The sequence below is a fragment of the Actinoplanes sp. NPDC048796 genome (assembly GCF_040650035.1).
Classification (GTDB): Bacteria; Actinomycetota; Actinomycetes; order Mycobacteriales; family Micromonosporaceae; genus Actinoplanes.
The window spans coordinates 171,029-228,198 of record NZ_JBEZGO010000010.1; the positions used below are offsets into that span (position 1 = coordinate 171,029).

A 57,170-nucleotide genomic window follows, 5' to 3' on the forward strand; every position below is an offset into this window, starting at 1 on the left:
TCGAGGGCGGTGCCGGCGAGCCCAGCCCGTCGGAGTACACGGGCATCGGCGACGTGACCGAGTTCCGCTACGGCGACGTGGTCGGCAACGCCTTCCGTGACGGCAACTTGCAGAACTTGCAGAATCTGCCCGGCCAGATGCTGCTCGGCAGCGGCGACGCGGTGGCCTTCATCGACAACCACGACACGCAGCGCAACGGCCGCGCGAAGCTGACCTACAAGGACGGCACGAACTACGCGCTGGCCGAGGCGTTCATGCTCGCCTATCCGTACGGCACGCCGTCGGTGATGAGCAGCTTCACCTTCAGCAATCCCGAGGCGGGCCCGCCCGCGTCGCCGAACGGCACCACCACGGCGGTGAGCTGCGGAAACGGCTGGGAGTGCGAGCACCGTACGCGCACCACGGCCAACCTGGTCGGCTTCCACAACGCGGCCGCCGGCACGTCGGTGACCAACTGGTGGTCGAACGGCGGCAACCAGATCGCGTTCGGGCGGGGCGCGGCCGCGTACGCCGTCTTCAATCGGGGCGGCGCGCTGAGCCGGACCTTCCAGACGTCGCTGCCGGCCGGCACCTACTGCGACGTGGCGAACGGCGATGTCAGCGGGACGACGTGCTCGGGAACGGCTTACACGGTCGGTGCGAACGGCCAGTTCACCGCGACCGTGCCGGCCAACGGCATGCTGGCGCTGCACGTGAACGCCCGTACCTCAGGCGGTGGCTCTTCTTGCACGACGGTCGCCGTCACTTTCGCCGCCAACGCCACCACGGTGTGGGGGGAGAACGTGTTCGTCCTGGGCAACCGGACCGAACTGGGCAGTTGGAACACGAGCGGTGGGGTCGCGCTCTCCTCGGCGGCCTACCCGGTGTGGCGGGGCACGGTCAATCTGCCGCCGAACACCAGCGTCGAGTACAAGTACGTCAAGAAGAACGGCTCGGCCGTGGCCTGGGAGAGCGGCGGCAACCGGGTCATCAACACCGGTTCGGCCTGCTCACTGACCGTCAACGATAGTTGGCGCTCGTAACCCGGCGATGCCGCTGCTTGGTCCGGTACATGTCCGCGTCGGCCGCCGCTGACAACTGAGCGAAGTCGCCGGCGCCGTACGCGTGACCGATGCTGGCGCCCACCCGTCGAGGCCCGATCCGGGTCTCGACGGGTGCGGCCAGCGCCACGTGCATGCGGTCGGCCAGGTTGTTCAGCGCCGACGCCACGTCCTCGCCGGTCACCACCACGACGAATTCGTCCCCGCCGGTACGGGCGAGCAGGTCACCCGGGCGCACGATCTTGCGCATCCGCTCGGCCAGAACCCGCAGCACCAGGTCACCGCTGTCGTGGCCACCCAGATCGTTTATCGTCTTGAAGTCGTCCAGGTCGATGACGAGGACGCCCATCTCGCTGCCGCGCATCTGTTCGGTGAACGTTCGCAGCAACGTTCGGTTGGCCAGCCCCGTCAGCGGATCGTGGGTGGCCGCGTGGTGCAGCTGGGCCCGTTTCTCCTCCAGCTCGTGATGCAGTCGCGCGTGCTGCACGGCGATGGCCGCGTGCTGGGCGAAGAGCTCCAGCATTTCCCGCTGTACGAGTCCCGGCCGGCGCCCGTCACGCGGCAGGTCCACGCTGAGCACGCCGACGAGCTCCCCGTCCGGGGCGGACAGCGGCGCGAACAGGCAGTCCTCCGGATGCCAGCCCTCGGGCTCGTCCGGCACCGGAATGTCCGGCGTCCACACTGTCATCGTGTCGGGCATGTCGTGCTTGTGGTCGATGAAGAACAGCGATCCCCACTGCTCGCCCTGGGCGAACAGCTCCTGCCACTGCTCCAGCGTCGACGTCGTGCCGATCAGCTCCCGCCGGATCTCCTCGCTGCCCTCCACGGACACGACGGCGAAGTCCCCGTCGAGCTGCACCAGGTTGACCACCGCCACCTCGAACCCGGAGGCCCGGGTGACGCCGTGCACCACCGCGTCCATCGTGCGGGTCAGATCGAGGCTGGCGTGCACCGCCTTGCTGACCTCGTGCAACGTCCGCAGACCCTCGAGCTGGGCCAGAGCATCGGACAGCTGCGACGACAGGTCCTCGATGCTGGTCAACACCCGCCTCCTAGGCCCCGCCACGGCCGCCGCCCGAGTCTGAGATCTTAACGGCTGAATCGCCCGCCGGCCCGACCTGTGCTCAACTGTCAGGATGGCGCATCCCATCATGTTCGACGACGCGGACCCGCTGCTGGCCCGCATCCGAGCGGTGGCGCTGGCCTTCCCCGACGCCGCCGAGAAAATCTCCCACGGCCACCCGGCCTTCTACACCACAAAGGTCTTCGCCTACTACGGCGGATCAATCAAGGTCGATGGCGAGTACGTCACCCACCCGCACTCCCTGATAGTCCTGACCGAGCCCGGGGAACGCGAGGCGCTGCTCGAGAACCCGGACGCCTACGTACCGGCGTACCTGGGCCCGTCCGGCTGGATCGGCATCGACCTGACCCCGCGCACCGACTGGGCCGAGATCGCCGAGCTCCTGGACGCCAGCTACCGCCTGACCGCCGGGAAACGCCGGATCGCCAGCCTCGACGCCCCGTGAGGAACCGCCTCGTCAGCGGGCGAAGACCTGCGACTCGTCACGGAAGGACTTGAACTCCAGGGCGTTGCCGGCCGGGTCGCGGAAGAACATGGTCCACTGCTCGCCGGGCCGCCCCGGGAAGCGCAGGTAGGGCTCGATCAGGAATTCCGTGCCGGCCGCGCGCAGCCGGTCGGCCAGGGCGTGGAACTCGTCGGCGCCCAGCAGCAGCCCGAAGTGCGGGATGGGCACGTCGTGGCCGTCGAGCTCGCTGTCACCGGCCGGGCGCACCGGGCCGGGCACGACATGGGTGACCAGCTGGTGGCCGTGCAGGTCCCAGTCGATCCAGTGGCCGGACGAGCGACCCTCGGGCAGGCCGAGCACCGTGCCGTAGAAGGCGCGGGCGGCGGCCAGGTCGTCGACGGGAATGGCCAGGTGCACGGCGGGCCGGATGGTCATACGGCGAGTCTTTCACGCGTCAGCCGGCGGCGGCGGTCGACAGGATCTCGGTGACGACGCGGGCACCGGCGTCGGGCCGGCCGTTCGCGGCCGCGGCCTGCGCCATGGCATTGCGGCGGTACGGGTCGGCCAGCAGCCCGGCCAGGGCGGCGTGCAGGCTTTCCGGGTTGACGTCGTCGCCGTCGAGCATGACGGCGGCGCCGGCCTGGGCGAGATGACGGGCGGTGACCCGCTGCTCGTCGGCCGCCGCGTACGGGTAGGGCACTAGCACACTGGCCTTGCCGAGCGCGGTGAGCTCGGCGACGGTCCCGGCCCCACTGCGCGCGACGACGACCGCGGCGGCGGCGAGCAGGTCGGGCAGCTCGTCGTGGATGAAGTCGACGACGCGGTAGCGGTGGGCCATCCACTCGGGCAGTCCGGCCGCGACCTGCCGCATCTCCTCGAGGCCGTGGCTGCCGCACTGGTGGATGATCTGGCAGTGCTCCAGGAGCCGGGGCAGCGCTCCGGTCAGCATCTGGTTGATCTGCCGGGCCCCGGTCGCGCCGCCGGTCACCAGGACGAGAGGAAGGGCGGGGTCGAGCCCGTACGCCGCAATTCCCTTCTCGGGGTTGCCGTTGAGCACCGCGGGCCGAATCGGATTGCCGGTGACCACGGCCCGCCCGCGCGCCCGGGCCGGCAGGTGTTCGAGGGAGGCCTCGTGGCTGAGCAGCACGCGCGTGGCGACCCGGGCGAGCAGCCGGTTGGCCAGCCCCAGGCTCAGCGTCTGCTCGTGCATGACCAGGGGCACCCGGAACAGGGCGGCGGCCAGCCCGATCGGCACCGACACGAACCCGCCGGTGCTGAACACCACCGACGGCCGCACCCGCGCCACGGTGAGCGCCGCCTGCGCGATCCCGAGCGGGATCCGGAAGAGGTCGACGAAGTTCCGCGCCAGATCGCGGGGGCTGAACGACCGGCGCACCTTGCCGGTGGTGACAGCCTTGAAGGGAATCCCGTTCCGTACGGCAATGGTGGCCTCAAGCCCGTCGGCCACGCCGACCCAGAGCAGCTCGGGCGAGGTGCCGGTCTCGGCGAGGCGCGCCTGAAGCGTGTTGACGGTGGTCAGCGCCGGATAGGTGTGCCCACCCGTACCACCACCAGTAACGATCATGCGGAACGCGTGCAGGCGCTGGGTGCTGTAGAGGGACATGCCTAAACCACTCCGAAGATCGCAATACCGGCCGAGATCGAGGCAGTCTATCGATCCCCCCGAACCCGCCTCCTCACGACGCCGCCAGCAGCGTCTTCCCACCGACCGCGACCCTCGCCCACCCCCACCACAGCCGCGACGAGCCGTCACCCACCGCCACCACCCCGCCCGGCTGAGTCACAGCCGCCACGAGCCGCGGCGCGGACCGCCGCGGGAACTAAGCCTGCCGGTACGGCGCTGATCACAGATCGTGGCGACCGGGGCCGGTCCATGATTGGGTCTATCCCGTGAGCGACGAAACCGCCAGCACGCCGTGGAAACGGCGGGTTGCGACCCCGCTGCGGGAGTTCCTGCGCACCGAGGCCGGCAGCGCCGGCGTGCTCCTGGCCGCCATCGCCGTCGCGTTGATCTGGGCCAATGTCGCCGACGGCAGCTACGAGCGGTTCTGGGCGACCGATCTGAGCATCGACCTCGGCGGCGACGGGGTTCATCTGACCCTGCGCGAGTGGGTCAACAGCGGCCTCATGACGATCTTCTTCCTGGTCGTCGGGCTGGAGGCGCGGCGCGAGTTCGACCTGGGCGACCTGCGGGACCGGCGCCGGTTCATCCTGCCCGCGGCGGCCGGCATCATCGGCATGGCCCTGCCGGTCGGCATCTTCCTGGCCTTCAACGCGGGCGAGCACACCGCCGGCGGCTGGGGCGTCGCGATGTCCACCGACACCGCGCTCGCACTGGGCCTTCTCGCGCTGGTCGGGCGCAATGTCCCCGTGCAGGCTCGGTTGTTCCTGGTGACAGTGGCCGTGGTCGACGACGTGGTGGCGCTCATCGTCATCGCCGTCGCCTACAGCGACGACATCCGGTGGATGCCGCTGGTCCTCGCGGCGATCTTCTATTCGTTCACCTTCCTGCTGGTGCGGCTGAAGATCAGGAGCGGTTTCGCGTACGTCCCGTTCGGTGTGGCCTTCTGGGTGGCCATGCTCGAGAGCGGCATCGACCCGGTGGTCTCCGGCCTGATCCTGGGTCTCACCGCGGCCGCGTACACCCCGGCCCGTGAAGCTTTGCAGGAGGCCAGCGACCTGTTCCGCTCGTTCCGTGAGCAGCCGACGCCGGAGCTGGCCCGGTATGCGCGGTTCGGGCTGGTCAGCACGCTGTCCTGGAACGATCGCCTGCAGCGCACCTGGTCGGGCTGGACCAACTACCTGATCGTCCCGCTGTTCGGCCTGGCCAACGCGGGCATCGCGATCGACGCGGGCTTTCTGGGGCGGGCGCTCACCTCGCCGATCACGCTCGGCGTCATCGTGGCGTACGTGGTGGGCAAGCCGGTCGCCATCACCGGCGTGTCGGCGCTGATCACCTGGCTCACCAAGGGCGCCGTCAGGCCGTCGGTCGGCTGGTCGTCCGTGCTGGGCACCGGCACCATCGCCGGGATCGGCTTCACCGTGTCGTTCCTGATCGCCAACCTGGCCTTCGAGGGCGACGAGCTGGCCGAGGCCAAGCTGGGCGTGCTGCTGGCCGGGGTCGGCTCGACGATCGTCACCTGGCTGGTCTTCCGGATCACGAGCATGCAGTCGCGTCCGCGCCGGGCGGTGCTGCTGCTCGGCGACTCCGACGACATCATCGACCTGATCCCGGAGGTCGACCCCGACCGCGACCACATTCGCGGGCCGGCCGGCGCGACGGTCACGTTGGTGGAGTACGGCGACTTCCAGTGCCCGTACTGCGGTCAGGCCGAGCCGATCGTGCGGGAGCTGATGACCGACGACGATCTGCGGTACGTGTGGCGGCACCTGCCGTTGACCGACGTCCACCCGCAGGCGCAGATCGCGGCGCAGGCGGCCGAGGCGGCCGGCCTGCAGGGCAAGTTCTGGGAGATGCACGACCTGTTGCTCAGCCGCCAGGACCATCTGCGCATCGCCGACCTGATCGGGTACGCGGGCGAGCTCGGCCTCGACCAGGACCGCTTCCACACCGACATGATGCGCGACGAGTGCACCGACCGGATCACCGCGAACGTCGAGTCGGCCGACCTCAGCGGCGTCGCCGGCACCCCGACGTTCTTCGTCAACGGCCAGAGGCACTACGGGTCGTACGACGTGGAGACGCTGGAGAAGGCGATCAAGCTGGCCCGGATCCGGGCGAAGATCGCGTCGAAGCGGTCAGCTGTCTGACCACGTCGACGAAGAAGTCGATATCGGCTTCGGTGGTACGCCAGTTGACGATCGCCGGGCGCAGGGCCACCTGGCCGCCGTAGACGGTGGTACCCGCGTACACCCGGCCGTCGGCGATGATCGCGGCGCCCAGGGCGCGGTTGAGGGCGTCGTCGCCGACCGCCCGGAAGCACACGATCGAGAGCTGCACGTCGGCGAGCCGTTCGAGCTCCGGCGCCTCGTCGATCCGGCGGCCCAGGTACCGCGCGAGGTCCAGGTGGCGCTCCACCATCGCGCGGTAACCGTCCCGGCCGTACGCGGCCAGCGACGCCCAGATCGGCAGCGACCGCGCCCGCCGCGACGACTCCGGGCCGAGCAGGGCGAAGCCACTGTTCGGATCACCCGGTCCCGGCAGGTAGGGCGCGCCCGGCATGCCGAACGCCGCGCCGAGCCGGGCCGGATCCTTGATCAGAGCGAAGCCGCTTTCGTACGGGACGTTGAGCCACTTGTGCCCGTCGGCGGCGATCGAGTCGGCCCGCTCCACACCCCGTACGAGATGCTCGGTCCGCGGAGACAGCGCCGCGAACAGGCCGAACGCCCCGTCCACGTGCAGCCAGGCCCCGTACTCCCCGGCCAGCTCGGCCAGTTCGGCGATCGGGTCGAAGTCGCCGGCGTTGACCTCACCCGCGTTGGCGATCAGCACGGCCGGCCCGTCGATCTCGCCGAGCCGCCGCCGGATCGCCGGCAGGTCGGCCCGTCCCACCGCGTCGGCGGCGTAGACCTCGACGCGGTCGCGGCCGTGCCCGAGCATCTGCAGCGCCTTGCGGGCGCTCGCGTGCACGTAGCCGCCGGAGAGCACCGGCATCCGCGGCAGCCCGGTCAGCCCGTCGCGGGCCACGTCGGCCCCGTGCTTGCCGGCCCACCAGTGGGTGGCGCAGGCCAGCGACGTGAAGTTGGCGAACGTGGCGCTGGCGACCAGCGCCCCGCCCCACGAGGCCGGCAGGTTGAACAGGTCGCGCAGCCAGCCGATGGCGACCGTCTCGGCCTCGTGCGCGAACGGCGACGACACCCGGGAGAACGAGTTCTGGTCGAGCAGCGACGCGGTCCAGTCGGCGGCCAGCGCCGCCGGCGTCACGCCCCCGGTCACGAAGTGGAAGAACCGCGGCCCGGACGAGGCGGTCGCGGTCGCCGTGCCGATCCGCAGCAGCCGCTCGATCACGGCGTCCGCCCCGGGCCCGGTGTCGGGCAGTACACCGTCGAGGTCGTCGAGCAGCTTGAGCGCCGCCCGGTCCTGCACGGGCCGCGCGCCGAGCGAGTCGAGATAGTCCCCCGCCGCGGCCCGGACGCGGTCGAGGGCGGCGGCAAGTCCCGGATCGTCCAGCGGATCGGCCATGCCTTGCAGTATGCCTACGGTTTGACCGCCACGGCAGCGTACATTCCGGCCGCGCGCCGGCTGACCCGCTCGGCCGCGGGCAGATCGGACCGCCACTCGCTGACCGCCGACACGCCCGGCTCGACCAATTGAAGACCGTCGAAGAAACCTTCGAACTCTTCCTTCGTACGGGCGAACGCGTCCGGCTTGCGATCGCCGAACAGGGCCGCGCCGGCCGCCAGGTCCGCCGGGGTGAGAAAGTCGTACGTGATGTTGGTCCGCTCCGGGTGGCGGAGGTCTTCCTCGATGTAGCTCGACCGCCCCTCGGGCGTGCTGGTGAGCAGGGCCCGCGCGTGCGTCATCACCATCGGGTCGTTGTCGACGTACACGATGCGACTGGCCGGGTTGAGCCGCTGCGCCACCTCGTGCGTGTTGTCGGCGGTCGGCAGCCCCGTCCCGATGTCGAGGAACTGGTCGATCCCGGCTGGACGCTTGGCGATATCAAGGACCGGCCCGAGGCCGTAACGATCGAGCAGGCGCGGAAGCACGCGCCGCACGCGCGCGTCCCACCTTCGGTGGCGTCTCTCACCGGAACGGTGTAAGCCGACCGGCGCATCCTGCCCGCGGGCCACGCCGATCGCCGGCGCCTCGTGACAAACTTCCGGCGCGCCGCGGGCAACTGACGCCCGGGCGTGAAGGAGTCAGCACCCATGTCGGTCGGAAACCGATCTGTCACACCCGGCGCCGCACCTCCCGCGGCCGCGGACACCGGCGGGAGCACGCATGATCGGCGGAAATTCCTGATCCTGGCGGTGGCGGGGGTCCTGTCGTGGATGCTGTTCGCCGGGCCGCTCGACAAGACCTCCCAGTGGGCCGGCATCCTCTCCCTGAGCGGCGGGTTCTGGTCGGCCGCGATCGGATATCTGCCGAGGGTCCGCGTGCCCTGGCGCAAGGTCGCCATCATCGCCGCCGTCGTTCTGGTCGTGGCCGGCGGTGCGATGCTGGCCAACGCCTACTTCCAGGCCAGTCGCGCCATCGAGATGCCGAGACCGTCGTTCGACGGAAGGTCCGCGGAGGACGTCTGGAGCCAGCGTACGACCGGTGTCCTGACCCTCCCGCCACCCTACCGGGAGCACGCGCGGCTGACCTTCGTGCTGCAGAACACCAGGCCGCAGGCCGGTGACTGTGTCTACCCGGCGGCGCTGACCCTGACGCCCGTCATCGACGGGCAGGCCCGGCCGGACGATGTGCGGACCACCCGTTCCGGCCAGTCGGTCGACATTCCCCTGGACGGCACCGAGTCGCGCGCCCAGGTCCACACGTTGCTGAGCTACCCCGACGACGGCCCGGTCACCTGCCGCGTCCGCGTGATGATCACTAAGGCGGTGCTGCATGGCTAGGGTCGCTCGGGGCATTGCCGCCGGTCTGCTCGTTCTCGGCCTGACCGGGTGTCAGGACACGCCGCGGCAGCAGCCGCCGTTCGAGCGGAAGGTCAACGTGGGAATGGCTCCCAGCAGCCCCGGCTGGAGCGAGCTGGACAGCGCCGGGCGCCGCCACGGGTTCGACTACGACGTGACCGACTGGCTCGCCGGGGAGCTCGACCTCGAGCCCAACATCAGTAACACCCTGGCCTTCGAGCGGGAGAGCAAACTTCGGCAGGGCGACGTGCAGATCGTCGTGGCCAGCTACTCCATCACCGACAAACGCCGCGAGGTGGTCGGGTTCGCCGGCCCGTACGCACAGACGTATCAGGGGTTCATGATCCGCCGTGACGAACGGGACGCGTACCGCCGGCTCGCCGATCTCAAGGGCAAGGCGGTCTGCGTCACCCGGGGCTCCACCTCGGCCATCCAGCTCAGGGAGGCGTTCGCGTGGCCGGTCACCGTGGTGGAGCGGGATACCTACGACGAGTGCATGGAACTGCTGCTGGCCGCCGATCCGATCGTCGACGTCGTGTCCACAGACCAGCTCCTGCTCTTCGGCTATGCCGCGAAGCACCCGCGCACCTTCGTGCCGCAGCAGCTCGTCTTCGGCGAACAGCAGCGCTACGGCATCGGCCTGCCCAAGGGTGACGCCGCCAAGTGCCGGATCGTCACCGACAAGCTGCGGCACCTGATGTCCGACGGAACCTGGCTGGCCTTCTTCCGGGAGCATTTCCCGGGATACGATCCCACGCCATACAAGCCCAGCGCGCTCGATCCCTGCCCGGACCCGCCGCCCACCGCGATCGGCTGAACCGGGCGGGGCCGCCGGGTGACGATGCAACCGGCGACCCCGTCGGGCTGGCTCAGACTCGGGTCTTGGGGCGCAGGTAGACGGCCCAGGTGACCAGGACACAGACGGCGTAGAAGGCGATGAAGGCGATGTACGCGGCGTCGGCCTCCTTCGTCGACAGGAAGGACTGGCGGAAGGCCAGGTTGACCAGGACGCCGCCGAAGGCGCCGATGGCGCCGGCGATGCCGATGACGGCGTTGGAGAGGCGGCGGGCCTCGTGGTCGTCGGTGGGGTGCTTTTTGCGGAAGATGGCCGGGATCATCTTGTACGTGGAGCCGTTGCCGATGCCGGTCAGGACGAACAGCAGGACGAAACCGGCGATGTACAGCGGCAGCGACTTCTGCTGGGCGGCCAGCAGGACGATGCCGGCGCCGACCGCCATCGCGATGAAGTTGACGAATGTGACCCGTGCGCCGCCCAGGCGGTCGGCCAGCGCGCCGCCGACCGGGCGGATCAGGGAGCCGAGCAGCGGGCCCAGGAAGGTCAGGTAGGCCGCCTTCACGGGCGTACTGAAGTCGGTGTGGAACTGGACCTGAAGCACCTGGCCGAAGGCGAAGCCGAAGCCGATGAAGGAACCGAAGGTTCCGATGTAGAGCAGCGACATGATCCAGGTGTGCGGTTCGCGGAAGGCGTCGCGCATGCCCCGCTTCTCGTTGCGCACCTGCGACAGGTTGTCCATGTAGAGGGCCGAGCCGAGCGCCGCCAGCACGATCAGCGGGATGTAGATGCCGGCCACGATGCCGGGGTGGCCGGCGCCGAACACGGCCAGCACGAACAGGCCGACCAGCTGCACCGCGGCCACGCCCAGGTTGCCGCCACCCGCGTTGATGCCCAGCGCCCAGCCTTTGAGCCGGTCCGGGTAGTACGCGTTGATGTTCGTCATCGACGAGGCGAAGTTGCCGCCGCCGACGCCGGCCAGCGCGGCCAGGATCACCAGCGTCGAGTAGTCGACGCCGGGACGGATCAGGAAGGCGGCCGCGATCGCCGGAACGAGCAGCAGTGTGGCGCTGAAGACCGTCCAGTTGCGGCCGCCGAAGCGGGCCACGGCGAAGCTGTACGGGATGCGCAGGGCCGCGCCGAACAGCGTCGGCACCGCGGTCAGGAGGAACTTGCCGGCCGGGTCGATGCCGTACTCGGGACCGAGGAAGAGGACGAGCACCGACCACAGTGACCAGACCGAGAAACCGATGTGCTCCGAAGTGATCGAGAAGATCAGGTTGCGGCGGGCGATCCGCTTGCCGCCGGCCTCCCAGAAGATCGGGTCTTCCGGGCGCCAGTCGTCGATCCAATGGCCCCGAACCGATGAAGCGGCCGGCCTGTCCAGAACAGCGGTCATCTCAGTCCCCCAGCATGATCTTGTCGTCGTCGATGGACACGGGGTAGACCGCGACGTCCGGCTGGCCGCTGAGCGAGCAGCCGGTGCGCAGGTCCCAGGCGTTCAGGTGCATCGGGCAGATGACCTGCTTGAGGTCGATCTGGCCGTCCGCGAGGGGGCCGCCCTTGTGCGGGCACGTCGCGGAGGTGGCGCGGACCGAGCCGTCGCGCAGCCGGAAGACGGCGATCATCTCGCCGTCGACGGCGAAGGTCCGGCCCTCGCCGAGCGGGATCTCGTGGACGGAAGCGATGGGCCTCATGCGCGCACCGGAACCTGGGGAAGGACGATCAGGGGCAGGGAGGTTCGGAACTGGCCGGGCGTGGCCGGTTCGTCGCGGTCCTTCCACGGATCGCGGTAGGCGGCGACCGACGCTTCCATCGCGGCGTCCAGGTCGGCGGCGATGCCCTCGCTGTCGTCCACGACCACGGCGCGGACCTTTTCGATGCCGACGCGCGGGACGAAGGCGTACGTCCGCTCCAGCCAGTTCGCGTTCTCCCGGTAGTACTGCAGGAACCGGCCGGTCAGCGTGATGACTTCCGCGGGGCTGCTCACGGTCGTCAGCAGGTCACCCTTGCGGATGTGGGCTCCGGCGGCACCGCCCACGTAGATCTCCCACTTGCCGCCGTCGATGGCGACGACACCCAGGTCCTTGACGTACGCCTCGGCACAGTTCCGCGGGCAGCCGGTCACCGCCAGTTTCATCTTCCCGGGACCCTCGATGCCCTGGTAGCGCTCCTCCAGCGCGATGCCCAGCGCGGTCGAGTCGCCGACCCCGAAGCGGCAGAAGTCGGAGCCGACGCAGGTTTTCACCGTGCGGAAACTCTTGCCGTACGCGTATCCGGACGGCATGTCGAGATCGGCCCAGACCTCGGGCAGTTTCTCCTTGGGGATGCCGAGCAGGTCGATGCGCTGACCGCCGGTCAGCTTGACCATCGGCACCTCGTGCTTCTCGGCCACCTCGGCGATCCGCTTGAGCTGGGCCGGTGTGGTGACGCCGCCCTTCATCTGCGGCACCACCGAGAACGTGCCGTCGCGCTGGATGTTGGCGTGCACCCGGTCGTTGATGAACCGGGCGTCGCGCTCGTCGACGTACTCGCCGCCCCACATCATCTTCAGCAGCGAGGCCAGCCCCATCTTGCTCTTGGCGTCCTCGTCGCCGCCGAGCTTGGCGAACACCGACGACACGCTGCGAAGTGAATGCAGCCGGATCGCGTTCATCAGCTCCGGCTTCGGCATCGGGATGCCGGGCACGTAGTAGGACGCGGCCGGGTCCTCCTCGACCTCGCCGCCGGCGGCCCACTCGACGATCCGCTGCACCACGCTCTTGCAGGTTCCGCAGCCCTTGCCGGCCCGGGTCTTGTCCATCACCCCGGAGACGGTCTTGCAGCCGCTCTGCACGGTCGAGCAGATGGTTCCCTTGCTGACGCCGTTGCAGTTGCAGACCTGCTCGTCGTCGGCCATGTCCTCGACCTTGACCTCGCCGGCCGGGCCGCCCAGGTCGAACATGAGCTCGGCCCGCTCCTCGGGCAGGGCCAGGCCCCGGTCGAACGCCTGCATGAGGAAGGCGACCTTCTTGACGTCGCCGACCAGTGTCGCGCCGACCAGGCGGCCGTCGCGGATGATGACGTTCTTGTAGACGCCCTTCTTCGGCTCGGCGAAGGTGAGCACCTCGTCGTTCTCGTGCTCGGGCTCCTTGAGCCCCATGGCGGCCACGTCGACGCCGGCCACCTTGAGCTTGGTGGCGACCTGCGAGCCGTGGTACTCGGCCAGCGGGTTGACGCCGGTCAGGTGGTCGGCCAGCACCTTGGCCTGGTCCCAGAGCGGAGCGACCAGGCCGTAGACCTCGCCGCGGTGCTGAGCGCACTCGCCCACGGCGTAGATGTCGTCCTCGTCCTGCACCCGCATCTGGTCGTCGACGACGATGCCGCGCTCGACCGCCAGCCCGCTGGCCGCGGCCATCTCGGCGTTGGCCCGGATACCGGCGGCCACCACGATGACGTCGCAGCCGATGACCCGGCCGTCGGCGAGCTTGACGCCGGTGACGGCGTGCTTGCCGAGGATCTCGGTGGTCATGCCGTCGACCACGACCTCGATGCCCAGCTTGGCCTCGATGGTCTCCTTGAGCTGCCGGCCGGCCTGCTCGTTGAGCTGGGTGTTCATCAGATGCCCGGCGGCGTGGACGAGGGTGACGTGCGGCAGGTGGTTCTGCAGGCCGCGCGCCGCTTCCAGGCCGAGCAGTCCGCCGCCGATGACGACCGCCCGCTCGTGCTCCTTGGCGTACCGGATCATCGCCCGGGTGTCGTCGAGCGTCCGGAAGGCGAAGACGCCCTGGTGATAGCCGCGGCCGGGGCGGTGCGCGCCGGGAATCGGCGGCACGAAGGCCCGGCTGCCGGTGGCGATGATCAGCTTGTCGTACGGGGTCTCGGTGCCGTCCTCGGCGTACACCCGCTTGGCGTGCCGGTCGATGCGCTCGATCCGGGAGCCCGCGTGCAGGGTGATGCCGTTGTCCGCGTACCAGGAAAGGTCGTTGAGGAAGATGCCGGACTCGTCCTCCACGCCGGCCAGGACGTTGGAGAGCATGATCCGGTTGTAGTTGCCGTACGGCTCGTCGCCGAACATCGTGATGTCGAAGTCCCCGCCGCGGGCGAGGATCTCCTCGACGGTCCGGGCGCCGGCCATGCCGTTGCCGATGACCACCAGTCGTTGGCGCATGTCAGATCTCCACCAGTCCGAGGTCGACGACGACCGAGCCGGAGACACCGGCCGGCGCGCCGAGCCAGAGCTCGATCACGGTTCCGGACAGCAGGTCCTCGACGACCCGCAGCGGCACGTGCACGTCACCCTTGGCGCCGATCGGGAAGTACCGCATCGGCTTGCCGTCGCGCGTGAGCACGACGGTGACGAGGTCGGCGGCCGCGTTGCCGCCCCGGAAGTAGACGGCCTGCGTGGTGACGCCGTCGGGCACCACGTAGGACAGCGCGGGGGCGATGGGCGCCGGCTGGTCCAGGCCCTTGCCCTCGAACGTGAAGACGCCTTGCAGGAATCGTGGCGTGGAGTGCACGGCTAATCGGTTCCTTCCTCGAACGTTCGGATCGCGACCGCGCACGCCTTGAAGGCGGGCATCCGTGAATGCGGGTCGAGAGCCGGGTTGGTCAGCGCGTTCGCGCCGGGCCAGTGGAACGGGGCGAAGACCGTGTCCGGCCTGATCCCGTCGCTGAGCCGGGCGCGCAGCACCGCGGCGCCGCGGCGGGTGCGCAACTCGACCAGGTCGCCGTCGGCGATGCCGTGGCGGCGGGCCAGGTCGGGGTGGATCTCCGCGCGGGGTTCGGGCAGCGCGACGGCGAGCGCCTTCACCCGGCGGGTCTGGTTGCCGCTCTGGTACTGCTGCATGTTGCGGCCGGTCGTCAGGACGTACGGGAAATGCTTGTCCGGCATCTCCGCCGGATCCCGGTGATCGACTTTGATGAAGCGGGCCCGGCCGATCGGGAAGCCGTCGGCGAACAACCTCGGTGTTCCCGGGTGGTCCTCGGACGGGCACGGCCAGAAGACGCCGTCCTCGTTCTCGATGCGCTCGTACGTGATGCCGCTGTAGTCGGCGATGCCGCCGGCGCTGGCCCGGCGCAGCTCCTCGAAGACCGCACGCGGATCGCTGCTGAAGAACTTCCCGCGGCCGAGGCGCTCGGCCAGTTCGGTCAGCACCTCCAGGTCCGTCTTCACGTCCGGCGGCGGGGGCAGGGCCCGCTTGCGGCGCAGCACCCGGCCCTCGAGGTTGGTCATCGTGCCCTCCTCCTCGGCCCATTGGGCGGTCGGGAGGACGACGTCGGCCAGCTCGGCCGTCTCGGACCGGAAGATGTCGGAAACAACCAGGAAATCGAGTGCCCGAAGCCGTTCCAGGACGCGGTTGCTGTGCGGGGCCGAGACGGCGATGTTGCTGGCCAGCACCATCAGCACCCGGACGCCGCCGTCGGTGCCGAGACGATCGAGCATTTCGTACGCGGACAGACCCGGCTGGGGGAGCTCGTCCGGGTCGATCCCCCACACCGCGGCGACGTGAGCCCGGGCCGCGAGGTCGTCGAGCTTGCGGTATCCGGGCAGCTGGTCGGCCTTCTGGCCGTGCTCGCGGCCGCCCTGCCCGTTGCCCTGCCCGGTGATGGTGCCGTAGCCCGAGTACGGCTTGCCGACCAGCCCCAGCGCGAGCGCCAGGTTCAGCCAGGCCTGCGCGGTGTCGGTGCCGTTGCTGTGCTGCTCGGCCCCGCGCGCCGTGAGGATCATCGCCGGCCCGTTGGTGGCGAGCAGGCGTACGGTCTCGCGGATCTTGGTTTCCGGTACGCCGGTCATCCGCTCGACCCGCTCGGGCCAGTACGCGTTGGTGGCCGCCTTCACGGCCTCGAAGCCGGTGGTCCGCTCCGCGATGTACGCCTCGTCGACGTAGCCCTCGCGGATCGCGATGTGCAGCATGCCGTTCGCGAGCGCCAGATCCGTGCCCGGCAGCGGCTGAAGGTGCAGGTGGGCGCCGTTGGCGGTGGCCGTGCGACGCGGGTCGACGACGATGTGCTTGGCGCCGGCCGCCCGCCCCGTGTCCAGATACTGCATGGACGGCGGCATGGCGTCGGCCGGGTTCGCGCCGACCAGCAGCACGGTCCGCGCCTCGGCCACATCCTCCAGCGGAAACGGCAGCCCGCGGTCCACGCCGAGCGCGCGGTTGGCCGCCGTCGCCGCCGACGACATGCAGAACCGGCCGTTGTAGTCGATCGACGCCGATCGCAGCGCCACCCGCACGAACTTGCCGAGCGCGTACGCCTTCTCATTGGTCAGCCCGCCGCCGCCGAACGCGCCGACGCTGTCCCGCCCGTACGTTTCCTGGCTCGTCACAATAGCGTCGGCGATTAGGCCGAGCGCCTCGTCCCAGGTCGCCTCCCGCAACGGGCTGGTGCGATCTCCGGGCGTTTTCCGAACCAGCGGAGTCAGCAGCCGATCCCGGTGATCCAGCAGGTCAGCGGCGGTGAAACCCTTGGCGCAGAGGCCGCCCTTGTTGACCGGGAATTCGCGCGGCTCGAGCTTCACCACGGGAATACCCGGGGTCAAGGTCATGCCGCACTGCAGGGCGCAGTAGGGGCAATGCGTATCGGTTGCCGTCACGCGTTCAATGCTCGTGGGCGATTGTTTACCGCCGAGTCCTCCGCCGTTGCCGCGACGTACGGAAAAACCTACAAGCGGCTTTCCGCGGTTGTGAGAAGAGCGGACTCGTAGCGGCTGACGACCAGATCGGTGGTGACCGGGTCGAGGCAGAGCGGCGGGGTGACCCAGTCGGCGCCGGCCTGGTGCAGTTTCCGGTAGAAGAGGCCGTCGGCCAGCAGGTAGGAGGCGATGGCGATCCGCTTGGCGCCGCGGTCGCGCAGATCGGCCACGACGTCGGCGACCTTCGGATCGTGGCCGGCGACGTAGCCGACATGGGCGCCGATACGGGCGGCCAGGGCGTCGATGTCGGCCCGCCAGGCCGGATCGGAGGAGCCGGCGGCGGCGAGAACGATGGCGTCGGCGCCGCGCGGAAGGCGGCGGACCATGCTGTCGAGCAGGGCGTCGTCGGGGCCCAGGGGGCGCGTGACGGGGATGTCACGGCCGCTCACGGCATCGGCGATGTCGACCCGGACGTGGTAGCCGGCCGACAGGAGAAGCGGGACCACGACGGCGTCACCGACCAGAGGGACCACGTCGGCGACTTTGGGCTCCTGGACGTCCACGTAGGTGAGGCGCACGTCGAGGGCGGGCCGGCGGGCGGCCACGCGGGCGACCAGGTCGCGGATCTGGGCTTGGCCGTGCGGGCTGCGGGTGCCGTGGGCGACGGCGATGAGAGCGGGCATTTATCAGGCCTTTCGCGAGAAAAGGACCGCGCCGTTGCGGCCTGACCGAACGTCTCAGGCGGGCTCGTCCAAGCGGAGCCGGTAACCGCGCTTGATCACGGTTTCGATGTGGCGGCCGGAGCCGAGCGCGGTCCGCAACCGGGCCACCGCCACGTCCACCGCGTGCCCGTCGTTGCCTCGGGGCAGGGCCGCGATCAGCTGATCCTTCGACACCACCACGCCCGGCCGGGCGGCCAGCGCCGTCAGTATCGCCATCGCCGCCGGCGCCAGCGAGTGCGGCACGTCGTCGATCAGCACCGCGTGCCCGCGCATCTCCAGCGTCGACCCGGCCACCTTCAGCTTGACCGACCTTTTCGGCAGCTCGTCGGTCACCGTCTTGATCAGCGCGCCCAGCCGGAACCGTTCCGGCATCACCACCGGCACGCCGAGCTCGATCAGCGGCGCCGCCGTCACCGGGCCCACGCACGCCGCCAACGTCCCGGCCGCGAACCGGTCGAGCACCGCCGCGCGGGAGTCCGCGGCCAGGTGGAGGAACGACTTCACCGCCGGCGCGCTCGTGAACGTCACCGCGTCGATCTGCCCGGCCGTGATCTGCTCGACCAGGCGGCGTACCGGCCCGGTGTCGGAGGGCGGAACCCAGCGGTAGACCGGCACCTCGACGACCGCCGCGCCCGCCGCCCGCAGCGCCGCCACGAACTCGGTCTGCGGCTCCCCGTGTTCCTGCACCGCGATCCGCAGGCCGGCGATGCCCTCTTCGAGCAGCCGGGACAGGATCTCCTCGGTCGCCTCGGTCTTGGCCGCCCACTCCTCGGTGAGCCCGGCCGCCCGTACGGCCCCGCAGGGTTTGGGCCCTCGGGCCACGATCCGGGCGCCGCGCAGCACCTCACGCAGCTGATCGGCCAGCCCCCAGCCCTCGGCCGCTTCGAGCCAGCCACGGAAGCCGAAGCCGGTGGTCGCCACGACCAGGTCGGGCGCCAGCCCGATGCAGGCGGCGGTGGCCGCGTGCAGCGCCTCGTCGTCGATGAGGGGCACGATGCTGATCGCCGAGGCGGTGACGACACGGGCTCCGCGCCGCTGGAGCAGCGCGGTCATCTCGTCACGGCGCCGCTCGGCGGTGACCGCGACGGTGAATCCCGTCAGCGCCCCCTCGGTCATCCAGGCTCCCCCAGAAGTAGTTCACGCCAGCCTGTCCACGATCCGTTACCGGGACGTCGAACCTTTGTTTCGGGCTGAATAACGCGTGATCACTTTCCGGCGGGTGTCAGTCCGCCTCTTCGACGATCTTGCGGGCGGTGGCGAGCAACTTGAACACCTCGATGCGGCCGTCGAGGAAGCCCATCCGGTAGTCGGGGCCCGTCTCGGGATGCTGGGCGCGGACCGGGTCGCGGCGCGCGGCCATGCCGTCGGCGCGACCCGCCTCGTACGCCAGGAATGCGTCGTCCATCAGTTGTTCTTGCCGTCCAGGGCGCGGCGGATCGCGGCCAGCAGGTTCTCCTCGAACGCGGAGACCTGGCCGTCGACGAGACCGACCAGGTAGTCCGGGTCCTCGGCGCGCGTCTCGTCCTTGCGCCGGCCGGCGAGCCCGTCGGCCCGGCCGTCCTCGTACGCCAGCAGGGCGCTGTCAGCGCTGTCCATACGTCCTCCCCGAACGCTTGTCGCCGCGCTCGAGCGCAGACATCGCGATCCAATCTCCCACGCGACGACAGCACCGCCCACCGGCTGAATCGGCCGGGCGAAAATCCTAAAGTCGCAGGTCAAGGGCCGGTTCAGCTGAATTACTGCGCGTTGGGAAACAATTACGCAGCGGCAGGAAGCAGGCCCGAGCGCCGCCACAGGGCGCGGCCCGGCCCATCGACCAGATCAAGATCCTTGAGGTACGCCACCACGCGCTCCCCGGCCCAGCGGAGCGTCTCCTGGAAGTGCGGGTTGGCGTCGGCCAGCCGCTTGCCCTCGGCCGGCGACAGCCCGATCGAGCGGTAGACGGCCGGGTGGATCAGGCGCGTTCCGCAGAGGTAGGCGGCCCGGGCGATCACCACCTTGTCGAAGGTGAGCCGCCCCTGGCCGGCCTCGCGCACCTGCCGGGCCAGCTCCTCGCGGGCGTACCGGACGTGCCGCGCCTCCTCGACCACGTGGATCCGGGAGACCATCCGGACCAGCGGCTGCACCTGCTCGTCGGCCATCGCCTCGCGCTGCAGGGTGTCCAGGATCTCCTCGCAGATCAGGATGGCCGCGAACATCCGCGGGCCGGTGCCGGTGGCCGCGATCCACTTGCCGAGCCACGCGTTGACGCCGTCGGGCCGGTACACCGGCGTGCCCAGCGTCGCGATCATCTTGCCGAACATGACCGAGTGCCGGCACTCGTCGGCGACCTCGGTCAGCGCGTACTGCGCGTGCGCGGCGGTCGGGTCCTGCTTGTAGTAACCACGGATCAGCAGCTGCATGAGGATCGTCTCGAACCACACGCCGAGCCCGGCGATGCTGGCCACCTCGTGCCGGGTCAGGGTGATCCGCTGCTGTTCGCTGAGCCGGTCCCACACCGCGGTGCCGTAGAGGCTCGACCGGTGCGGCGGCACGAAGTACTTGCCGTCGGCGAACGGCGCCTCCCAGTCGATCTCCACTTCCGGGTCGTACGAGTGTTCCGCGGACGACCTCAGAAGCCGGGTGGCGGTGCGATCGCGATCCATCAAAACCCTCCCGCGGACTGTGAGGTACTTGACGTTACCTCGGGTAACAGTTACTTCTAGTACTATGAACACGGAGGAGACGCCGGTCAATACGGACGGCCGGAAAGGCCGCTGGGCGGGCCACCGTGAGCAGCGAAGGTCCGAATTGACCGAGGCGGCCATCGAGGCGATCCGCCGGCACGGCCCCGAGGTCGGCATGGACGCCATCGCCGCGCACGCGAAAGTCAGCAAGCCGGTGCTCTACCGCTACTTCGCCGACAAGTCCGAGCTGTGGCTCGCGGTCGGTCAGCGGGCGGCCGGCATGGTGCTCGACGCGATCGTCCCGGCCGTGGCCGCGGTCCGCGAGGAACGGGCGGCGGTCGGCGCGGCCATCGACGCCTACCTCGGGCACATCGCGGCCGACACCAACCTCTACCAGTTCGTGGTCCACCAGCCCGAGATCGCGCGCGGCCGCGACGTCGTGGCCGACGTGGTCGACACCGTGGCCAGCGGCCTGGCCCGGATCCTGGGCGACCGGCTGCGGGCCCGGGGGCTCGACTCCGGCGCGGCGCTCCCCTGGGCGTACGGCGTGGTGGGTTATGTCCAGGCCGTCGGCGACTGGTGGCTGCGGCAGCAGCAGCCGATCAGCCGCGAAGCCCTCGGCGACTATCTGACGACGTTCCTGTGGGGCGGCGTGGCAGGACTTCAGCAGGCGGCGGACGTGCCGGGCGGGCTCGCCGCGTACCGGGAGGAGACGAGCTTTGGCCGATCTTGACGACGAGTACAGCGGTCCCGACGAGGAGTACCGGGGGCCGGCCACGCTGCACGTCGGCGAGGCGGGCCACCCGGTCGAGATCCGGCTGTCGGCCCGGTTCGAGCCGGTCGAGGGACGCTTCCGCTGGGCCGGGCGCACGGCGCCCGACGAGACGCTGCGGGAGCGCGTCGCGGGTGGCCTACGGCAGGCGTCGCTGGCGCTTCCCGGGTCGACAGCGGTTGAGGTACGCCTGAGCGAGCCCGACCCGTGGGGCGGCGTCCGCCTGTCCGGCACGGGAACGCCGCCCTGGTTCGGGAGGTTCGGCGCGTGAGCCACTACGACGTCATCATCATCGGGGCCGGGCTCTCCGGCATCGGCGCGGCCTGGCGGTTGCAGGAGTCGGGGCTCGGCAAGACGTACGCCGTCCTGGAAGCCCGGGACGCGATCGGCGGGACCTGGGACCTGTTCCGCTACCCCGGCGTCCGGTCCGACTCGGACATGTTCACGCTGAGCTACCCGTTCCGGCCCTGGCGCGACACGCAGTCGCTCGCCTCCGGCGACAAGATCCGCGACTACATCCGGGACACCGCCGACGAGGGCGGCATCAGCCGGCACATCCACTTCAACACCAAGGTGGTCGCGGCCGGCTGGTCCTCCGACGACGCCCGCTGGACCCTGACCATCGCCGACGGCTCGACGATGACCTGTTCCTTCCTGTACGCGTGTTCCGGTTACTACAACTACGACCGCGGCTACCAGCCGGACTTCCCGGGACTGGACGAGTACGAGGGACAGCTGGTCCACCCGCAGTTCTGGCCGAAGGACCTCGATTACCGCGGCAAGCGGGTCGTCGTGATCGGCAGCGGCGCCACGGCGGTGACCCTGGTGCCGGCGATGGCGCCGGACGCGGCGCACGTGACGATGTTGCAGCGCTCCCCCTCGTACCTCACCTCGCTGCCCTCACACGACGTCGTGGCCCGAGCGCTGCTCCGCGTGCTGCCCGGCGCCACGGCGAGCCGGATCGCGCGCGCCAAGAACATCGTGATGACGCAGGGCTTCTACCAACTGGCCCGGCGCCGGCCCGACCGCGTGCGCAAGGTGCTGCGGTCGCTCGCGGTCAAGGGGCTCGGCGACGAGGCGTACGTGGACGAGCACTTCAAGCCCTCCTACAACCCGTGGGACCAGCGCCTCTGCGTGATCCCCGAGGGCGACCTGTACACCGAGATCAAGGCCGGCCGGGCCTCGGTGGTGACCGACCACATCGACGCCTTCACGCCGAACGGCATCCGCCTGAAGTCGGGCCAGGTCCTCGAGGCGGACGTCGTGGTCTCGGCGACCGGCCTGTCCCTGCTGCCCATCGGCGGGGTCGAGGTCAGCGTCGACGGTACGCCGGTGCAGCTCGGCGACCAGGCGGCCTACCGCGGCGTGATGCTGAGCGGCGTACCCAATCTGGCCTACTGCATCGGATACGTGAACGCCTCGTGGACGCTGCGGGCCGACCTCTCGCACCGCTACGTCATGAAGCTCCTGCGGCACATGGACCGCAACCACCTCGCCGTGGCCACCCCGACCACCCCGGGCGATTCCGGCCGGCCCCTGCTCGACCTGTCGTCGGGCTATGTGCAGCGCGCCCTCGACGACTGGCCCCGCCAGGGCGTCCGGGCCCCGTGGATCGTCCGCCAGAACTACCTGCGCGACGTCATCACCACCCCCCGAGCCGACGTCACCCGCGACATGCGCTTCCGCCGCGCCACCCCCGCTTCCCACCGAGCCCCCTCCGCCCCTCCCACCGCCGCCCCTCCCGCCGCCGCCCCTCCCGCCGCCGCCTCTCCCGCCGTCGCCTCTCCCGCCGTCGCTTCTCCCGCCGTCGCTTCTCCCGCCGTCGCCTCTCCCGCCGTCGCCTCTCCCACCGTCGCCTCCCAGAAGGGCCTCGCCCCATGACCCGTCTCGGACATTTCCGATTTGCCGGACACACGGCCGTCCTGACCGGTGCGGCGAGCGGGATCGGCGAGCAACTGGCCTACCAGCTCGGTGAACTCGGCAGCCATCTCGTCCTCGTCGACCGCGACGAGGCCCGCCTCAAGACCGTGGCCGACCGCGTCCGCGCGTCCCATCCCGGCCTGACCGTCGACACGATCGTGGCCGACCTCGCCGACCGCGCCCAGGTCGACGGCGTCGCCACCAAGGTCCTCGCCGACCATCCGGCGATCGGCCTGCTGATCAACAACGCCGGCATCGCCCTCGGCGGGCGCTTCGACCAGGTGACGGTCGAGGAGTTCGAGACCGTCATGAACGTGAACTTCCGGGCCCCGATGCTGCTCACCCATGCCCTGCTGCCGGCGCTCACCGCCGCCCCCGGCAGCCACCTGGTGAACGTCTCCAGCCTGTTCGGGCTGATCGCCCCGGCCGGCCAGAGCGCGTACGCGGCCAGCAAGTTCGCCCTGCGCGGCCTGAGCCAGGCCCTGCACACCGAACTGGCCGAGAACGGCGTCGGCGTCACCACGGTGCATCCGGGCGGCATCCGTACGAGAATCGCCGAAAGCGCGATCGTCGGCACCCACGTCCCCACCGCCGAGATCGAACCCAACCGTAAACTCTTCGACGCGCTGCTCACCTATCCGCCGGAGAAGGCCGCCCGGCAGATCATCGAGGCCGTCGCCAAGCGCAGGCCGAGACTGCTGATCGCGCTCAGCGCCAAGGCCCCCGACCTGCTGGCCCGGCTCTTCCCGGTCGGCCACGCCCGCGTCATGCAGTTCCTGACCACCACCTCCGTCAAGATCGGGGCCCGCAAGTGAACTATGTGGAGGTCCAGGGCAGCCGCATCCGCTACCACGCGACCGGCCCCGCCGACGGCCCCGCCGTGGTGCTGCTGCACGGCATCGGCCGCAGCCTGGAGGACTGGCTCCCCCAGCACGACCGGCTCACCGAACACCGCGTGATCAGCCTGGACATGCCCGGCTTCGGCCTCTCCCAGCGCCTGCCGGCCCGAACGACGTTGTCCTCGCTCGCCGAGGGCGTCTGGGCCACGCTGGACGCGCTCGGCGTCACCGACCCCGTACACCTGATGGGCAATTCGCTCGGCGGCGCCGTGGCGATGCAGATGCTGGTCGACGATCCCGCCCGCGTCACCACCCTGACCCTGGTCAACAGCGCCGGCTTCGGCAAGGAGGTCACATTCGCTCTGCGCATGCTCGCCGTGCCGTTCCTCGGCCGCCCCCTGCTCGGCCGCATCGACCCGCGCGTGGCCAAGCGGGTGGAACGCTCCCTGTTCGCCGACCGCGCCCTGGTCACCCGGGAGCGGATCGCGATGGCCGTACGCATCGGACGGCAACCCGACTTCGCCGCCGTCTACCTGGAGATCGCGCGGGCCCTGGGCGGCTTCCGCGGCATCGCCCCCCGCTGGCGCGCCGAACTTCTCAACCGCGTGGTCCGTAACCCCAAGCCCACCCTGATCCTGTGGGGCGACCGCGACCTCATCCTCCCGGCCATGCACCTGACCGCCGCCCGCGCGGCCCTCCCCCACGCCCAGTCCCACCTGTTCGCCGACACCGGCCACATGCCCCAGCTCGAACGCCCCGACGACTTCGCCCGCCTGGTGAGGCCGCTGCTGGCCCTCTCAGCGGAACCGCCGAGGGCACACTCCACCTTGTAACGGCGTCACGCCGCGAACACGGCTGGATGCGACTCCGTCCCCTATTCCGGACGCCGATCGTCCGGCACCCGGTCTACGGTGCCTCCCATGAGCGATATTCCCTGGGAGCCCCCCGTCGCCGGCACCGAAACCGAACACCTGGTCGGCGCGCTCGACCGGATGCGCTGGACGTTCCGCTGGAAGGCCGGCGACCTCACGTCGGACGGCCTCAACCAGCGGCTGCCCTCGTCCACGCTCACCCTCGGCGGCCTGCTCAAACACCTGGCGCTGGTCGAGGACCACCAGATCACCGGCAAGTTCTTCGGCGAGCCCCTACCCGCGCCGTGGGCGACGGTCGACTGGGACAGCACCCCCGACTGGGACTTCACCTCGGCCGCCGACGACAAACCCGAGGACCTGTACGCCCTGTACGACGCCGCCGTGGCCCGAGGACGAGCCCGCCTGACCGAGGCCCTGGCCGACGGCGGCCTGGACCGCCTCTGCCCCCGCCCGTGGCCCGACGGGCGAACCCCGAGCCTGCGCCGCTTCGCCTACGACCTCCTGGAGGAGTACGCCCGCCACGTAGGCCACGCCGACCTCCTGCGCGAGTCCGTCGACGGCCGCGTCGGCGAGGACCCCCCGGCCGACTGGCGCCCCTGACAGCCGACAGGACACTATGGAGATTCGGGTGGACCGGACCACCTTCGACTACCAGGTCCGCCTGAGCCTGTCGGCGCTCGGCCCGGCCCAGAACCACCGGGTCGACGCCGAACTGGTCATCGAGACACCGTTCCTGCTCAGCGACCGCGCCGGCCGCCGGCACAAACTGGATCCCGGCTCCGGAGCAGCCCTGGCCCCGGCCCTCGACCTCTTCCAGCGAACCGTCACCGCCGTCGACATCCGCGCCGACGGAGCCCTCCACCTCACCTTCGGCGAAGGCTTCCAGCTGTCCGTCGCCCCCCACCCCGACTACGAGTCGTGGAGCCTCACCGGCACCGGCGTCACCCCCATCACCATCGGCCCCGGCGGTAGACCGGATGGCGTGTCGACTCCTGGCGGATGTGACCATCTCACGATGATCGAGTTTCGCTTCGAGCTGTACCCGCTGGGTGAGGTGTCGCCCTGGGGCGAGGAGCGGCCGGCGCTGCACTGGTTCGGGCTCACCGAGGGCTGGTACTGGATCGAGGTGAACGGGCATGAACTGCTGCGCCGCACGCGCGCCGATGGGTCCCCGCCGTATGTCGACTACTACGTGGCTCGGCTCTGGGAAGACGTGAACGTGCTGACCCCGGCGGTGCTGGAGGTGGTGCCCGGCACGTTGCAGCCGTTCATCGCCTCGGAGTGGAAAGGCGGGAATCTGCCGTGGTCCATCGACGAGGAACTGGCGGCCGAGTGGTACAGCGAGCACTACCTGGACTTCGGCTACATACGGAACCCGCCGAGTGTGCGCCTCTGGCGAACCGTCGACGGCGATCGCGACGAGGTGACGCTCGACTAGCGGCATGAGGACGACGAGGAGATCGGCTTCACCGCCGGCCCGGCCGTACGGGTCAGCGTCCCGGCCGCCGACTATCTCGAGGCCGTGCGCACTCTCGACCGCCAACTGATGAACGCGATGCGACAACGGATCGACGAGCTGCGGCAGCGGGGCGGTCTCCCCGGCATCGAACTCGACCTCGCCGCCTTGGATCGGGAGCACGAGGACCGTACGAACTGGCTGGGCTTGAACCTCTCCCGCTCCCCCGGAACCGACTGGAAGGCCGTCACGCGAGGCGCGAAACACCTAGGCGCGAAGCAAGATGACCCTTGACCAATAGTCACCAATGCGGGAGGCTGTCTTCCTCACCGCCGCCAGGCGTGACCGACAGCCCGAGAGGGGTTTCCTGGCCGTTGCGGTTCTCGAGGCATGCGGAGGAATGGCATGAACGACGTTCTCGAGCAGACGGAGTCCGGCCGCGAGATCGCTCGCCGAAACTTCGAGCAGGGCTTCGAGCAGGGCTTCAGGCAGGGCTTCGAGCAGGGCTACGTCGACGGGATGCGCGCGCTTCTGCGAGCGCGATACGGCGATGTCGCCGACCTGGACAACCTCGCCCGGCGGCTGACTGGCCGCGGACACGGGAGTAACATCGTGCGCATCGTCGCCGGCGCCACCTTGGCGGAGCTCCGTTCCTAGGCCGAGTTGGACGCGCTGACAGATCCCCGCCCGGCTCGCACACCGAACTCAGCTTGGCAGGCCCACGTGTACCGAGCCCGCCAAGCCGACAAGACTGATCTATGTCAGACGCCATCACCCCCGCTCGCGCCGGATCCCTCCGGGCGTCGGGGCATCGGCGGGTCGACTTCACCAGCTGATGTCGGCGCTTTTTCACTCGTTAGTGCACCAGCCGGCTTTTCTTCCGTGCCGGCCGCTTCGACGACGGGCTCCTTCGGAGCCTTCGCCCAGAATTTGATGGAGAACGCAAACGGCTGCCAGGAGATCTCGAACGCTCCGCCGGTCTTGCTCGCCTTCCTCACAAGGTCGAACGTCACCAGGAGGAGACCCAACGAGATCACGAGGGAAACGACCGCTGCGATCAGACGAGCGGCGTCTCCCACGGTTGCGTCCCGCTAGCGGTAACTGTTCATGGTGCGGGCTGCCCTTCTGCAATGGGGCTTATAGGGGCGTGTCGACGCGCCACCGCCAACTGTTCTCGCCTATGTGCCTGCTCCCTCAGGCGTCAGGTCGGCCGGTGGAGGTCTCTCCCGCGCTCGAGTGAGGTGAAACGCCACCGATGCCGGGCTGCCCGTAAAGGCCTCCGTGTTGACGACACCGATGCGCAGGGATACTCCCCTCCGCACCGGACAATACGCCCACTGGGCAACCCCTGGAATCGCCGCGGCTGCGGGCCGGGATCCGCGTCTGCGGAGGTGATCCGTCACGCGAGGCGCGGGTCACCGCTGAGGCCGGAGACGGGTAACTAGGCGCAGCGCAACACGCTTCTTGACTAGTAGTCACGAGGTGCGGGAAGCTGTCCTCCGCGCCGCCGCCAGGCGCGGAATGGGGGAGACAAATGGCTAAAAGCGTGGCCTCCGATGTCGCGTCGCCACGGGCGGCGCCCGCCCGCGACTTCGATGGTCTGTACAAGGCGTTGCTGGACGCGCACCCTCGTGAGGCGCTGCAGGTTTTGTGCGGTGCGCGCCTTGACGACAGGGCGGTGATTCTCGATGGCCCGACCGAATTGCCCCGGCAGCGCAGCAGTCAGCGTGACAAGACATATGTGGTTCAGTACGGCGAGGGAATCCCGACCGACATCTATCATGTCGAGGTCCAGGTGCAACGCACCGAGGACTTCGAGGAGCGAATGGTGGACTACTGGGCGGGCCTGGCGCTGAAGTATCGGCGGTCGACCCACCGGATCCATCAGGTGGTGCTCTGGCCGCTCGGCGGGGTTATCCGGGCCGGTTCGAGCGCGATCAGGCCCGGCTGAACTACCGATCGGTGAACATTCCCGGCGACGTGGATCCGGGCTTGCTTCTCGCCAGCCCTCTGGCGCCGTTGGCGTTGTGGTCACAGCAACCGCCGGACGATGTCGTCGAGCAGGTTGTCGATCGGATCGCCGCGACTGCGGCGCTCGAGGAGAAGTTGGTGCTCATCGAGCTGGGTATGCTCGTGGGAGGTTCCCTGGCGGTTGCGGTTCTCGAAGCATTGCGGAGGAAGGGCATGAACGACGTTCTCGAACAGACGGAGTCCGGCCGCGAGATCGCTCGCCGAAACCTCGAGCATGGCCTGGAAAAGGGCCGAGAGCAAGGCCGGGAGCAGGGCGTGGAGCAGGGCCACGTCGACGGGATGCGCGCGCTTCTGCGGGCGCGGTATGGCGACATCGCCGACCTGGACGACCTCGCCCAGCGGCTGGCCGGCCGCGACCACGAGGGGAACATCGCGCGCATCGTCGCCGGCGCCACCCTGGCGGAGCTACGTTCCTAAGTTTTGTCTGACGCGATGACAGACCCCCGGCCGCGAACCGCGACCGGGGATCTTTTGTGCGTGGGTCAGTGGGCCATCGCCGGCGGGGCGTCGGGGTCGACGTCCAGGGGGCCGGTGCGGAACAGGAGGGCGGCGACGATGCCGGCCAGGACGAAGAAGCCGGCCGACCACCAGAAGACCGTGGTGTAGCTCTGCAGTGCGGCCTCGGCGGCCAGCGTCGGGGACGGGGTGTGCGAGGACGCGTAGTTCGTGGCGGCCGTGGCGGCGAAGGAGCTCAGCAGGGCCGTGCCGATCGAGCCGCCGATCTGCTGGACGGTGTTGATCATTGCTGAGGCGACGCCGGCGTCGCGGTGCTCGACGCCGCTGGTGGCGGCGTTCTGCGTGGGGGCGAAGACCAGGCCCAGGCCCAGGCCGATGATGATCAGGCCGGGGAGCACGCCCGAGGCGTACGTCGAATCGAGGTCGAGCCTGGTCAGCAGGACCATGCCGGCCGCCGCGACGAAAGCGCCGAGCGGAACCAGCGGGCGCGGGCCGATCTTCGGGGTGAGGATCGAGCCGGCCGTGGTCGCGGTCAGCATGATCGCGCCGAGCATCGGCAGGAACGCCAGGCCGGTCTTCACCGGGGTGAAGCCGAGCACGGCGACCAGGTAGTACGTCAGGAACAGGAAGATGCCGAACATGCCGGCGCCCGCGATGGCGATCGACGCGTACGAGCCGCCGCGGTTGCGGTCGAGGACCACGCGCAGGGGCAGCAGCGGGTTGGCGACCCGGCGCTCCACGAGCACGAAGGCGATCAGGACGATGACGCCGACGATGATCGGGCCGAGCGTCCAGCCGCCTGTCCAGCCGTCCGTCTCGGCGTTGGCCAGGCCGTACACCAGGGCGACGAGGCCGACCACGGCCGTGATCGAGCCGATGACGTCGATCCGCCCGTGGCGGGCGACGGGCTCGTCCTTGAGCTTGAGCGAGGCGCCCACGACCGCCAGCGCGGCGATCACGAGGTTGACGTAGAGGCACCAGCGCCACGACGCGTACTCGGTCAGCACCCCGCCCAGCAGCAGGCCGATGCCGCCGCCGGCGCCGGAGATGGCGCCGAAGATGCCGAAGGCCTTGCCCCGCTCGGTGGGCTCGGTGAACGTGGTGGAGAGCAGCGACAGCGCGGCCGGGGCGAGGGCGGCACCGAAGGCGCCCTGCAGCGCGCGGGCGACGATCAGCAGCTCGAGGTTCTGCGCGGCGCCGCCGAGGGCGGAGGCCAGCGCGAAGCCGATCAGGCCGATGAGGAACATGCGCTTGCGGCCGACGAAGTCGGCCAGCCGGCCGCCGAGCAGGAGAAGACTGCCGAAGGCGAGGGCGTACGCGGTGACGACCCACTGCCGGTCGGCGTCGCTGAAGCCGAGGTCGGCCTGGGCGGTCGGCAGGGCGATGTTCACGATCGTGGCGTCGAGCACCACCATGAGCTGAGCGAGGGCGAGGACCACGAGCGCCCACCAGCGCCCCGTGGTCCCCGTCCCGCGTGTTTCGAGTTGATCAACAGTGGTGGTCATCGAGTGCCTTCCAGAAACTTAAGTTGAGGTTGCCCCTCCACATAACGCAGCGTAGCAACGGAAGTTGAGTAGTTCCCTCCGTTTAGATGTACGCTTGGCCACATGCCAGCCACCGCCTCCCGACCGCTGCGCCGCGACGCCCAGCGCAACCGGGAGCGCATCATCGAGGCCGCGCGCGAGGTGTTCGCCACGCGCGGCTTCGCCGCCACGCTCGACGACGTGGCCCATCACGCCGGCGTCGGCGTGGGCACCGTCTACCGCCGCTTCCCCACCAAGGAAGCACTGGTCGAGGCGATCTTCAGCGAGCGCATCGCGGCCATGGTGGCCCTGGCCGAGGAGTGCCTGGCCGATCCGAGCGCCTGGGACGGCCTGACCCGCTTCATGACGGCCGCCTGCCGTACGCACAGCGAGGACCGGGGCCTGCGCGACGTCATGCTCAGCCTGGGCATGAAGAAGCGGTTCCCCGAGGCCGGCGACCGCATGGAGATCGTCATCATCGACCTGGTCGCCCGGGCCAAGGCCGAGGGCACGCTGCGCCCCGACTTCGAGGCCACCGACGTCCCCATCATCTTCACGATGGTCAGCGACATCGGCGGGGCGGGCCCACAGGCGTACGAACGCTATCTGCGCCTGGTCATCGACGGCCTGCGCGTCTGCTCAGGCAACACCCCGCTGGGCGACCCGCTCACCCGCGACGAGGTGATCGCCCTGCTCAGCGACTGCGTGCCGGCGGTCAAGCCCCGATCCGCAACCGCACCGTGACGGTCTCCCCCACGTCGAGCCCTTCCTTGCGCCGCACATCGGTCTTGATCGGCACGATGTAGCGCCCGTCCTTGGGCCACAGCGAGGTCGTCCACCCGGTCTCCCCGATCCGCGCCGTCACCGGGATCATCCCCCACCCGTAACTCACCAGCGACGACGCGGCCTCGATCTCCCGGCACTCGTCCTCGGGCACGGTGACGAAGTGCCACGGCGCCGGCCCCCGCCAGAACCAGATCTCCCCCGCGAACTCCATGTCCATGCGATCACCATATTGAAGCCGCGCCATACGTCACCGGAGAGTGAGCCAGCGCGTCGCCCAGGGCGGTGCGGGTGTACAGCACCGAACGGCCGTCTCGGGCCCGTTCCACCAGGCCCGCCTGGTGCAGCACCTTCAGGTGGTCGCCGACGGCGCCGATTGTCATGCCGTACGCCCTCGCCAATTGGCTTGTGCTGGCCGGCTCGGCCAGCGTGACCAGCAGCAGGGCGCGCGAACGCCCGATCAGCGCCGCAAGGTGGTCCGGTGCCCGCGGCGGGCCGTGTTCGAGCAACGTCGCCACGCCGCGCGCCGGATAGACGATCGCCTTGGGCCAGGGCGCGTCCGCGTACACCGCGATCTCGGGCCAGATGAACACCGACGGGACGAGCAGGAGGCCTTCGCCGTTCAGGTGGGTGGTTCCGCCGTGCCGTCCGATCAGGTCGATTCCGCCGTCGCGCCAGCGCACCTTCGGGTGCAGGCCGGTCAGCGCCGCCTCCCATCCCGAGCGGCTCAGCTCTCCGCCGCGGTGCACGACGTCGCGTTCGCAGAGCAGCCGCAGCCGGGGCCAGTCGTCGGCGAGCAGGGCCTGCCACGCCTCCTCGAGCTGATCGGCCAGCCGGTCCAGCACGTCGCGGGCCGCCAGGACTCTCCGCGCGGCCGCCGTCGTGTTCGGCTGCCGCCGCAGATAAAAGTCGATTTCCTTCTGTACGGCGTCAGGCGGCCCACCCCGAAGCTCGCGCAGGTCGTCCTCGATCGTCTGCCCGTGTCTCTGCGGCGGCGGGGTCAGGAACGTCGCCCCCGACCGCGGCAGCCGCAACGCCAGGATCGCCTGCATGGCCGGCCGCGACCGCATCGGCTCGAACCGGGGCCTCAGCCGCTTCAGCCACACCTCCGGCACCCCTTGCCGTTCCGGGCTGGCCACCGCGTGGATCAGGTGGTGCAGTTCGAAGACCGGCGACAGTGCGAACCGCGTACGCAAAAGGTCTTCAGCCCCGACGACGAACCGCTGCACCCCACGACCTTACGCCTCGTGGCGAAACATTCGCCCGCTCCGTTCGGACCGCCGAGGCTCAGCGCATGACTGTCGCCGACCGACCGGCCACCTACCGCGAGGTGTTCGCCGAGCCCACGTTCCGCGCCCTGTTCGCCGCGCGGACGCTCGCCATCGGCGCCAACTCGCTGCAGATCTTCGCGCTCTCCGTCCTGGTCTACGCGGGCACGGGTTCGCCGCTGCTGAGCGCGCTGGCCTTCGCCGCCGGCTTCCTGCCCCAGTTCGCCGGCGGACTGCTGCTCGGCTCCCTCACCGACCGCCTCCCGGCCCGCCGCCTGATCACCATCGGCTACGCGGTCGAGGCGGCACTGGCCGCCCTGCTCGGCCTGGCCCACCTGCCGGTGACCGCGAGCCTGCTGCTGGTCGCCCTGGTCGCCACCGGTACACCTGTCTTCGCCGGCGCCGCCGCCCGCGTCATAGCCGAACGTCTGACCGGCGACGCGTACGTCCTGGGCCGTTCGGTGTCGAACATGTCCTCCTCGGCCGCCCAGCTCCTGGGCCTGGCCGGCGGCGGCGTGGCGGTCGCCGCCGTCGGCGCCCGCCCGGCCCTGCTGGTGGCCGCCCTGTGCTTCGCCGTCGCCGCGGCCGCCGCCCGCCTCGGCCTCCCCGCCGACACCGCGACTCCACCCCGCCCGCCCTCCTCCGGCCGGAGCGGAGCGGTCCGCGACAGCTGGGTGGGTGCCAAGGCGACGCTTTCCGACCGTACGATCCGCCGGTTGCTCCTGGTGCAGTGGCTGCCCTCGGCCCTGATCGCCGGCGCCGAGGCGCTGCTCGTCTCGTACGGCGGCAAGCGTGGTTTCCCGCCCGGAGCCGGCGCCGTCCTGATGGCCGCACCGGCCGTCGGCATGCTGCTGGGCAACTTCGCCGTGGGCCGCTTCCTGCGCCCCAGCCTCCGGGAGCGTTTCGCCGGCGCCTTCGTCGTCGTCCTGGGCGCCCCGCTGATCGCCCTGCTGCTCGCCCCGCCCTTCCCGATCGTCGTGGCGCTGCTGACCGTGGCCGGCACCGGATACGCGTACGGCCTCGGTGTCCAACGGGCCTTTCTGGACGCCGCGCCCGCCGACCGCCGTGGCCAGCTCTTCGCCCTGTTCTCCACCGGCTTGATGGCCCTGCAAGGCGTGGGCCCGCTCCTGCTGGGAGTGGTCGCCGAGGCCACCACTCCCACCTTGGCCATCGCCCTGGCCGGCGCCGCCACCGTCCTCATCGCCCCCGCCCTGCGCTCCCGCCCTTGATCGGCCTTCGTAACCGTTTCGGCGCGTCCCTGATCCATGCGCTCCTCCAGTTCACCGGTGTTCGGCCGTTCGACCCCACGGGTCGTCCCGCTGGTCATTCGGCACCGCCTGTTCGCGGGCGGGGCCTCAGCCGTCGGCCGGTGAGCGGCGGCGCCCGGCCAGCACGGCCACCGCGAGCCCGGCCTGCGCCGCCGGTACGACCAGCGCCGCCGTCGTCAGGCCGCCCGCCGCCGCGTGCATCGCCGTCATCACCGCGGCCAGCACGATCAGATCGCGCCACGCCGCCCCGTCGTCCGGTCGCCGCCACAAGTGGACGCCGCACCGTACGCAAACCAGCGACAGCAACAGCAGCCCGGCCGTGAGGACCAGCCCGTGACGGGCGTGCTCCCCCGCCAGCGCGACATGCCACCCGGCGCCCAGCACTCCGATCGCCGCCGCCAGCCGGCCGGCGGTGCACACGGCGCCTCGCGTCACGGGCTGTCCTCCGGGCGGGAAGGGGTCGAGCGCTGAGTGTGCCACACGCGAGCGCTATTTTGAGCGCCCGCTCGACCACGACGCCGTCTGTGTAACCTGACCCGATTCGGGAATGCGGGCCCGAACGGCCGCTACATGAGGAGAAAGTTCGTTGCCCAAGATCGTCGACCACGACCAGCGCCGCAGCGAGATCGTCGAGGCGTTCCTGTCCGTGGTCGCCCGCAAAGGCCTGCCCGCCGCGACCAGCCGCGCCATCGCCACCGAGCTCGGCGTGGGCACCGGCGCGCTCTGGCACTACTTCGACGGCTTCGACGCCGTCACCGCCGCGGCGTACCAGCGGGTCTTCGAGCGCACGAACGAGCGGATAGCCGGCGCCTCCACCGGACTGCGGGGCCTGGCCGCGGTGGACGCGATGATGCGCGAGATACTGCCGCTGGCGAAGGAGACGCTGGACGAGGCCCAGGTGGTCGTCGGTTTCTGGGGCCGCCTGGCCGCCAACGAGACGCTGTCCGCGGCCGAGGCCGACGTGAGCGACCACTGGGGCGGCCGCCTCGGCCATCACCTGCGCGAGGCCGTCGACGACGGCGAGCTGACCGCCGGCACGCCGGTGGACGGCATCGTCGACCTTCTGCTGTCGATCGCCGTCGGCCAGCAGGTGCACGCCGTCATGGCCACCCCGTTGATGGACCCGGCCCGGCAGCTCGCCCTGATCGAGCAGTGCCTGGCCCCTTGGCGCCCCACCCGCGCTCACGATCAGGAGGCCGTCACCAGGTAGGCCGCCGACACCCAGACGCCGTCGGGGCGTTCGCACGCATCCGCCGGCACACCCAGGACGCGCAGCGGAAGCGCGAAGACCTCGTTGAGCCGCCGCCGGATCGGCGGAGAACATCACCGGCGGCTGCCGCCCGGCGAGAGCTTTCCCGTACGGCGGCGGGCCGCTCCCGCGAGGCCCGCCGTCGCCGCGCGGAGTCGGCGTTCCGTCGCTCGTTGGGCGGCGTCACTCGTTCAGGAAACCACGACCCGGTTGCGGCCGGTGTCCTTGGCCCGGTAGAGGGCATGGTCGGCCCGGGCCAGAAGCTGGTCGAGCGATTCACCGGCGGCGAGCTGGGTGAGTCCGACGCTGATGGTGACGGGCAGCGCACCGGCGGAGGTCGGCACCGGTGTGTCGGCCACGGCGCGGCGCATGCGCTCGGCCAGCCCGGGCGCGTCGGCGTGGTCGGGCAGCACGACGGCGAACTCCTCACCGCCGTACCGGCCGAGGACATCGGAGACACGGATGCTCTCGCGGACCCGCGCCGCCACGGTGCGGATCACCTCGTCGCCGACCCCATGCCCGTACGTGTCGTTGACGTTCTTGAACTTGTCGATGTCAATCATCGCGGCGGCCAGCGGACGATCCCCGCGAGAGGCGACATCGACGAGGGCGCCGGCCAGCGCGTAGAAGTGCCGCCGGTTGTGCTGCCCGGTCAGCTCATCGGTGGTGGCCAGCTCCTGCACGCGACTGAAGAGCCAGGCATTGTCGTACGCGGTCATCCCCTGCGTCGCCAGCGCCGACACCAGCTGAACCGCCGACTCGTCGAACGAGGCCCCACCAAGCAGAACCACGGCGGCCCGCCCCGTACGGCATTCGAGCGGCACCGCCAGCTCCCCGCTGGCCAGAACCGAAATTCCGGAAATGTCCGAAGAGGGCGAGGCCGCGGTGGGCGGGGCGGCGCTGGGCGAGGCCGTGCTGGGCGAGGCCGCGGTGGGCGGGGCGGCGCTGGGCGAGGCCGCGCTGGGCTCAGCGGCGTTTGACAGGGCTGGCGTGGGACGGGCGGGACCCGGTGGGGCAGCACGGGATGTGCTCGGTGAGGCGGCGGGAGACGGCGCGGTGGTGGGCGGTGGGGCGGTTCCGGGCGGTGTGGCGGCGCTGGGCAGAGCCGGGCTGGGCGGGGGCCAGTCGGCGGCGCTGGGCAGAGCCGGGCTGGGCGGGGGCCAGTCGGCGGCGCTGGGCAGAGCCGGGCTGGGCGGGGGCCAGTCGGCGGTACCGGCTATGTCGATGAGCTCGCCGGCTACGTACAGGCGGGAAGACGTGGCGCCGGTCTGGGTGTGCAAGGTGGTGAACAGGCGGCGGAGCAGCTGGGACGGGTCGTGCAGGCCGCTCAGTTCGGCCAGGGAAGCCCGCAACGTCTCGGCGAACGCCTGCTGGCGGCGGGCCGTCTGGACGGCCAGGTGCAGTTGGGCCGAGCGGGCCGTCTCCAGCGACACCGCCAGGTGGCTGCTCACCGCGGTCAGCACCTCGATGTCGTCGGCGGTGAACACTCCGCGGGCCATCCGGCTGTCCATGTAGATCACGCCGAGCGTTGTTCCCTTGAAGCGGACCGGCACCACCAGCACGCTGCGCAGTCCATGCTGGACCGCGCTGCGTGAGCCCAGCGCCGCGCCCTCCTCGGTGCCCGTCAGCACGATCGCCTCGCCGTCGGCCGCGACCCGGTGGACCAGCGAACGGGCGTACGGCGAGGAGACCTCCCCGGCGTACGGCACCGGTTCCCCCCGCTCGTCGAGCAGGAAGAACAGCGCCCGTTCGGCGCCGAGGATGCGCAGCAGCTCGTCGAGGGTGACGCGGGCCAGTTGGACCGGGTCGAGGATGTTCGCCGCGGCCGCCGCGACCTGCTGGAGCACCTCGAGGCGGCGGCCGCCGGCGCGATGGTCGACCACCGTCACCCGGGCCGTTCCTCCCCGCTCCACGCCGAACTCGGCGCGGGCCTGGCGGCGGCGCTGCTCCCAGCCGTACTGGGTGGCCAGGCTGAGCGCGAGCCGCGCCTGCCGTTCGGCCTCGTTCGCCTGGCCCAGGGCGCGGAAGGCGCGCGCCCGGAAGCGGGCGACCTCGAAGTGCACGAGCGGGGCGTCGGCCGTACGGGCGACTCTCTCCGCTTTGTCGCTCCACTCGATGGACCGGGTGTGCTCGCCCTGGAAGAACGCGAGGGCCGACTCGCCGATCAGGTAGCCGGATTCGAGGATGGGCGAGAACTTGCGGACCCGGCGCAGGTCGGCGACCGCGGCCCGGGCCGCCTCGAGGCGCGCCGGCCCGGGGTCGAGGCGCAGCTGGGCCATCCGGCCGTGCGACTGGAAGGCGTAGATCAGTTTGTGCTGGGTCATCAGGTCGCGGTCGCGCAGGCCGAGCGACTTGAACTCGTCGATGACGGCGTCGAAGCCGGGGCCGAACTCGCCCTCCTCGACCGCCGCGCAGGCGGCCGCGACCAGGATGTTGGCCCGCTGTACCGGCGCATACTCCGAAACCGACCGCAGATCCGCCAACGCCGTCGCCGCCTCTCCGGGCCTTCCCTCCATCGCCGGGACCATCACGCCGAGCATGCTGAACGACGTGCCGCGGGCGGTCGCCGGGTCGGCCAGCACCGCCAGCCCGCGCTCGTACTCGGCGCGCGCCTCCCGCACGTACCCGCGCAGCAGCAGCCGCAGCCCGAGCGTGGCGTGCCCGGGCAGCAGCTGGGCCGGGCCGTACCACCGCCGGTTGGCCGCGATCGTCGCCATCCACGCGCTGCCGTCGTCGCGGGCGCCGAAGAGCAGCCCGCATCCGCGCAGCCATTCCACGTAGGCCATCAGCGCCGGGTCGTTGAGCGAGGCCGCCATCCGGGCCGCCCGCTCCAGGCAGCGCGCGGCCGGGCCGGACAGCCGCAGCACGTACGCGACGTAGCCCAGCAGCGCGTAGACACGGACGTATTCCGCGCCGACGCCGAGCCGGTTGACCGCGTACAGGGCCCGCATCCCCAGCATTCCGGCCTCGCGCAGCCGGAGTCCGACCGCCGCCGCGAAGCCGCCCGCGTCGAGGGTGGCGGCCAGCAGGGCGAGTTCGTCCCGCCGTCGTCCTTCGGCGGTGCCGAATCCCCATCGGGTACGGCGGACGAGCCCGCCCGCGAACGCGACGCCGAGCGCCCGCGCCACGCGCGGCATCGGCCGGCCCAGTTCGGCCAGGGCCCGCCCGGCGGCGTCGAGGGCCTTGTCGTCGTTCCAGACCGTGTGGTGCAGCTCGACCTCGGTGATGAGCAGCCGGACCCGGGCGTTCCGGTCCTTCTCCACCGCGAGGGCGCGGTCGATGGTGGCGCCCGCGTCGGCGAACCGGCCCGCCCGCAGATAGGCCACGGCCAGGGGGTGCAGCACCGCCGGGGTGCCGTCGGCCGCGTACTCCAGATAGCCGATCGCGTCGCCCGCCGCGTGGTCGTCGAGCGCGCGCAGCCCGGCGGCCAGCGCGCAGGCCCGGCGCTTCTCGACCGGCACCAGGTCGCCGGCGCCCCGGCGGTGCCGCGCCAGCGCGTACACGTAATCGCTGTCCCGCAGGGACTCCGGCAGCTCCTCCAGCTTCTCGGCCAGGGCCGCGTGCAGCTCTTCCCGGGGCCGGTCGCCCAGCACATCGTCGCCCAGCAGCTCGTCACGCAGCAGCGGATGCATGAAGCTGTACCAGCCGCCGGTCTCCACCTGCAGGATGCGCCGTTCGACCGCGCCCGCGACCGCCGCCACCACCCGGTCGGCGTCGCCCGGCATCGCCTCGGTGCGGAAGCGGGGCCCGGCCAGCGCCGCCGCCACCAGTACCTCGCGGTCCGGTTCGGGCAGGCCGTCGAGCCGGGCCGCGAGCAGCGCGCGCACGTCGTCGGCGGCCGGCAGCGCCGCCGCGCCGGCCTCGTCCAGGCGCCAGGCGCCCCACAGCGGGCTGAGCAGGCCGGCGTCGATCAATTGCCAGAGGTACGCGACGACGGCCATCGGCGAGCCGCCCGTCCGGTCGGCCACGTGCCGGGTCAGTTCGGCCGTGACCGCCGCGCCGGGCAGGCGGGACGCGACCAGCTCGTCAACCGCCGCCGGCCCCAGCGGCGAGCAGGTCAGCACCAGATCGGCCTCGGTGAACCGGCGGTCGACCTCGGTGAGCACGACCAGCAGCGGCAGCGCCGCCAGTTCGGGGGTGAGCCGGGCCAGCACCTCACGGGAGCCCGGGTCGAGCCACTGGGCGTCGTCGAGCACGACCATCAGCCCGCCGCAGCGGCGCGACAGGTCGGCCAGGAACGCGACCACGGCCGCGATGCCGGCCTCCTCGCCGCCGGCGCCGCCGCCGATCAGCTCGGCCAGGCGCGGCGAGAGCCGGGACAGCAGGGCCGCCCCGGAAGCGGCCGCGGCCGCCCGGACGTGCTCCTCGGCCGTGGCCCGGTCCGGCGCGGGCAGCCGCCGAAGCGCCTGGAGATAGCCGTCGACGGCCGCGCGCAGGGCGGACAGCGGCGTCGCCGCGTCCCGCTGCCCGGCCGCCCGCAGCACCGGGAAGCCGGCCGCGGCGACGGCCGCCTCGTCGGCCAGGCGGCTTCGGCCCGAGCCGGCGGCGCCGCGGATCAGCGCCACGCCGCCGCGCCCGTCCCGCGCCCGCTGCCAGCGGGTGACCAGGGCCTGCCGCTCGGCCTCGCGGCCGCAGAGCGGCCAGCGGCCGGCCGCGGGTTTGCCGGCCGCCTCCCCGCCGGGGCAGGCCCGCAGGTCGGCCAGGAGCGCCGCCGCGTCCGGGTAACGGTCGTCGGGGTCCTTGGCCAGCAGCCGGGACACCACGGCCGCGAGCACGGCGGGGACGCCGTCGGTGGCGGCCAGGTCGGGTACCGGGGCAACCAGGTGCAGGCGCAGCAGGTCACCGACGTCGGCCGCCTCGAACGGCAGGCGGCCGGTGAGGCACTCGAAGAGCACGACGCCGAGCGAGTAGAGGTCGGAGCGGCCGTCCACCGGGCGCTTGAGCATCCCGGACTGCTCCGGCGCGGCGTAGAGGAAGGTGCCGACCGCGCGGTCGCCCGGGTCGTCCTCCGGGCCGAGCTGGGCCAGGCCGAAATCGATCAGACGGGCCGGGCGGCCGGGGGCCATGATGATGTTGCCGGGTTTGACGTCGCGGTGCACCAGTCCGACCCGGTGGGCGGCGGCCAGGCCGCGGGCGAGCTCGGCCGCGATGCCGACCGCGCGGGCGGCCGGCAGCGCCCCGGTGGCGATCACGTCGGCCAGCGGACGGCCCGGGAGGTACTCGAGCACCAGGGCCGGGTCGCCGTCGAGCAGTCCGACGGCGTGCACCCGGGTCACCGAGGGGTCGTCGACGCAGCCCAGCAGCGCCGCCTCGCGCCGGAAGCCGGCGAGCATGTCGGGCGCCGTCCGGGCCGGGCGTTTCACGGCGTACTCCCGGCCGTCGCGCACCGCCCGGTGGACCGTGGTGAAAGCGCCCCGGCCGAGCTCGTCGCGGACCTCGAGGCCGGTGAGCTCGACGGCGCTGGTCATCACCAAGTACCCATCGGCCCTACTCGGCGCGACTTGACGAAAACGGCGCGCTCAGGCGATTGCGTTTCCTGCCGAAGGGACGATCGTGACATTCGTTCGCCGGTTGCGGTTGCGCAGCAGGCTCGCCGCGGGTTTCACCGTGGTGCTGCTGCTGCTCGGGGTGGTCGTCGGTATCGGTGTGGTCGCGCTGCACCGCCAGTCCGAATCGGCCGACAAGATGCGTGAGCTGCAGGGCCTCGTGCACAAGGTCGACGAGCAGAAGTTCTACAACGGCGACATCTCCGGGTGGCAGATCGCGTACGCGTGGGACGTCTACCGGCTCGGCTACGCCACGGCGGTCAAGCCGACGTCCGACAACCGGGCGGGCTTCCTGGCCGACAAGGAGAAGATCGAGACGGCGCTGGACCAGATGCCGACCGGCCTGATGTCCAGCGGCGAGAAGGCGATCTACGACCAGATCACCGACCAGTGGACCGCCTACTGGGCGGCCGACGACAAGATCGTGGCCGCGTTCGCCAAGAACGACGTGGCCGGCGGCAACGCCATCATCCTGGGCGCCGGCTACGACATCTACTTCAAGATCGTCCAGCTCACCGACAGCCTGGTCGCGGCGGTGACCGCGCGGGCCGAGACGACGGCCACCGACGCGCAGAACTCGGCGGCCGACGCCCGTACCGTGATGATCATCGGCTTTGTCCTGGCCGCGATCGCAGCGGTGCTGCTGGTCCTGATGGTCACCCGCAGCGTGACCGGCCCGCTGGGCCGCGTCGTGGAGGCGCTGCACGCGCTGGCCAAGGGCGATCTCTCGGTACGGGTGGCCGACCCGGCCGGCGACGAGGCGGGCGACATGGCCCGCGCGGCCGACGCCGCCGCCGAGGGGCTGCGCGACACCGTCACCAGCATCAGCGGCGACGCCCGGGAACTGGCGGCCGCGGCCGACACCCTGTACCGGGTCAGCAACCAGATCGACAGCTCGGTACGCACCGCCTATGAGCAGGCCGACGTGGTCGCCGGCACGGCCGGCGGGGTCAGCGGCAACGTGCAGACGGTGGCCGCGGGCGCCGAGCAGATGGGCGCCTCCATCTCGGAGATCTCCCGCAACGCGGCCGACGCGGCCGGGGTGGCCTCCTCGGCGGTGAGCGCGGCCCGCGACACCAGCGCCACCATCAACCGCCTGGGCGACTCGTCGGCCGAGATCGGCAGCGTCATCGGCACCATCCAGGCCATCGCCGCCCAGACCAACCTGCTCGCCCTGAACGCGACCATCGAGGCGGCCCGGGCCGGCGAGCTCGGCAAGGGCTTCGCCGTGGTCGCCTCGGAGGTCAAGGACCTGGCCCAGGAGACCGCCCGGGCCACCGAGGAGATCTCCCAGCGGATCACCGCGATCCAGGCCGACACCGGCGAGGCGGTGGCCGCCATCGACGGCATCAGCCAGATCATCCAGCAGATCAGCGACTACCAGACCACGATCGCCTCGGCGGTGGAGGAGCAGAGCGCCACCACGGCCGAGATGAACCGCGGGGTCAGCGAGGCCGCCGACGGGGCCAACGACATCGCCCGCGGCATCTCCGGTGTCGCCCAGAGCACGGCCACCTCCCGCGACGCGGTGGCCGAGGCGACCTCGGCCGCCGGCGCGGTGAACACCCTGGCCGAGCGGCTCCGGTCGGCGGTCGACCGCTTCACGGTGTGACGATCTCGACGTAGCCGTCGGTGCCGTGCACCCGGATCCGCTGACCGTCTTCGATCAGCCGGGTAGCGTTCTCGACACCGACCACGGCGGGCAGGCCGTACTCCCGGGCGATCACCGCGCCGTGTGTCATCTGCCCGCCGACCTCGGTCACCAGCCCGGCGATCTGCACGAAGGCGGGCGTCCAGCTGGGATCGGTGTACGCGGTGACCAGGATGTCGCCCGGCTCGAAGTCGGCGCCGGCCATGTCGGCCACCACCCGGGCCCGGCCCTCGACCGTGCCGGCCGAGACCGGTAGCCCGGCCAGCGCACCCGGCGGCAGGCCCTCCGTCCGGTAGGAGCCGGTGACGGCCTCGCCCTCCGAGGTGAGCACGCGCGGCGCCACGAGCGACCGGTAGGAGGCGAACGCCGCCCGGCGCTGCCCGATGAGGTCGTGATCGGCCCGCTGCGTCCGTACGACCTCGGAAAGCTCCTCGAGACTCAGGTAGTAGATGTCGTCCGAGCGCGTGATCACACCGGCCGCGACCAGGCGCGCGGCCTCGGCGAGCAGCGCCTTCTTGTAGACGAAGTAGCGGCTGACCAGGTGATATTTCGGGTATTCGCGATAGCCGGCGAAGGTGCGGAGCTGGTCGATCATCCGCTTGGTCTCCGCGGCCTCGGCCTCGGGCAGGCCGCTCAGCACCTCCCGCTCCTTCTCACGAGCCTTGCGCCGGCCCTCCTCGACGCGCCGCGCGTGCTCGCCGGGCGCGGCGTTGCGGACGTTGCTCAGGATCATCGGCACGATCGCGCCCGGGTCCTCACTCCAGCGCGGCCGGGTGATGTCGATCTCCCCCACACACCGCATGCCGTACGCGTCGAGATAGCCCCGGATCGCCTCGCGGGCCGCCTCGGGCAGCCGGTCGAGGTCGTCCGGCGATTCCTCCAGCAACGCCACCGCCCGCGGGTCGGCGCGGACGACGTCGGCCACGTCCAGCAGCGCCAGGCCCATCTCCGAGGTGACGTTGTTCGGCGCGGCCAGCGTCAGCGTGTCGGCCACACCCTTCTCGAAACGCTCGTCGAGCCACCAGGTGGCCCGCATGCCCGCCATGATCGCCGGCATGTTCCGCGGGTCGAACAGGATCTGCCGGATCCCCTTCACGTCGGCGATGACGAAATCGAGAAGCTCCGCCCCGGTCCGGCCCCGGATGGCGTCCTTCAAGGTGGCCAGCGACGCCTCCCGCTGCGCGATCAGCTCGGCCACGATGGCCGGGTCGGCGTCGATCGGCTCCGGCGCGGTGGTGACGACGTGCGGGCTGTCGTCCGGCGCCACGGTGACGAAGTCCCGCTCGGCGACGGCCCGCAGCGCCCCGCCCGTCAACGGGTCGGAGCGCTCGAAGGCGGCGACGAAAGCGGGGCCCAGCCGCGCGGTGGCGTCGACGAACAGCCGGCCGCCGGCGTCGACCATGTTCCCCGGCGAGGTCAGCTTCCACACCGAGAGCCCGAGCGGCCGCATCGCCTCGGTCATCATCTGCTGGTGCCCCACCGAGACGTACACCCGGTTCTCGTCGTCGGGAGCGACCGGAACCGGGAAGAGCGTGGTGATCGGCCGGCTCTGCACGATCGCGAACCCGTCGTCGTCGAGGCACCACTCGATGTCCTGCGGCCGCCCGAAGTGCGCCTCGATCCGCCGCCCCAGCTCGGCCAGCCGCACGATCTCGGCGTCGCTCAGAGCAGGCAGCTTCCGCCGTTCCGGCGAGATCTCCTGCTCGACGGTCCCGCCCCCGGTCCGCGGCCGGATCGCGAGCCGCTTGGCCCCGATGGTCTTGCTGAGGACGACCCCGTCACGCACCTTGTAGACGTCCGCGTGCACGAGTCCCGAGACAAGCGCCTCCCCCAGCCCGAACCCGGCGTCGATGGACACGACCCGCCGGTTCCCGTTGACCGGATCGGCGGTGAACATGATCCCCGCCGCCCGGGGAACAACCATCCGCTGCACCACGACGGCCATCCGCACGTCACGATCGGCCCCCGCCCGAAGCCGATAGGCGACGGCCCGCTCGGTGAACAGCGACCCCCAGCATCGCCTCACCCGATCCAGAATCCCGTCCAGACCCACAACATTGAGGTACGTGTCGTGCTGCCCCGCGAAGGAAGCAGCGGCCGAGTCCTCGGAGGTGGCACTGGACCGCACCGCGTACGCCCGCCCGGCCTCGACCCGCCCGGCGATCGCCGCGACCAGCTCGTCCGGCATCGCCGCCGTCTGCACCGCCCGCCTCAGTTCGTCCCCCGCGTCCAGCCGCTCCCGGACGACGGACTCGAAGGCCGCTGTGGTCACACAGAAACCCTCGGGAACCCGTACGCCGTCGACGCGCAGCAGCTCCCCGAGATGCGCCCCCTTGCCGCCTACGTCGCCGACCCGCCCCCGGTCGACGTCCGCCAGATCCACCACAAAGCCACCCACCGCAACCCGCCCTTTCACCGGCACGGCACGCATTCTGCGCGTTCCACCGGGCCTTGCGGCAAGCCCCCACATCCGCTATAGCTTAGAAGTGGGAGGGGTTCGCCTCTCCCTTTTTCATGCCTCGGCTTCGACGCCCTGGCCCCTTTGACGGCCCACGTCACCCGGCCTTTCCGCGGCCCACCCTGCCCTTCTGCCGCCCGCCGCACCCGTTCCTTCCGGCCGTTCCCGGACCCCTCCGGACCCTCCTGTGGCCCCTCCTGCCCGACCTTCTCGTGGCCCCCCGACCTTCTCGTGGCCCCCCGACCTTCCCGTGGCCCTCCCGCGCGACCTTCCCCGTGGCCCTCCCGCGCGACCTTCCTGCGGCCCTCCCGCGCGACCTTCCTGCGGCCCTCCCGTGGCCCTCCGGCGCGACCTTCCCGTGGCCCACGCCGCCCGGCCTTCCCAGCCCGACCCTGTCCGGCCCATTCCGGCTGCTCCCGAACCTTCCCGACTTCCCGCGCTTCGCGCAGCCCGCCGCTTCCCGCCGCTCCCGACCCTCCTCGCCCTTTCCGGCCCTTCCCCGATCCGCGCGCTGCACGTCCTTTTGCGACCGCGCTTCGCTTATGCCCAGGCGCGCCTCGACCCCCGAATGTGTCCCATCTCCCAATACCTATCGCGCAGATAGGAATGCTATGCTCGCTCGGTCCCCGACGGAGTGAGGCCACGTGACGACCCTGACCGAGCGGGCGGCCGAGCTGCTCCTCGCCTCCCACGCTTTCGACCCGGCGACGCCCGGGTTCGTGGGCGCGTCACTCGAGTTGCCCGTCGCGGCGGCGCCGTCTCACCGGGTGCCGCTACGGCACGGCTTCCTCGACGCCCGCTCGGCGCGGGTCGCCGTGGTCAGCGGACCACCGTCGCCGGGCCTGGCCGCCTGCCTGGCGCGGATGTCCGACGACCTGGCCGCGGCCTCCGCCGCCGGCTTCGCCCGGCCCACCCCCGCAACCCCGATCGCACGTCAGACCCCCGGCGGATCCACCCGGCCGCGTGCCGACGACCTGCGCCCCCTCGACGACCGATCCCGGCCGCACCGAGGGCACGCCGACGAATCCCACCACCCCGACGGCCAATCCCGGCCGCACCCGCCCGCCCGAACGCGCACCGACGAATCCCACCACGCCGACGGCCAATTCCGGCCGCACCCGGCCGCCCGAGCGCGCGCCGGCGAATCCCGGGGCTACGCGGATGGGTCCGGCGAACGCGCTGAGAAAACCCGAGCGCACGCCGGCCCGGCTCAGACGCCACCACGCGCCGGAGACCCCGTCCAGCCTGACCGGCGGATCAGCGAGCACCCCGCCTACAGCGGCGAGCCGCGGCCGCCCGGCAAGAGCCGGTTGCGGCCGGACGAGGCGCCGGCCGGGGCCGGTGGGGTGCGGGTCGCGCTGGAGGCCGGGCTGGACGCGGGTGGGCCGCTCGGGCTGGAGCGGCGCTGGGCGCTTGCCCACACGCTGGCTCCCGTGTTGGCCGCCGCCTTCGCCAACTCTCCTCTGCTCGGCGGGGAGCCCAGCGGGTGGCGCAGCGTTCGGCAGGCCCGGAACCGGGATCTTCCCGTCCTGCCGACCGAGGCCGACGCCCGGCGGGGGTGGGCCGGCTTTGTTCTGGACGCGCCGGGGCGGGACGGCCGGACGTTCCGGGAGCGGGCGCGGTCCGGCGAGCGGCCCCGCCTGGCCGATCTGGTCGAGCATGTCGACTCGTTGCGGCCGCCCGTCGCCGCGCGGGGGCACCTCGAGATCGACGTCTTCGACCGGCAGCCCGGTGCGGGCTGGCGGGTGGTCGTCGCCGTGACCAGTGTGCTTCTCGACGACCCGCGGGCGGCCGCGGCCGCCGAGATGGCCACCGCCACCCTGGCCGTCGAGCCGGGGCTGTGGGAGCGCGCCGCGCGCGACGCGCTCACCGATCCCGTTCTGGCCGCCGCCGCTCGGGCGTGCTTCGTCGAGGCGTACGGCGCCCTGGCCCGTCATGGTGTTGACCGTGACCTTCGCGACGCCGTCGCGGAGTTCACCGAACGCTACGTGATGCGCGGCCGCTGCCCGGCCGACGACGTGCTAGGCGCCCACGTAATCGGCTAGGTGCCGGCCGGTCAGCGTCGAGCGCGCCTTCACCAGCTCGGCGGGGGTGCCCTCGAAGACGATCCGGCCGCCGTCGTGACCGGCGCCGGGACCCAGGTCGATGATCCAGTCGGCGTGGGCCATGACGGCCTGGTGGTGCTCGACCACGATCACCGACTTGCCGCTGTCGACCAGGCGGTCGAGCAGGCCCAGCAGCTGTTCGACGTCGGCCAGGTGCAGGCCCGTGGTCGGCTCGTCGAGGATGTAGACGTCGCCCTTCTCCCCCATGTGGGTGGCGAGTTTCAGCCGCTGCCGCTCGCCGCCCGACAGGGTCGTGAGCGGCTGGCCGACGCTGAGATAGCCGAGGCCGACGTCCACGAGCCGTTCCAGGATCTTGTGGGCGGCCGGGATCCGCGCCTCGCCCTCGGCGAAGAACCGCTCGGCCTCGCCGACCGACATGGTCAGCACCTCGCTGATGTCGCGGCCGCCGAGCTTGTAGTCGAGCACCGACGCCTCGAACCGCTTGCCCTCGCACACCTCGCACGGGGTGGCCACGGTGTCCATCACGCCGAGATCGGTGTAGATGACGCCGTTGCCCTTGCAGTTCGGGCAGGCACCCTCGGAGTTGGCGCTGAACAGGGCCGGCTTGACGCCGTTGGCTTTGGCGAAGGCCTTGCGGATCGGTTCCAGCAGACCGGTGTACGTGGCCGGGTTGCTCCGCCGGGAGCCGCGGATCGCGCCCTGGTCGATCGAGACGACACCCTCCCGCGGCGACACCGAGCCGTGGATGAGTGAGCTCTTGCCCGAGCCGGCCACCCCGGTCACGACGACCAGCACCCCGAGCGGGATGTCGACGTCCACGTCCTGAAGGTTGTGCAGACGAGCGCCGCGCACCGGCAGGGATTCCTCGGAGACGCGCACCGTTTCCTTGAGCGACGAGCGGTCGTCCAGGTGGCGGCCGGTCAGCGTGCCCGACTTGCGCAGCCCGGCCACCGTACCCTCGAAAACGATCTCGCCACCGGCCGAGCCGGCGCCGGGCCCGAGGTCGACGACGTGGTCGGCGATGGCGATCGTCTCGGGTTTGTGCTCGACCACCAGCACGGTGTTGCCCTTGTCGCGCAGCTGGATCAGCAGCTCGTTCATGCGCTGGATGTCGTGCGGATGCAGGCCGATCGTGGGCTCGTCGAAGACGTACGTGACGTCGGTGAGGCTCGAACCGAGGTGGCGGATCATCTTCGTCCGCTGGGCCTCGCCGCCGGACAGCGTGCCCGAGGGGCGCTCGAGCGACAGGTAGCCCAGGCCGATGCCGACGAACGAGTCGAGCGTGTGGCCGAGCTTGTCGAGCAGCGGGGCGACCGACGGCTCGTCGAGGCCGCGCACCCACTCGGCGAGGTCGCTGATCTGCATGGCGCAGGCGTCGGCGATGCTCACCCCCTTGATTTTCGAGGAACGGGCCGCCTCGCTGAGCCGCGTGCCGCCGCACTCGGGACAGGTGGTGAATGTGACCGCCCGCTCGACGAAGGCGCGGATGTGCGGCTGGAGGGCGTCGACATCCTTGGACAGGAACGATTTCTGAATCGAGGGGATCAGACCGGCGTACGTCAGATTGATGCCCTCGATCTTGACCTTTGTCGGCTCTTTGTGGAGGAGGTCGGCCAGTTCCTTCTTGGTGTATTTCTTGATCGGCTTGTCGGGGTCGAAATAGCCGACGCCGCGGAAGATACGGCCGTACCAGCCCTCCAAGCTGTAGCCGGGGATCGTGATGGCGCCCTCGTTGATCGACTTGTCCTCGTCGTACAGCGCGGTGAGATCGATGTCGTTGACCGCGCCGCGGCCTTCGCAGCGCGGGCACATGCCGCCGGTGACGCTGAACGTGCGCCGTTCCTTGACCGTCTGGCCACCCTTTTCGAAGGTGACCGCGCCCCCGCCGGAGATCGAGGCGACATTGAAGGAAAAGGCTTGAGGCGAGCCGACGTACGGTTTCCCGAGCCGGCTGAACAGGATGCGCAGCATGGCGTTGGCGTCGGTGGCCGTGCCGACCGTGGAGCGGGGGTCGGCGCCCAGCCGCTCCTGGTCGACGATGATCGCGGTGGTCAGGCCGTCGAGCACGTCGACGTCGGGACGCGCCTGCGACGGCATGAACCCCTGGATGAAGGAGCTGTACGTCTCGTTGATCAGCCGCCGGGACTCGGCGGCGATCGTGCCGAACACCAGCGAGCTCTTGCCGGAGCCGGAGACGCCGGTGAACACTGTGAGCCGCCGTTTGGGCAGCTCGGTGCTGACGTCCTTGAGGTTGTTGACGCGGGCTCCGGTCACCCGGATCAGGTCGTGGCTGTCGGCTTCGTGCCGCGCGGGGCTCATCGGATCTCCGTCTCCATGGGCGTCACGGTAGTGGCGGCCGGGGGCTCCGCGCTTCTTCGAATCTGATCAGGTGCGTTCACCGGTGATGTACTCGGCGAGGCTGCTGCGCTCCGTCTCGAGCTCGTCGATCCGGTGCTTCACGACGTCGCCGATGCTGACGACGCCGTGCAGCGCGCCGTCCTCGATCACCGGCACGTGCCGGAACCGCCGCTCGGTCATCAACCGCTCGACGTCCTCCAGCAGGGCCGTTCGGGTGACCGAGCGTACCTGTGTGGTGGCGATCGCCGCCACCGGCTCGCTGAGCACCGCGGCGCCGCGCGCGGCGAGCGCCCGGACCACGTCGCGCTCGCTGACGATGCCCTGGACGGCCCGCCCGTCGGGCGACACGATCGCGGCGCCGATCTTGTGTTCGGCCAGGACGGTGAGCAGCTCGGTCACGTCGGCCTCGGGAGCGACCGTCACCACACGGTCGCCTTTGACTCGGAGAATGTCGCTGATACGCATGGTCGTCTCCCCTTGATCACGTCGTCGATGTCGCTGGGGCTTACGCCTAGATGCCGTTATTCACGACGTGATGTCAAGAGCCCTATTCGCTGAACAGCCGTTCGGCGGCGTCGTCCCAGGCCTTGACGAGATCGGCTTCCGCCGGGTCGCGCAGCCATTGGATCTGCAGGCCGTCCATCATCGCGACCACCTGCCGCGCCAGCGCCTCGTCGCCGCCGGCCAGCTCGGTGAACGACGCGATCGCCCTTCTTTCCCTCGTACGGAAATAGTCGTGCGCCGGATGGTCGGGCGCGAGCGATTCGGCGTCGAGCACGGCGAAGAGCCGGACGATCTCAGGCTGGCGGGCGTTACGGCGCACGAGGGAAGCACACAGGGTCTTGAGATCCTGGCCCGTCATCTCCGTCATGTCGGATCGGTCGCGCTCCTCGAGGACGGCTATCAGCAGCCCCTCCTTCGAGCCGACGTGATGCAGCAGGCCCGGGACGGTCAGGCCGCAGCCGTCGGCCACGTCCTGCATCGACAGGCCCCAGAAGCCGTACTCGGCGATCAGCCGGCTGGTGACCTCGACGATCTGCTTGCGGCGCTCGGCGGCGGGCAGGCGCGCCCGGTCGCGCCGAAAAGGCTGACTCATGTCTCCCTCTTTCCTTTCGAAGATCATACGACTACCTTGTACCTAGTAAGTACTCAGTAAGCCGCGCCTCCGCCCGGTCCTTGCGAGACTTGACCCGGAAATCGGCCACCGAAGGGGATCCTCGTGGAACTCACCGACCAGGCCGCTCTGACGAGCGGCAGCGCCTTCTGGACCTCGACCGAGGCCGGCGGGGTCCCCCAGATCACGCTCACCGACGGGCCGCACGGCGTACGCATGCAGAGCTCCGCCGAGGACATGCTCACCGGCCGCCCGGCCACGGCCTTCCCGCCGGCGGTGACCTCCGGCTCGACCTGGGATCCGTCGCTGCTGCGCCGGATGGGCGAGGCCCTGGGCGACGAGTGCCGGGCGATGGGCGTGCAGGTGCTGCTCGGCCCCGGCATCAACATCAAGCGCACTCCCCTGGGCGGCCGCAACTTCGAGTACTTCTCCGAGGACCCGCTGATCAGCGGTGTGATGGCCACCGAGTGGGTGCTGGGCCTGCAGAGCCGCGGTGTCGGCGCGTCGCTGAAGCACTTCGCGGTGAACAGCCAGGAGACCGACCGCATGACGATCAGCGCCGACGTCGACGAGCGCACGCTGCGCGAGATCTACCTGCGCGCCTTCCAGCGGGTGGTGACGCGATCGCAGCCGTGGACGGTCATGTGCTCGTACAACCGGATCAACGGTGTGCACGCCTCGCAGAACCGCTGGCTGCTCACCGACGTGCTGCGCGGCGAGTGGGGCTTCGAGGGCCTTGTCGTCTCCGACTGGGGCGCCGTGGTCGACCGGGTGGCCGCCGTGCACGCCGGCCTCGACCTGACCATGCCCGGCCCCGACGAGGCCGGCGACGCCGCGCTGGTCGCCGCGGTCCAGGACGGCACGCTGGCGGCCGGCGACCTCCAGCTCTCGGCCGACCGGGTGGCCGCCCTGGTCGCGAAATCGAAGCTCGACACCACTGGGCCGTACGACGCCGACGCCCACCACGCCCTGGCCCGCGAGATCGCCGCGCGGGGCATAGTGCTGCTGAAGAACGACGGCGACGTGCTGCCGCTGCGCGCCGAGGGGCAGTCCATCGCGGTCCTGGGTGAGTACGCCCGCACCCCGCGCTTCCAGGGCGGCGGCAGCTCCCAGATCACCCCGACCCGCCTCGACGACGCCCTCACCGAGATCACCGCGTCGTCGTCGGCCACCGTGACGTTCGCGCCCGGCTACGGCGCCGACGAGAACCAGATCGACGAGGCCCTGCTCGACGAGGCCGTCGCCGCCGCCGCGAGCGCCGACGTGGCGCTGGTCTTCGTCGGTTCGAAGCAGGAGACCGAGGGCTCCGACCGTGACAGCCTCGACCTGCCGGCCCCGCACCGCGCGCTGGTCGAGAAGGTCGCCGCGGCCAACCCGCGCACGATCGTCATCCTGTCGAACGGCGCGGTCGTCCGCACCACCCCGTGGGACACAGCGGTTCCCGGCATCATCGAGGCGTGGCTGCTCGGCCAGGCCGGCGGCAGCGCCATCGCCGACGTGCTGTTCGGCCGGGTCAACCCGTCGGGCCGGCTCACCGAGACGATCCCGCTCAAACTGGCCGACCACCCGTCCTTCCTGGACTTCCCGGGCGAGGCCGGCCACGTCCGCTACGGCGAAGGCCTGCATGTCGGTTACCGCGGCTTCGACGCCCGCGAGCAGGAGGTGGCCTACCCCTTCGGCTTCGGCCTGTCCTACACCACTTTCGAGTACGGCATGCCGTCCGCCACCGTGACCGCCGACCGCGTCGAGATCACCGTCGACGTCACGAACACCGGCGACCGCGACGGCCGCGAGGTGGTGCAGGTCTACATGGAGGTCACCCACTCCCGGGTGCGACGCGCCCCGCGCGAGCTGAAGGCCTTCGCCAACGTCCCGATCGCCGCCGGCGCCACGGAAACGGTGACCCTGACCGTCCCCCGCGACGACCTGGCCTACTGGGACGAGCGCCTGTCCCGCTGGGTGGTGGAGGGCGGCGAATACCACTTCGCCGTCGGCGCCTCTTCCCGCGACCTGCGCGGCGCCGTCCTGGCCACCATCGACGCCGACCCCGACTCCCAGTGGCCCTTGACCGCCGACTCCACCATCGCCGAGTGGTTCGCCAACCCCAAGGGCGCCGACCTGCTCCGCAAGGCTTTCGCCAACGCCACTTCAGGCTTGGCCGCCCAGACCGCCGACCCCGCCATGCTCCAGTTGCTGGGCGGCCTCCCCCTGAACCGCCTGGGCATGTTCCCCGGCAGCCCTTTCACCCCCGAAACCGTCGAATCCCTAGCAGCCGCCGCCAACGCGTAACCCCAACCCACCGCCTCCCCGGCCACACACCGCCCCACTCCCCCAAGCCACAACGACGTTCCACCGCCCCAAGCCCCACCGCCCCAAGCCCCACCGTTCCAAGCGCCGGCGCCTCAAGCCCCACCGCCCGAAGCCCCCCACCTCAGCCTCACCGCCCCAAGCGCCGGCGCTTTAAGCCCTACCGCCCCAAGCCCCACCAACCACAGCGGCATGTCCGGCCCCACCGCCCGCTCCACCAAGTCACACCGCTTAGCGGCATCACACCGCTCGATCGCGCAGCATTACCTGCGCCAGCGGCTTGCCGTCACGCCCCGACCGCGCAACAGTCGCCCCGCCCGCCACATCGAGGGCGGGGCGCCGCGGTCCAGTCGGCCCTACGCCCGGGCCGCAACGGAACAGCCGTCATCCACGCGGCATCGCTCCAGCCCTCATCCGCGCGCACCGCTCCAGCCGCCATGAGCACGAGACTGAGCCGCCAAACGCGGACCGCAACGGGCAGCGCGCACAGCAGGCGCAGCGGGCCAGCGGCCGGGCCCGCGGGGCGCAACGGATCCGTCGGCATCCGTCGGACGAGCGCAACGGCCAACCACTCTGAGCGCGCGGGCTGATCGCCACACGCCCAGCCCCGTCTCCACACGTTGGCGACGCGTGAAAACTGACCCCCGGGCGACCTGGAACTCGCGCGTCGTCCGGGAGCAATTTTCAGCCGCCGCTGACACCACACGCGCGGGCCGGTCGCCACACGCGCGGGCCGTAACGGACCAGCCATCATGCGGGGCGGGGTGCCGCGGGCCGGCCGCCATGCGTGGATGGGCTAGCCACCAGGCGCTCGTGGAGGCGCGGCGGCCCAGCCGCCATGCCTAAGAGAGGGCCAGCCGCCAAACGCTGGGCGCAGCGGGCCGACCACCATGCGCGGCGTGGCCAGCCACCAGGCGCTCGTGGAGCCGTGACGGGTCAGCCGCCATGCCCGAGAGAGGGCCAGCCGCCAAACGCTCGGCGCAGCGGGCCGACCACCATGCGCGGCGTGGCCAGCCACCAGGCGCTCGTGGAGCCGCGGCGGGTCAGCCGCCATGCCCGTGAGGGGTCCAGCCACCAAACGCTGGGCGCATTGGGCTGGCCACCATGCGCGGCGTGGCCAGCCGGCAGGCGCTCGTGGGGCCGTGGCGGGCCAGCCGCCATGCGCTAGTGGGCCAGCCGCCAAGCGCGCGGGCGCAGCGGGGGACAGCCGCCAAGCGCGTGCGTGCGGGGTGCAGTGGTCGGCTGCCGTGGGTGTGGCGGCGGGCCACCACGTGCGGGCGGGGCGGGCGTCTAGGATGGCGGCGACTGGGACGTCCGAGTTGGATGGCGGGGAGGCGCGACATGAAGGTTCCGGCGGAGATCGCCCGTAGCAAGCAGGTCAGCCTGGTCACCTTCCGCAAGGATGGCACTCCGGTGGCCACCGCGGTGTGGCAGGTGTCCGAGGGCGACACCCTGACCACGGTGTCGCTGGCGGACGCCTGGAAAGTCAAGCGCATTCGGAACAATCCGCGCGTCGAGGTGACGCCTTGTGACATTCGCGGCAAGGTGCCGGCCGGCGCGCGGGCCGTCGCGGCCACCGCTGTGGTTCTGCCGCCCTCCGAAACCGAGCGCGCTCGGCGGCTCCTGGCCGGCCGCTACATCACGGCGCGCATCGGCGCCGCGTTCAGCCGGCTCTTCCGCATCAAGCGGCCGCCCGCCGTCGCCATCGTCGTCACCTTCTGACCGGCGGGCTATCCGGGTGGCGCTGCCACGTGCCCTTGCCCTGGCGCTTGGCCGCGTACATCGCCAGGTCGGCGTCGTGGAGCAGTGACGTCACCGTCGAGGTGGGGGAAGCGCCTGCCACGCCGATGCTGGCGGCTGCTGTCACCGGGGTGCCGTCGATCAGGACCGGCGTCTTCAAGGCGGCCAGGATTCGCGACGCGGTGGCCTCCGCCTCGGCTTCCGTGCAGTCGGGCAGGAGGAGCGCGAACTCGTCGCCGCCCAGGCGGGCGGCCAGGTCGGACCGGCGGATCTGGGCCTGAAGCTTCTCCGCCACGGCCAGCAGCAAGGTGTCGCCCGCGGCGTGGCCCATGGTGTCGTTCACGGATTTGAAGCCGTCCAGGTCGACCAGCAGCACCGACAACTGGTCCGCGGGCAGCGCCTCGGCCAGCCGCTCGTGGAAGTGGGTGCGGTTGGCCAAGCCGGTCAAGCCGTCGAAGTGGGCCTGACGGTGCAGGCGCACCTGGTGTTCGCGCAGCTGGTCGATCAGTTCCACGTTGTCGTGGAAGGCGGCCAGCTGCCGCACCGCCACCAGGCCGCAGATCAGGGCCAGGCCGGCCACCACACCCCACGACCGGGGGCCCACACCGTCCGTCAACGCGAAGACCAGCGCGCCGAAGGCCACGACCATCGCGCCGTACGGCAAGAAGCTGTAAGGCTTTTTCCGTCTCTCGCCGAAGGCCGTGCGGTCGGCGCCGGCCAGGATCTGCTGGATGCGGGGGCCCATGGCGATGAGCAGTGTCGGCAGGAAACGGACGATGTAGAAGTCGGACGCCAGGAAGGCGCCGGCGCTCATCACCACCGCCGAGCCGACCATCGGGATCGCCGCGAGCCGGTGCATGGGGGCGTTGCCGCTGAGGATCATCTTGACCGCCGAGAACGCCGCCGTGACGCACACGCCGGTCGCCGCCAGCACCGCCAGCACGTCGGGGCGGCTGTACTGGCCGGGCACGGCCAGCACGCACCAGCCGACCACGCCGCCGGCGACCAGCACCGTGGCCGCGTCGAGCCAGAATGTCAGACGTTCGCGGCCGGTGCGGCCGGGCTGCGGGTGCCGGAGCATCGCCGTCACCACCGCGGTCAGGCCGACGCCGAAGCAGACCGTCTGCACGGTGCCGCCCGTGGTCGACCACGCGCCGGGCCGCCAGGTGGCGACCGCCTGCCACGTGTCGCCGACGACGAACAGCGCGCCCACGACCACCATGACCCGCCAGAAACGGCGGATCGGGCCGGTGGCCAACTGCGCCACCCGCCACGAGCAGAGGGCCAGCGCCAGATCCAACGGCGGCTGGAACGCCCAGAAGACGCGCACCTGCCAACCGGTCCGGCCCTCGAGCAGGAGGAACAGCACGAGAGCGAGCGCGGTCCACCCGGCGTAGGCCCGCAGCGGGGGATCGCGACGCAGCACGTGCCCTCCCCTCGCGGGCGGCCACTCACCGCCCCAGGGATTCCGATCGGTCCGCCGGAGGGCCGGTTGAGGAGAACCGGGCGGCCAGCAGCCCGCCGACTCCCGGGACGAGGGCCAGCAGCCGGGGCCGCGCTCGGCGGGTGGCGGCCAGCGTCGCGCCGATGACCAGCAGGTATGAGCAGCCGTGGAGGGGTCCCAGCAGTTGCGTGACCGGCCGGGCGTGGATGGTGGCCAGGTTGAGCAGCATCAGCAGCAGGGTGATCAGTTCGATGCGGGCGGCGGCGCGCAGCAGCACGGGTCACGCTCCCGTCGTGGAGCCGGGGCGGACGATCATCAGGACCACGACCGTCGCCCACAGCAGGTTGAAGACGCCCGAGGTCGTGCCGAGGCGGGCCGGCACGGTGGGCCGGCCGGCGACCGCGGCCGCCTGGGCGGGCAGGATCGCGAAGCCGAGCACGGCGGCGGCGACGGCGGTCAGCGCGATCGACACCAGGAGCCACGCGTCGCCGAGCACGCCCAGGGCGCTGGCCGTCGCGAAACCGAAGACCGGGACGGCCAGCCCGAGTACGGCGTAGACGCGGCAGATCCGGTGCAGGGTGGCCAGTTGCGCGTGGTCGTCGCGGCGCAGCGCCGCCGGGAACATGCTGGCGGCCACGGTGACCGGGCCGATGGCCACGATGGCGGCCAGGACGTGGAGCGAGAGCAGGAGCTTTGTCACGATCATCGACCGTATGGGCGGGACCGGGCCGGTGACAGTGGCAGGAATGCCACACCTCAACGGATAATCGCCAACCATGCACCGGATCGCGGTTCTCGCCCTCGACGACGTCATCCCCTTCGACCTGGCGACGCCGCTCGAGGTCTTCGCCCGGGTGCGGCTGGGCGATGGGTCGACCCCTTATGCCGTACGCGTGTGCGCGCCCTCGCCGCGGGTCAGCGCGGGCTACTTCACGGTCTCCGCCCCGTACGGCCTGGACGCGCTGGACACCGCCGACACGATCATCGTTCCGGGCGTCAGCGAGCCCGCCCACCCCGTACCCCCGCAAGTGGTGACCGCGCTGCGGACGGCCGCGAGTCGCGGCACCCGGATCGCCTCCATCTGCGCCGGCGCCTTCGTCCTGGCCGCGACCGGCCTGCTGGACGGGCGGCGGGCGACCACCCACTGGGCCGGCACCGAGACCTTCCGGGCGATGTTCCCCGCCGTCGACCTCGACCCGGGCGTCCTCTACGTCGACGAGGGCCAGTTCCTGACCTCGGCCGGCGCCGCCGCCGGCCTCGACCTCTGCCTGCATCTGGTACGCCGCGACCATGGCTCGGCGGTGGCGGCCGACGCCGCCCGGCTGTCGGTGATGCCGCTGGAACGCGAGGGCGGCCAGGCCCAGTTCATCGTGCCCGAGCGGCCGCCCGCCCCGCGCGGCTCGGCGCTGGAACCGCTGCTGCTGTGGCTGGAGCGGGACGCGCCGGCCGATCTGACGCTCGACGACATCGCGGCCAAGGCCGGCCTGAGCGCCCGTACGCTGAACCGCCGTTTTCGCGAGCACACCGGCACGACACCGCTGCAGTGGCTGCACCGGGCCCGGATCCGCCGGGCGCAGCACCTGCTGGAGACGACCGTCCGGCCGGTGGACCGGATCGGTGCCGAGGTCGGCTTCGGCTCACCGACCGCGTTCCGGGACCGCTTCAAGCGGATCGTCGGAACCACTCCGCAGAGCTACCGGAGGGCGTTCAGGACGCGTTAGCCTCGGCGAACGCCTCGCCGGCGATCTCGATCTTCACGGTCTTGCCGACCAGGAAACCGCCGGTCTCCAGGGCCACGTTCCAGACCAGGCCGAAGTCCTCGCGCTCGAACTGCGCCGTCGCGCTGAAGCCGAAGATGTCGCGGCCGTACGGGTCGCGGCGCGCCCCGCCGTACTCGACCTGAAGGTCGACCGGGCGGGTCACGTCGCGGATGGTCAGCAGGCCGTTGACCACGAACTTGCCGTTGGACTTGGCCGCCGCCGGGATCTCGGACGCGCCGGCCCGCCGGGTCAGCGGGTTGTTGCGCAGCCGGGCCCACTGGAAGATCGCGTCGTTGGTCTCCGGCCACTGCACCCCGGTGCTGCGGTACTCCAGCGTCGGGTAATTCTCGACGTCGAGGAAG

At 71.2% G+C, this 57,170-nt stretch carries 50 protein-coding genes and 2 pseudogenes (2 of these 52 running past the window's edge); 23 read left to right on the forward strand and 29 right to left on the reverse strand.

The annotated features are described in order from the left end of the window. Positions 1-1,022: the 3' portion of a carbohydrate-binding module family 20 domain-containing protein gene (locus AB0C26_RS33740; RefSeq protein ID WP_360255851.1), read on the forward strand. The gene continues 739 nt to the left of window position 1, outside the view; only the last 1,022 of its 1,761 coding nucleotides appear in the window; the start codon falls outside the window, past its left edge; it ends in the stop codon at positions 1,020-1,022. On the opposite strand, the gene AB0C26_RS33745 is transcribed toward AB0C26_RS33740, so the two are convergent. Then, positions 1,000-2,082, reverse strand: a complete 1,083-nt coding sequence (locus AB0C26_RS33745) for a diguanylate cyclase domain-containing protein (protein WP_360255854.1) — start codon at positions 2,080-2,082, stop codon at positions 1,000-1,002. The two genes, AB0C26_RS33740 and AB0C26_RS33745, sit on opposite strands and share 23 nt — an antisense overlap. A 94-nt stretch (positions 2,083-2,176) precedes the next feature. Between AB0C26_RS33745 and AB0C26_RS33750 the strand changes: the two genes are divergently transcribed. Continuing rightward, complete coding sequence (locus AB0C26_RS33750; protein ID WP_360255856.1) at positions 2,177-2,569, forward strand: MmcQ/YjbR family DNA-binding protein; 393 nt, start codon at positions 2,177-2,179, stop codon at positions 2,567-2,569. A gap of 12 nt (positions 2,570-2,581) precedes the next feature. On the opposite strand, the gene AB0C26_RS33755 is transcribed toward AB0C26_RS33750, so the two are convergent. Both AB0C26_RS33755 and AB0C26_RS33760 read right to left on the reverse strand, forming a co-directional pair. Further along, the gene (locus AB0C26_RS33755; protein ID WP_360255858.1) at positions 2,582-3,004 is read right to left on the reverse strand and encodes a VOC family protein; all 423 of its coding nucleotides are present in this window, start codon (positions 3,002-3,004) and stop codon (positions 2,582-2,584) included. Between the two features lie 19 nt (positions 3,005-3,023). Continuing rightward, positions 3,024-4,193, reverse strand: a complete 1,170-nt coding sequence (locus AB0C26_RS33760; protein WP_360255861.1) for a UDP-N-acetylglucosamine--N-acetylmuramyl-(pentapeptide) pyrophosphoryl-undecaprenol N-acetylglucosamine transferase — start codon at positions 4,191-4,193, stop codon at positions 3,024-3,026. A gap of 287 nt (positions 4,194-4,480) precedes the next feature. Here AB0C26_RS33760 and AB0C26_RS33765 point away from each other — a divergent pair, with 287 nt between their 5' ends. Next, a complete protein-coding gene (locus AB0C26_RS33765) occupies positions 4,481-6,361 on the forward strand; it encodes a Na+/H+ antiporter NhaA (protein ID WP_360255863.1) in 1,881 nt (626 codons plus the stop codon). Here AB0C26_RS33765 and AB0C26_RS33770 read toward each other — a convergent pair. Next, on the reverse strand, positions 6,309-7,733 hold the full coding sequence (locus AB0C26_RS33770) for a pyridoxal-dependent decarboxylase (RefSeq protein ID WP_360255865.1): 1,425 nt from the start codon (positions 7,731-7,733) through the stop codon (positions 6,309-6,311). The two genes, AB0C26_RS33765 and AB0C26_RS33770, sit on opposite strands and share 53 nt — an antisense overlap. 14 nt (positions 7,734-7,747) lie before the next feature. Further along, a pseudogene (locus AB0C26_RS33775) lies at positions 7,748-8,197 on the reverse strand (SAM-dependent methyltransferase); the annotation flags it as partial. A gap of 225 nt (positions 8,198-8,422) precedes the next feature. Between AB0C26_RS33775 and AB0C26_RS33780 the strand changes: the two are divergent. Together AB0C26_RS33780 and AB0C26_RS33785 are read left to right on the forward strand one after the other, a co-directional pair. Beyond that, positions 8,423-9,112 (forward strand): hypothetical protein, encoded by a 690-nt coding sequence (locus AB0C26_RS33780; RefSeq protein WP_360255867.1) that lies wholly within the window; start codon positions 8,423-8,425, stop codon positions 9,110-9,112. Next, a complete protein-coding gene (locus AB0C26_RS33785) occupies positions 9,105-9,947 on the forward strand; it encodes a transporter substrate-binding domain-containing protein (RefSeq protein ID WP_360255871.1) in 843 nt (280 codons plus the stop codon). Before AB0C26_RS33780 ends, AB0C26_RS33785 begins: the two co-directional genes overlap by 8 nt. A 52-nt stretch (positions 9,948-9,999) precedes the next feature. On the opposite strand, the gene AB0C26_RS33790 is transcribed toward AB0C26_RS33785, so the two are convergent. The 10 genes from AB0C26_RS33790 to AB0C26_RS33835 form a co-directional block, all read right to left on the reverse strand. After that, positions 10,000-11,322, reverse strand: coding sequence for a nitrate/nitrite transporter (locus AB0C26_RS33790; protein WP_360255873.1), 1,323 nt, complete (start codon positions 11,320-11,322; stop codon positions 10,000-10,002). A gap of 1 nt (position 11,323) precedes the next feature. Further along, positions 11,324-11,620, reverse strand: a complete 297-nt coding sequence (locus AB0C26_RS33795; RefSeq protein WP_360255875.1) for a Rieske 2Fe-2S domain-containing protein — start codon at positions 11,618-11,620, stop codon at positions 11,324-11,326. Beyond that, the gene (gene nirB, locus AB0C26_RS33800) at positions 11,617-14,073 is read right to left on the reverse strand and encodes a nitrite reductase large subunit NirB (protein WP_360255877.1); all 2,457 of its coding nucleotides are present in this window, start codon (positions 14,071-14,073) and stop codon (positions 11,617-11,619) included. Before nirB ends, AB0C26_RS33795 begins: the two co-directional genes overlap by 4 nt. Before the next feature lies 1 nt (position 14,074). After that, positions 14,075-14,422 (reverse strand): molybdopterin oxidoreductase, encoded by a 348-nt coding sequence (locus AB0C26_RS33805; protein ID WP_360255879.1) that lies wholly within the window; start codon positions 14,420-14,422, stop codon positions 14,075-14,077. 2 nt (positions 14,423-14,424) lie between these two features. Beyond that, complete coding sequence (locus AB0C26_RS33810; RefSeq protein WP_360255881.1) at positions 14,425-16,500, reverse strand: molybdopterin oxidoreductase family protein; 2,076 nt, start codon at positions 16,498-16,500, stop codon at positions 14,425-14,427. A gap of 68 nt (positions 16,501-16,568) precedes the next feature. After that, positions 16,569-17,222: a sirohydrochlorin chelatase gene (locus AB0C26_RS33815; protein WP_360255883.1), complete on the reverse strand. Its 654-nt coding sequence runs from the start codon at positions 17,220-17,222 to the stop codon at positions 16,569-16,571. A 54-nt stretch (positions 17,223-17,276) separates the two neighbouring features. After that, complete coding sequence (locus AB0C26_RS33820; protein WP_360255885.1) at positions 17,277-18,377, reverse strand: uroporphyrinogen-III synthase; 1,101 nt, start codon at positions 18,375-18,377, stop codon at positions 17,277-17,279. Positions 18,378-18,483: 106 nt separating this feature from the next. Then, positions 18,484-18,666: a hypothetical protein gene (locus AB0C26_RS33825; protein WP_360255888.1), complete on the reverse strand. Its 183-nt coding sequence runs from the start codon at positions 18,664-18,666 to the stop codon at positions 18,484-18,486. Continuing rightward, the gene (locus AB0C26_RS33830; RefSeq protein ID WP_360255890.1) at positions 18,666-18,857 is read right to left on the reverse strand and encodes a hypothetical protein; all 192 of its coding nucleotides are present in this window, start codon (positions 18,855-18,857) and stop codon (positions 18,666-18,668) included. The genes AB0C26_RS33825 and AB0C26_RS33830 overlap by 1 nt, the downstream gene beginning before the upstream one ends. Before the next feature lie 161 nt (positions 18,858-19,018). After that, complete coding sequence (locus tag AB0C26_RS33835) at positions 19,019-19,906, reverse strand: diiron oxygenase (RefSeq protein ID WP_360255893.1); 888 nt, start codon at positions 19,904-19,906, stop codon at positions 19,019-19,021. A gap of 64 nt (positions 19,907-19,970) precedes the next feature. On the opposite strand from AB0C26_RS33835, the gene AB0C26_RS33840 reads away from it, so the two are divergent. The 8 genes and pseudogenes from AB0C26_RS33840 (at position 19,971) to AB0C26_RS33875 (ending at position 26,443) form a co-directional block, all read left to right on the forward strand. Next, positions 19,971-20,660: a TetR/AcrR family transcriptional regulator gene (locus AB0C26_RS33840; protein WP_360255895.1), complete on the forward strand. Its 690-nt coding sequence runs from the start codon at positions 19,971-19,973 to the stop codon at positions 20,658-20,660. Next, positions 20,647-20,970: a DUF4873 domain-containing protein gene (locus AB0C26_RS33845; protein ID WP_360255898.1), complete on the forward strand. Its 324-nt coding sequence runs from the start codon at positions 20,647-20,649 to the stop codon at positions 20,968-20,970. The genes AB0C26_RS33840 and AB0C26_RS33845 overlap by 14 nt, the downstream gene beginning before the upstream one ends. Further along, on the forward strand, positions 20,967-22,580 hold the full coding sequence (locus AB0C26_RS33850) for an NAD(P)/FAD-dependent oxidoreductase (protein WP_360255900.1): 1,614 nt from the start codon (positions 20,967-20,969) through the stop codon (positions 22,578-22,580). Before AB0C26_RS33845 ends, AB0C26_RS33850 begins: the two co-directional genes overlap by 4 nt. Continuing rightward, positions 22,577-23,434, forward strand: a complete 858-nt coding sequence (locus AB0C26_RS33855) for an SDR family NAD(P)-dependent oxidoreductase (protein ID WP_360255902.1) — start codon at positions 22,577-22,579, stop codon at positions 23,432-23,434. The genes AB0C26_RS33850 and AB0C26_RS33855 overlap by 4 nt, the downstream gene beginning before the upstream one ends. Beyond that, complete coding sequence (locus AB0C26_RS33860; RefSeq protein ID WP_360255904.1) at positions 23,431-24,291, forward strand: alpha/beta fold hydrolase; 861 nt, start codon at positions 23,431-23,433, stop codon at positions 24,289-24,291. The genes AB0C26_RS33855 and AB0C26_RS33860 overlap by 4 nt, the downstream gene beginning before the upstream one ends. An 87-nt stretch (positions 24,292-24,378) precedes the next feature. Then, complete coding sequence (locus AB0C26_RS33865) at positions 24,379-24,930, forward strand: DUF664 domain-containing protein (RefSeq protein WP_360255907.1); 552 nt, start codon at positions 24,379-24,381, stop codon at positions 24,928-24,930. 28 nt (positions 24,931-24,958) lie between these two features. Beyond that, positions 24,959-26,080 (forward strand): annotated as a pseudogene (locus tag AB0C26_RS33870) (DUF5984 family protein). Positions 26,081-26,191: 111 nt separating this feature from the next. Further along, positions 26,192-26,443 (forward strand): hypothetical protein, encoded by a 252-nt coding sequence (locus AB0C26_RS33875; protein WP_360255911.1) that lies wholly within the window; start codon positions 26,192-26,194, stop codon positions 26,441-26,443. A gap of 104 nt (positions 26,444-26,547) precedes the next feature. Here the strand turns inward: AB0C26_RS33875 and AB0C26_RS33880 are convergent, their stop codons facing one another. Continuing rightward, a complete protein-coding gene (locus AB0C26_RS33880) occupies positions 26,548-26,865 on the reverse strand; it encodes a hypothetical protein (RefSeq protein ID WP_360255913.1) in 318 nt (105 codons plus the stop codon). Positions 26,866-27,320: 455 nt separating this feature from the next. Between AB0C26_RS33880 and AB0C26_RS33885 the strand changes: the two genes are divergently transcribed. After that, positions 27,321-27,737, forward strand: a complete 417-nt coding sequence (locus tag AB0C26_RS33885; protein WP_360255916.1) for a hypothetical protein — start codon at positions 27,321-27,323, stop codon at positions 27,735-27,737. A gap of 11 nt (positions 27,738-27,748) precedes the next feature. Next, a complete protein-coding gene (locus AB0C26_RS33890; RefSeq protein ID WP_360255918.1) occupies positions 27,749-28,234 on the forward strand; it encodes a hypothetical protein in 486 nt (161 codons plus the stop codon). A gap of 65 nt (positions 28,235-28,299) precedes the next feature. On the opposite strand, the gene AB0C26_RS33895 is transcribed toward AB0C26_RS33890, so the two are convergent. Next, positions 28,300-29,778 (reverse strand): DHA2 family efflux MFS transporter permease subunit, encoded by a 1,479-nt coding sequence (locus AB0C26_RS33895; protein ID WP_360255920.1) that lies wholly within the window; start codon positions 29,776-29,778, stop codon positions 28,300-28,302. A 102-nt stretch (positions 29,779-29,880) separates the two neighbouring features. On the opposite strand from AB0C26_RS33895, the gene AB0C26_RS33900 reads away from it, so the two are divergent. Then, positions 29,881-30,540, forward strand: a complete 660-nt coding sequence (locus AB0C26_RS33900) for a TetR/AcrR family transcriptional regulator (RefSeq protein ID WP_360255922.1) — start codon at positions 29,881-29,883, stop codon at positions 30,538-30,540. Here AB0C26_RS33900 and AB0C26_RS33905 read toward each other — a convergent pair. Next, the gene (locus tag AB0C26_RS33905) at positions 30,512-30,799 is read right to left on the reverse strand and encodes a DUF1905 domain-containing protein (RefSeq protein ID WP_360255924.1); all 288 of its coding nucleotides are present in this window, start codon (positions 30,797-30,799) and stop codon (positions 30,512-30,514) included. The two genes, AB0C26_RS33900 and AB0C26_RS33905, sit on opposite strands and share 29 nt — an antisense overlap. A 4-nt stretch (positions 30,800-30,803) precedes the next feature. Further along, positions 30,804-31,808 (reverse strand): DUF5937 family protein, encoded by a 1,005-nt coding sequence (locus AB0C26_RS33910; protein WP_360255927.1) that lies wholly within the window; start codon positions 31,806-31,808, stop codon positions 30,804-30,806. 65 nt (positions 31,809-31,873) lie between these two features. On the opposite strand from AB0C26_RS33910, the gene AB0C26_RS33915 reads away from it, so the two are divergent. Further along, on the forward strand, positions 31,874-33,076 hold the full coding sequence (locus AB0C26_RS33915; RefSeq protein WP_360255929.1) for an MFS transporter: 1,203 nt from the start codon (positions 31,874-31,876) through the stop codon (positions 33,074-33,076). 126 nt (positions 33,077-33,202) lie between these two features. Here AB0C26_RS33915 and AB0C26_RS33920 read toward each other — a convergent pair whose 3' ends face one another. Continuing rightward, a complete protein-coding gene (locus AB0C26_RS33920; RefSeq protein ID WP_360255931.1) occupies positions 33,203-33,550 on the reverse strand; it encodes a hypothetical protein in 348 nt (115 codons plus the stop codon). 151 nt (positions 33,551-33,701) lie between these two features. On the opposite strand from AB0C26_RS33920, the gene AB0C26_RS33925 reads away from it, so the two are divergent. Continuing rightward, positions 33,702-34,325, forward strand: coding sequence for a TetR family transcriptional regulator C-terminal domain-containing protein (locus tag AB0C26_RS33925; protein ID WP_360255934.1), 624 nt, complete (start codon positions 33,702-33,704; stop codon positions 34,323-34,325). A 230-nt stretch (positions 34,326-34,555) separates the two neighbouring features. On the opposite strand, the gene AB0C26_RS33930 is transcribed toward AB0C26_RS33925, so the two are convergent. Then, complete coding sequence (locus tag AB0C26_RS33930) at positions 34,556-39,832, reverse strand: diguanylate cyclase (protein ID WP_360255936.1); 5,277 nt, start codon at positions 39,830-39,832, stop codon at positions 34,556-34,558. Between the two features lie 85 nt (positions 39,833-39,917). On the opposite strand from AB0C26_RS33930, the gene AB0C26_RS33935 reads away from it, so the two are divergent. Beyond that, positions 39,918-41,522 carry a methyl-accepting chemotaxis protein gene (locus tag AB0C26_RS33935; RefSeq protein WP_360255938.1) on the forward strand — a complete coding sequence of 535 codons (1,605 nt, stop codon included), beginning with the start codon at positions 39,918-39,920 and terminating at the stop codon, positions 41,520-41,522. Here the strand turns inward: AB0C26_RS33935 and rph are convergent. Further along, positions 41,512-43,947 (reverse strand): rifamycin-inactivating phosphotransferase, encoded by a 2,436-nt coding sequence (rph, locus tag AB0C26_RS33940; protein ID WP_360255941.1) that lies wholly within the window; start codon positions 43,945-43,947, stop codon positions 41,512-41,514. The two genes, AB0C26_RS33935 and rph, sit on opposite strands and share 11 nt — an antisense overlap. 716 nt (positions 43,948-44,663) lie before the next feature. Here rph and AB0C26_RS33945 point away from each other — a divergent pair. Then, positions 44,664-46,064, forward strand: coding sequence for a glutamate-cysteine ligase family protein (locus AB0C26_RS33945; protein WP_360255943.1), 1,401 nt, complete (start codon positions 44,664-44,666; stop codon positions 46,062-46,064). Here the strand turns inward: AB0C26_RS33945 and AB0C26_RS33950 are convergent. The 3 genes from AB0C26_RS33950 to AB0C26_RS33960 all read right to left on the reverse strand — a co-directional run bounded on the left by AB0C26_RS33950 (position 46,041) and on the right by AB0C26_RS33960 (position 49,539). After that, positions 46,041-48,404 carry an excinuclease ABC subunit UvrA gene (locus tag AB0C26_RS33950; protein ID WP_360255946.1) on the reverse strand — a complete coding sequence of 788 codons (2,364 nt, stop codon included), beginning with the start codon at positions 48,402-48,404 and terminating at the stop codon, positions 46,041-46,043. The genes AB0C26_RS33945 and AB0C26_RS33950 overlap by 24 nt on opposite strands. A gap of 66 nt (positions 48,405-48,470) precedes the next feature. Then, a complete protein-coding gene (locus tag AB0C26_RS33955; protein ID WP_360255948.1) occupies positions 48,471-48,908 on the reverse strand; it encodes a CBS domain-containing protein in 438 nt (145 codons plus the stop codon). An 82-nt stretch (positions 48,909-48,990) separates the two neighbouring features. Then, entirely contained in the window at positions 48,991-49,539 is a 549-nt protein-coding gene (locus AB0C26_RS33960; protein ID WP_360255950.1) for a TetR/AcrR family transcriptional regulator, read from the reverse strand. Between the two features lie 123 nt (positions 49,540-49,662). On the opposite strand from AB0C26_RS33960, the gene AB0C26_RS33965 reads away from it, so the two are divergent. Continuing rightward, positions 49,663-51,846, forward strand: coding sequence for a glycoside hydrolase family 3 C-terminal domain-containing protein (locus AB0C26_RS33965; protein WP_360255952.1), 2,184 nt, complete (start codon positions 49,663-49,665; stop codon positions 51,844-51,846). Positions 51,847-53,205: 1,359 nt separating this feature from the next. Beyond that, entirely contained in the window at positions 53,206-53,586 is a 381-nt protein-coding gene (locus AB0C26_RS33970; RefSeq protein WP_360255954.1) for a PPOX class F420-dependent oxidoreductase, read from the forward strand. Here the strand turns inward: AB0C26_RS33970 and AB0C26_RS33975 are convergent. From AB0C26_RS33975 to AB0C26_RS33985, 3 genes are read right to left on the reverse strand one after another with little or no spacing between them, the layout of a single operon-like run. Continuing rightward, entirely contained in the window at positions 53,576-55,030 is a 1,455-nt protein-coding gene (locus tag AB0C26_RS33975) for a GGDEF domain-containing protein (protein WP_360255956.1), read from the reverse strand. The genes AB0C26_RS33970 and AB0C26_RS33975 overlap by 11 nt on opposite strands. Before the next feature lie 25 nt (positions 55,031-55,055). Beyond that, positions 55,056-55,277: a DUF3817 domain-containing protein gene (locus AB0C26_RS33980; protein ID WP_360256098.1), complete on the reverse strand. Its 222-nt coding sequence runs from the start codon at positions 55,275-55,277 to the stop codon at positions 55,056-55,058. A 51-nt stretch (positions 55,278-55,328) separates the two neighbouring features. Next, positions 55,329-55,748 (reverse strand): hypothetical protein, encoded by a 420-nt coding sequence (locus AB0C26_RS33985; protein ID WP_360255958.1) that lies wholly within the window; start codon positions 55,746-55,748, stop codon positions 55,329-55,331. Between the two features lie 76 nt (positions 55,749-55,824). Here AB0C26_RS33985 and AB0C26_RS33990 point away from each other — a divergent pair, with 76 nt between their 5' ends. Beyond that, positions 55,825-56,769 (forward strand): helix-turn-helix domain-containing protein, encoded by a 945-nt coding sequence (locus tag AB0C26_RS33990; RefSeq protein ID WP_360255961.1) that lies wholly within the window; start codon positions 55,825-55,827, stop codon positions 56,767-56,769. Here the strand turns inward: AB0C26_RS33990 and AB0C26_RS33995 are convergent. Beyond that, positions 56,756-57,170: the 3' portion of a YceI family protein gene (locus AB0C26_RS33995; RefSeq protein ID WP_360255963.1), read on the reverse strand. The gene runs 260 nt beyond the window's last position; only the last 415 of its 675 coding nucleotides appear in the window; the start codon falls outside the window, past its right edge; the stop codon is at positions 56,756-56,758. The two genes, AB0C26_RS33990 and AB0C26_RS33995, sit on opposite strands and share 14 nt — an antisense overlap.

Excerpts from the sequence above, each read along its gene's own strand:
- AB0C26_RS33750 (WP_360255856.1), top strand. The coding sequence starts at position 2,177 with ATGGCGCATCCCATCATGTTCGACGACGCGGACCCGCTGCTGGCCCGC.
- AB0C26_RS33755 (WP_360255858.1), bottom strand. The coding sequence starts at position 3,004 with ATGACCATCCGGCCCGCCGTGCACCTGGCCATTCCCGTCGACGACCTG.
- AB0C26_RS33760 (WP_360255861.1), bottom strand. The coding sequence starts at position 4,193 with ATGTCCCTCTACAGCACCCAGCGCCTGCACGCGTTCCGCATGATCGTT.
- AB0C26_RS33770 (WP_360255865.1), bottom strand. The coding sequence starts at position 7,733 with ATGGCCGATCCGCTGGACGATCCGGGACTTGCCGCCGCCCTCGACCGC.
- AB0C26_RS33780 (WP_360255867.1), top strand. The coding sequence starts at position 8,423 with ATGTCGGTCGGAAACCGATCTGTCACACCCGGCGCCGCACCTCCCGCG.
- AB0C26_RS33785 (WP_360255871.1), top strand. The coding sequence starts at position 9,105 with ATGGCTAGGGTCGCTCGGGGCATTGCCGCCGGTCTGCTCGTTCTCGGC.
- AB0C26_RS33790 (WP_360255873.1), bottom strand. The coding sequence starts at position 11,322 with ATGACCGCTGTTCTGGACAGGCCGGCCGCTTCATCGGTTCGGGGCCAT.
- AB0C26_RS33795 (WP_360255875.1), bottom strand. The coding sequence starts at position 11,620 with ATGAGGCCCATCGCTTCCGTCCACGAGATCCCGCTCGGCGAGGGCCGG.
- nirB (WP_360255877.1), bottom strand. The coding sequence starts at position 14,073 with ATGCGCCAACGACTGGTGGTCATCGGCAACGGCATGGCCGGCGCCCGG.
- AB0C26_RS33815 (WP_360255883.1), bottom strand. The coding sequence starts at position 17,222 with ATGCCCGCTCTCATCGCCGTCGCCCACGGCACCCGCAGCCCGCACGGC.
- AB0C26_RS33820 (WP_360255885.1), bottom strand. The coding sequence starts at position 18,377 with ATGACCGAGGGGGCGCTGACGGGATTCACCGTCGCGGTCACCGCCGAG.
- AB0C26_RS33825 (WP_360255888.1), bottom strand. The coding sequence starts at position 18,666 with ATGGACGACGCATTCCTGGCGTACGAGGCGGGTCGCGCCGACGGCATG.
- AB0C26_RS33830 (WP_360255890.1), bottom strand. The coding sequence starts at position 18,857 with ATGGACAGCGCTGACAGCGCCCTGCTGGCGTACGAGGACGGCCGGGCC.
- AB0C26_RS33835 (WP_360255893.1), bottom strand. The coding sequence starts at position 19,906 with ATGGATCGCGATCGCACCGCCACCCGGCTTCTGAGGTCGTCCGCGGAA.
- AB0C26_RS33840 (WP_360255895.1), top strand. The coding sequence starts at position 19,971 with ATGAACACGGAGGAGACGCCGGTCAATACGGACGGCCGGAAAGGCCGC.
- AB0C26_RS33855 (WP_360255902.1), top strand. The coding sequence starts at position 22,577 with ATGACCCGTCTCGGACATTTCCGATTTGCCGGACACACGGCCGTCCTG.
- AB0C26_RS33865 (WP_360255907.1), top strand. The coding sequence starts at position 24,379 with ATGAGCGATATTCCCTGGGAGCCCCCCGTCGCCGGCACCGAAACCGAA.
- AB0C26_RS33875 (WP_360255911.1), top strand. The coding sequence starts at position 26,192 with ATGAACGACGTTCTCGAGCAGACGGAGTCCGGCCGCGAGATCGCTCGC.
- AB0C26_RS33885 (WP_360255916.1), top strand. The coding sequence starts at position 27,321 with ATGGCTAAAAGCGTGGCCTCCGATGTCGCGTCGCCACGGGCGGCGCCC.
- AB0C26_RS33895 (WP_360255920.1), bottom strand. The coding sequence starts at position 29,778 with ATGACCACCACTGTTGATCAACTCGAAACACGCGGGACGGGGACCACG.
- AB0C26_RS33900 (WP_360255922.1), top strand. The coding sequence starts at position 29,881 with ATGCCAGCCACCGCCTCCCGACCGCTGCGCCGCGACGCCCAGCGCAAC.
- AB0C26_RS33905 (WP_360255924.1), bottom strand. The coding sequence starts at position 30,799 with ATGGACATGGAGTTCGCGGGGGAGATCTGGTTCTGGCGGGGGCCGGCG.
- AB0C26_RS33915 (WP_360255929.1), top strand. The coding sequence starts at position 31,874 with ATGACTGTCGCCGACCGACCGGCCACCTACCGCGAGGTGTTCGCCGAG.
- AB0C26_RS33930 (WP_360255936.1), bottom strand. The coding sequence starts at position 39,832 with ATGACCAGCGCCGTCGAGCTCACCGGCCTCGAGGTCCGCGACGAGCTC.
- AB0C26_RS33950 (WP_360255946.1), bottom strand. The coding sequence starts at position 48,404 with ATGAGCCCCGCGCGGCACGAAGCCGACAGCCACGACCTGATCCGGGTG.
- AB0C26_RS33955 (WP_360255948.1), bottom strand. The coding sequence starts at position 48,908 with ATGCGTATCAGCGACATTCTCCGAGTCAAAGGCGACCGTGTGGTGACG.
- AB0C26_RS33960 (WP_360255950.1), bottom strand. The coding sequence starts at position 49,539 with ATGAGTCAGCCTTTTCGGCGCGACCGGGCGCGCCTGCCCGCCGCCGAG.
- AB0C26_RS33970 (WP_360255954.1), top strand. The coding sequence starts at position 53,206 with ATGAAGGTTCCGGCGGAGATCGCCCGTAGCAAGCAGGTCAGCCTGGTC.
- AB0C26_RS33980 (WP_360256098.1), bottom strand. The coding sequence starts at position 55,277 with ATGCTGCTCAACCTGGCCACCATCCACGCCCGGCCGGTCACGCAACTG.
- AB0C26_RS33990 (WP_360255961.1), top strand. The coding sequence starts at position 55,825 with ATGCACCGGATCGCGGTTCTCGCCCTCGACGACGTCATCCCCTTCGAC.